This window comes from Sandaracinobacter neustonicus, assembly GCF_006385875.1.
Taxonomy (GTDB): Bacteria; Pseudomonadota; Alphaproteobacteria; order Sphingomonadales; family Sphingomonadaceae; genus Sandaracinobacteroides; species Sandaracinobacteroides neustonicus.
Genome location: NZ_VFSU01000024.1, coordinates 1 through 56000 on the forward strand (window position 1 = coordinate 1; position 56000 = coordinate 56000).

The window sequence follows — 56000 nt, forward strand, 5'->3', positions numbered from 1 at the left end:
GATGAACCCCTCAAGCGCCGCCGCGCGTGTCCGTGTCGCCTGAAAATGCCCGGCAAGTATGTCTCCCTCGTTCACCGAGCCATTAGACAAAAAACGGTAGGCCGCCTTTGTATTGGCCCAGTCTTGACACGCCATCGGTATCGGTGCGCCAATCGCTCCTGCCATCTGCTTAAGCATCGTTCGAAGCCGTTCGCCCAGTCGCTTATCACGAAAGGCGGCGGGATCGACTTCCCCGTCAGCCCATCCTGCCGCATCGAAAACGGACGTCTCCACGTTGCACCCCGCCAACCGATTCAGGTGCCAGGGAATGAATCATGCTTGATTCCAGACGGGCAATGCTCATGCGGCCAACGGAATCACGCTCGCGACCACTTGTGGGTAATTGAAAGCGTGCGGGCCGCTGGCGACATCCAGATGCCGTGCCGCATCCGCCACCGTACGCGCCAGTGCGCCATGCACAGACCAGTTGGAAAAGCCGTTCAGCTTCGGAATGCGGCCGTGGCTGGGTTTCAGCCCGACGAGGCCGGTGAAAGCCGCAGGTTCGCGGATGGAGCCGCCGGCATCCGTGCCCGTCGCCAGCGGCACCATCCCGGCGGCCACCGCTGCCGACGAACCGCCGCTGCTGCCGCCCGGTGTCTTTTCGAAGTTCCATGGGTTGCGCGTGATGCCCCACAATCGGGTGCTGGTGGCCGAATCCATCCCGAATTCCGAACAGGCTGTGATGCCGATGATCACCGCTCCGGCCTTTCGCAGCCGTGCCACATGTCTTGAATCCGTCGTTTCGGGCGGGGCGTCGCGCAGAAACCAGCTGCCTTGCGTTATCGGAAGGCCTGCCGCCGGCTCCATATCCTTCACGCCGATTGGAACCCCGGCCAGCGGCCCCGGGTCAATGCCCTGAGCCACCTGTTGATCGATGCGTCCGGCGGCTTCCATTGCGGCTTCCGCATCGATGCGGATGAAGGCGTTGAGCCTGCCGTTCAGCCGCTCGATCTCGTCGAGCGACTCCCGAATCCGCGACCGAGCCTCCAGCTTCCCGGTGCGCACCAGCCCGGCGGTTTCCACGGCAGTCTTCATCGTTCTGTGGCTCCATGGTTGATATCAATTTATTGCTTTAACTGGATAAATTCAAAATTTTTGGCGACGGCCCGATCATTGTAAGCACTGTTGACATCGATTCAATCTGCGTTCAACATCCAAAGTAATCAGCGATCATATAAAGGGGGTCGCGCTTGCACATTTTCGCGAAGGAGACGTTGATGGAGTCAAGGCGTAAGGTCCGCTGGTCGTTGCTTCTGGCTGCTGCCTGCGTGATTGTTGATGCGGGTGCAGCCGCCGCACAGGGCACAGGCACAACGGCGGGCAAGGAGCCGTCGGCTGACAACAATCAGGATGCGATCACCGTGACGGCGCGCCGGGTGAACGAAGCGCCGGTCGAGGTGCCGGTGACGTTCAGCATGATCGACGGCAGCGCCCTTCGCGATCTGGGCATTTCCAACATCCGTGAGATCGTGGCGCTGGTGCCCAACGCCGTAATTCAGGATTCCGCCACCGGCCTCAACACCTTCATCAACATCCGCGGCATGCAGCTGGTGAACATTCAGGCCGAGCCGAATGTCGGGGTGTATCGCAACGGCCTTTATGCTGGCGGCCATCGCCAGAGCCTTGCCGCGCAAGTGGATATCGAGCGGGTTGAAGTGCTGCGCGGGCCGCAGGGCGGCTATTATGGCCGCAGTTCGATCGGCGGTACGGTGGATATCATCTCCACCATGCCGAAGCAGGATTTCGGCGGCTATGCCCGCGCAGGCATCGGCAGCTATGGCCGCACCGAATTCGAAGGCGCGATCAACGTGCCGGTGACGGAAACGCTGGCGGTGCGGCTGACAGGCTGGCGGTTCAACCAGAACCGGGCGGAGATGAAGAACGAGACGCTCGACGAATATATCGGCAAGTCGAACGATCGCGGCGTGCGCGGAACGGTGCAGTTCGATCCCGTCCCCAGCCTGAACATTCAGGCGCTGGCGGAGTATCAGGAAGTCGATGGCCCGGCGCTGATTTCCTATGCTCCGAACGGCATCAGCGGCAACGGGCTGACGTTTCAGCCCTCCACGCCTGAAACACCGCAGGCGGTCTATCGCGACACCACCTCCACGTCGCACAGATACAATGCCTATTTCTTCCTGAAGACGAGCTATGATTTCGGCCCCGTCGAGCTGGCGCTGAACGGCAGCTACCGGGAATATCGGTTCAGAAGCACCTATGATCTCGACCAGACCAATCTGGGCCCGCCCTACAACATCAAGGCCTCCACCAGCCCGAACGACAAGGTGGACAATCTCTATCTGGAGGCCCTGCTGTCCTCGAAGCCGGACCAGCCTTTCACCTGGATGATCGGCGCCGCCTATTTCAAGGAGGATTATGATTATCAGGTCCTCAGCAATTACACGCTGAACGTCGACGCAGTGACCGGCTTGCCGCTGGGCCTTGGCGTGCAGACCATCCCGGTCGGCTCGCCAAAACCGGGCACCTCGATCGCAACCCGGTCGCGCTCGGTGTTTGCCACGGCCTCGTATGAATTCGATCCGCACTGGACGCTGAGCGGAGGCATCCGGTACAATTCGGATCAGAAGCGGCTGAACTTCCTGTCGGGGATCATGCCGATTTCGAATCCGCTGCTGGCCTATGTGGCGGCAGCCGCCTTCGGCAGCACCTTCCCGACCTTCGATCTCAAGTCGGAACAGACATTCAACTTCGTCGCGCCGACAGCCACCTTGCGTTACATGCCGAACAAGGATGTGAACTTTTACCTGACCTATGGTCAGGGCTTCCGCCCCGGCGCATTCAACCTGACTCCGGTTTCCGCGGAAACCATCCCCTACAAGGAAGAAACCGCCAGCAACTTCGAAGCGGGCGTGCGCACCAACCTGATGGACGGCAAGATGTCGTTCAACGCGGCGATCTTCTACATGCCGCAGGACAATGTGCTGCTCGCGCAATCGACGCCGCTTGGCCAATCCTATTATGCCAACGCCGGCCAGAGCAAAACCAAGGGGATCGAACTGGAACTGACCGCACGGCCGCTGTCCTGGCTGAGTGGCGGGGTTTCGCTGGGCCTGCTGGACGCGCATTTCAGCCGCGCGACCGTGAATGCGGGCACGCCGTCGGCCATCAAGCTGGATGGCAAGCAACTGCCCTACACGCGCAGCGGCACCATCAATGCGATGATCAATGTCGATGCCCCGGTCAGCGATGAGGTGAACTTCATCAGCACCGGCCTGTTCCGCTTCGAATGGGGCGGGCGGCTGGGCGATTATGTCGGCGTGAACGAGCCCTATCCGGCCTTGAACCGGATCGACCTGCAGGGTGGATTTGAGTTCCGCAAACAGATCCGGCTGACGGCGAGCGTCAAGAATCTGCTCGATGAACATGTCGCGCAATTCTACTTCTACAATGGCGCACGCACAGTCACGCCGGGACGGACATTCAGCGTGGATCTCAGATTCAGCTATTGAGCTTGTCGGGCCCGTGCGGTCAGTTGTGCTGACCGCCCGGGCAACCGGGACAACAGGATGAGGCCCCGCATGCCGAATGACGCGAATGCACAGCCGGGGCAGTGACCGCCTCTCCACCGCCCAGTTGCTTGCGTTCGGCTTCCCCGCCTTCACGCATGCCATGGTTGCCGGGCCGGTCTATACCATTCTGCCCACATTCTATGCTGCGAACACGGCCGTCAGCCTTGCGCAGATCGGCACGATCGCCGGCATCAGCCGGATTATCGATGCCCTGAACGATTCTGTGATGGGCTACATGTCTGACAAGACGCAGACCCGTTTCGGCAGCCGCAAGCCGTGGGTCGCGGCTTCGATCCTGTTCTGCGTGATCGGCGTCTATTTTCTATTCACGCCCGGCCCGCAGGCGACCTGGCTCTATTTCTTCATCTGGGCGCAGGTGCTTTACACCGGCTTTACCATGTTCGAAGTCCCGCGCGCGGCGTGGGGGGCGGAACTCAGCCGCGATTACAATGAACGCGCGACCATCGGCATGTATGTGGGCGGGTTCAACATTTCGGGCTCGCTGGCGTTTTTCCTGCTGCCGATCGCCATGGGGTTGCTGATTGGCAATTCCGAAATCGATGCCGGAACCCTGCGCACCACGGCGATCATTTATGCCGTTTTGATGCCGCTGGGGGTACTTCTTTCGCTGAAGCTGGTGCCTCAGGGCCGCAAGGTCGATCACAAGCAGCTGAAAATGTCCGATTTCCTGCACACGATCCGGCAATCGCGTCCGGCGCAGATCTTCTTTGGCTGCACCCTGTTGTGGGGGCTGGGGCAGGGCATCGTCATCGCCTGCGTCTACATCTTCTATGGCGTCTATATGCAACTGGGCGGCCAGTTCGCGATGATCATGGGCGCGCTCTATCTGGTGCAGGTGCTGTCGCTGCCGCTCTGGTCGCGCATCCTGCCCCGCTTCGACAGGAACCGGGTGTGGGCGGCCTGCATCGGCGCTACTGCGCTGATCGCGCCCGTCGTGCTGCTGCTGCCGCGCGGGGAAGCGGCGCTGATTCCGGCGCTGGGGATCGTGCTGGTGCAGGGCTTCCTCACCGCGCCCACCAATTTCCTGCCCGGTGCCATTCTGGGCGACGTGATTGATCATGACGTGCTGAAAACGGGCTCCAACAAGGCCGGGAACCTGTTCGCGGTGCAGATGCTGCTGATCAAGATTGCAATGGCGATCGGCGGCGCGCTCGCCTTCAACCTGCTCGATCTCGTCGGTTATGATGTGAAGCACGAGAATTCCGCCGCCGCCGAAACCGGGCTGGTGCTGATCTTCGTGGGCATGCCGATGCTGTTCTTTCTTGCGACGGCAATTATGGCGTGGAATTTCCCGATCACCCGCCGGAACCAGCAGACCATCCAGCGTCGGCTGGAACGGCGCAGGCTGCGGCAGGCGGCGGGCGAATAGCCAGCGTTACTGCGCCGTCCAGCCGCCATCGACCAGCAGGCTGGTCCCGGTGATCATCGCCGCCAGCGGAGAGGCTAGATAAAGCACGGCGGCGGCCACATCCTCTGGCGTTGCCAGCCGTCCCATCGGCAGCATCTGGCCCACAAAGGCTCGGAAGGCGGGATCGGCCAACATCGGCCCGGTCATCGGCGTTTCCACGAATGTGGGCGCCACCGCATTCACGCGGATTCCGTGCGGCGCCAGTTCCACCGCCATCGCCTTCGTCAGCCCCTCGATGGCATGCTTCGTCATGCAATAGACGGTGCGGCCGGGGCTGCCCACATGCCCCATCTGGCTGCTGATGTGCACGATCGAGCCGGGCTGGCCCCGGCGCAGCATGGACCGCACGGCTGCCTGCGCCACCAGATAGCTGCTGCGCACATTCAGTTGCAGCATCTCGTCCAGCACGTCGGCCGGCACGTCTGCCATTGGCATTGGCCTGTTGGTGCCAGCGTTGTTCACCAGAATGTCGAGATCGCGATCGGCAAGCGCAGCGTGAAACGCCGGATCGCGCACGTCCGCCGTCCAACCTTCGATCCGCTCGTGCTGCTTGCACAGCGCATCCAGCGCCGCCTGCTCGCGCGCCACCGCGATCACCTTTGCGCCCGCGTCGGCCAGCATCCGCGTGATGGCCGCTCCCAACCCCTTACTGCCGCCTGTCACCAGCGCGGTCTGGCCTTCCAGTGTCAGCGATGGTGCACGCATGCAGTCCTCCTTCCGCCCAAACCCCATTGCCACTATTCTTCAAATGTATACAGTGATCATATTAAGAGCAAGCCTGCGACTCCGCAGGCGCAGGTGGAGGACAGCAACCATGCCTTTCAAACCCGAAGCCGGGCAGTTCTATCGCATGCCGATCTTCTTCGGCCCGGCACCCGGCCCGCGCCAGTGGCCGCAAGGCCGGGATTTCGATTTCCGCGAAACCCCGCGCATGAAGATGATCGGCGTGCGCATGCTGACCAACGCAGACCAGTTGAAGGCGATGCTGCCGGATCGTTTCGAACTGCGCGGTCCGCCGGTGATCACGGTCGAGGCGAATTACATGACCGAGATCGGCTGGCTGGCCGGTCGCGGCTATAATCTGTGCGACGTGAAGTTCGAGGTTACGTTCCACGGCAAGGATGGCCCGGTGAACGGAACGCTGGTGCTGGTGCGTTTCGAGAATCTGGCCGATCCTATCCTCAGTGGCCGCGAGGAACTCGGCCATAACAAGATCTATTGCGAAATCCCGGAACCGCGCCTGTTGGATGGCCGCCGCTCGACCCGGCTCGGCTGGATGGAGACGCCCTTTCTGGACATGGCGGTGTGGGATCTCGGCCCGCTTCCCGAGGGAGCCGGCCCGCCGTTCGAGCCGGATCATCAGGGCATGCTGTCTTACAAATATATCCCCGCCACCGGCGATTGGGGGACGGCGGATGTCGAATATGTCACGCTTTCGCCGCACACCGAGCTTCGAAAGAATCTCAGCATCAATTCGCTGCAGGTGGGCAAGGGCGAGTTCGCTTTCCGCCGCGCGACATGGGAAGAACTCCCCACCCTCTATCACATCGTGAACGCCTTCGCGGAGTTGGAGAATCACGGCTTCCAGGGGGCCCATATGATCGAGACTATCGGTGGTTCCAGCCTCGCTGAAACCCGCCGGATCGATTGAAGGGGCGCGCAACATGCCGGTCACCCATCTGAAGCGCGGCAAGCCCGAAGCTGAGCGCGTGCTGGAACAGAGCCGCGTGCGCGAACTGGTGGAAGCCACGCTCGCCGATATCGAGGCGCGAGGCGACAGCGCCGTGCACGAGCTTTCGGTTAAGTTCGACGGGCTTTCCCGCCCCGGTTTCCGCCTGACAGCGTCGGAGATTGAAGCCGCGACTGCGAAGGTTTCGGTGCGCGACATGGCGGATATCCGCTTCGCCCAGCAGCAGATCCGGCGCTTCGCCGAAGCGCAGCGCGCCACGATGACGGATGTGGAGATCGAGACGATCCCCGGCGTGATTCTGGGCCACCGCAATATCCCGGTGCAGTCCGTGGGCTGCTATGTGCCGGGCGGGAAGTTTCCGATGGTCGCCTCTGCGCATATGTCGGTGCTGACGGCGGCCGTGGCGGGCGTGCCGCGCATCATCGCCTCCGCCCCGCCGCACGGTGGCGCGCCGCATCCCGCCATCGTTGCAGCGATGCATTTGGCGGGCGCGCATGAAATCTATGTGCTGGGCGGAATTCAGGCCGTTGGCGCAATGGCGCTGGGGACGGAAAGCATCGCCCCGGTCGACATGCTGGTCGGCCCCGGCAACGCCTATGTGGCGGAAGCCAAGCGGCAATTGTTCGGGCGGGTGGGGATCGACCTGTTCGCCGGGCCGACCGAAACCCTGCTGATCGCCGACGAGACGGTCGATGCCGAACTGTGTGCGACCGATCTGCTGGGGCAGGCGGAACATGGCTACAACTCCCCGGCGGTTCTCGTCACCAATTCGGCGCGGCTGGCGCGGCACACGCTGGCTGAAGTGGAGCGGCTGCTGAAAATCCTGCCGACGGCCGAAACCGCCGCCGCCAGCTGGCGCGACTATGGCGAGATCATTCTGTGCGACAGCTATGACGAGATGCTGGATGTCGCGAATGCCATCGCGTCGGAACATGTGCAGGTAATGACAGACCGCGACGACTGGTTTCTGGAGCGGATGCACGCCTATGGCGCGCTGTTCCTGGGGCCGCGCACCAATGTCGCCAATGGCGACAAGGTGATCGGCACCAACCACACCCTGCCAACCCGCCGCGCCGGGCGCTACACTGGCGGCTTGTGGGTGGGCAAGTTCCTGAAGACCCACAGCTATCAGAAAATCCTCACTGACGAGGCAGCAGCCGAAATCGGGGCTTATTGTTCGCGGCTGTGCCTGCTGGAGGGCTTTGTCGGCCATGCCGAACAGGCCAATCTGCGCGTGCGCCGCTATGGCGGGCGCGAACTGGCCTATGGCGCGGCGGCCGACTGACGGGCGCGCCCGTCAGGCGAGCGCGCGCAGGGCACGGCGGACCAGTTCGATCACCTGCGCGATATCCTCCTCGTTGCTGTTCAGGATCGGCGCGATCGCGATGGTATCGCCGTTCGATCGGATCGCGACGCCCAGTTCATAGGCCTTCACGAACAGCTGGTAGCCGCGCAGACCCGGACCGTCCGGGTGTGGGGCCAGCGTCAGGCCGCCGGCGAGGCCAAGGTTGCGGATATCGGTGACATAAGGCTCGCCGCGCAGGCTGTGCAGCATCTCCTCGAACAGCGGTGCAAGGCGGGCGACATGTTCGTACAGGCCCTCCTCGTGGATCGCCTGCTGCGTCGCCAGCCCGGCCGCCACCGCCAGCGGGTGGGCGGAATAGGTATAGCCGTGGAAAAACTCGACCCCGGTGGGCGTGGCGTTAAGGATGGTGTCGTAAATCTGCCGCGAGGCGATAACTGCGCCCATCGGTATGGCGGCATTGTTGATGCCCTTGGCCATGGTGCACAGGTCCGGCGTGATGCCGAAGAAGCTGGCTCCGTTCGCCGCGCCCAGTCGACCGAAGCCGGTGATCACCTCGTCCAGAATCAACAGGATGCCGTGGCGTTCGCTGATCTCGCGCAGCTTCTGCAGATAGCCGGCAGGCGGGATGAACACGCCGGCCGAGCCAATCATCGGCTCCACGATCACGGCGGCGATGGTAGAGGCGTCGTGCAGCGCGATGATCGCTTCCAGCTCTTTCAGATAGAGCATCGGATCGCGCTGCGGCTCGCCCCGCGTGAAGGCGTCGAGCGTGGGGTCGTAGGGAAAGGGCAGGTGGTCCACGCCCGGCAGCCCCGGCCCGAAAAATTTGCGGTTGTTGGCCATGCCGCCCACCGAGAGTCCGCCGAAGCCCACCCCGTGATAGCCGTTCACCCGCCCGATGAAGCGGGTGCGGGTGCCTTCACCACGCGCGCGATGATGGGTCAGCGCCATCTTCAGCGCGGTATCGACCGCTTCCGAGCCGGAATTGGTGAAAAACACATGCTCCAGTCCGGCCGGGAATTGCGCCGCCACCCGGCTTGCCAGCTCGAACGCGGCCGGGGTCGCGAAGTTGAAGGCGGGCGAATAATCCAGTGCCTGTGCCTGCCGGATGATCGCCTCGGTCACCAGCGGATGGCCATGCCCCAGGATCGAGCACCACAGGCCGGAAAAGCCGTCGCGCACTGTCCGCCCGTCCGCAGTGGTATAGAATTGCCCCTTCGCCCCTGTGATGAGGCGGGGCGCGGCCTTGAACGCCTTGTTGGCGGTGAAAGGCAGCCAATAGGCGGAAAGATCATTGGGGATCGGGCTGGTCGACATCACGCTGTCCTGCTCGTTTGGGGATGATATGTTCAGCCGACGATGCCGGATGGGTTCCCGGCGAGTTGGCCGCCGTCGCAGGCGAGAATCGCCCCGCTCACATATGAAGCCGCGTCCGAACAGAGAAAGACGGCGAGATTGGCGACTTCGGCCTTGGTGCCATAGCGCTGGAGCGGGATTGCCCTGGCGATCTTCTCTGCCAGTTCCGGGGTTGAGGAGAGGCGGCGCATGCCCTCCGTATCGGCAATCGGCCCCGGCAGGATCGCATTCACCCGTACGCCTGCCGGTCCCCACTCCACCGCAAGCGCCTTGGTCAGCATGTCGATCCCGGCCTTCGCCGAACAGACATGCGCCTGAAACGGAATCGCCTGCTGCGACTGCACGGCGGAAATGTTGATCAGCGAAGCCCCCGGGCGGCGCAGATGCGCGAAGCTGGCCCGCAGCACATGATAGGTTCCCATCAGGTCGATCTCGACGACCGTCCGGAACGCGTTGGCCGACATCTGCGCGGCGGGCGCGACGAAATTGCCTGCCGCGCCGGAAATCACGAAATCGATCCCGCCCCCGGCCTGCGCGAAATCGCTGATCGCGGCGTCCACCGCTTCATACTGGCGCACATCGCCGGTGAAGCCCGTTGCGTTTCCTCCGGCTTCGCGCAGCCCTGCCACCGCTGCGTCGATCTTTTCCTGAGAGCGGCTGAAGATCGCCACTTCGGTGCCAAGCCCGGCCAGCCGCGAGGCGATTTCCAGATTGATGCCGCTGGAACCGCCCGCCACGAAAGCGCGCTTGCCGCGAAACAGCCCGGCCTCGAATATGTTTGTCATTCGTTGTTCCTCCCCAATTTGCGTGTCAGATCGCCGCCACGATGTCGGCGAAACGCGCCCGGCAGTCGCCCGCGCCGTCCATCAGCAGCAGTGTCAGCGCGATGCGCGCCTTCAGCGGCGGCAGTGCGCCGGCCGGCAGCAGGCCGCGCCGCAGCAGGTCGATCTCGCCGCCCGCATAGCCATAGGTTTGCGTGCAGACGCGCCCGGCCCCGGTGCGCGAGCAGAGGATAACCGGGCAGTCGCGCGCCAGCCGCTCCAGTTCGGGCACCAGATGTTCGGGCACATGCCCGGCCCCCATCGCGGCGATCACCCAGCCATCTGCCGCATCCGGCCCGGCATCGCGGAACAGGCGGGCGGACTGGCCGAGGCTGACGGTGATCAGCTCCACCTGCGGAATCCGCCCGGTGTCCGCGTCCCTCACCTTCGGCAGCCGCGTCGGCGCGGACGCCAGCGCGCGGAACCGGCCTTCATGGATTCGCCCGCGCAGCCCCGCTTCGCCGGAGGAGAAGGCGGCAAGGCTGCTGGTGTGGCGCTTTTCGGCGTGACGTGCGGCGTGCACGCAATCGTCCATCACCACCACGACTTCGCCGCCACCCGCCGACGCCTCCAGAAAGCAGAGCGCGGCAAGCAAATTGGCCGGGCCATCCGCGCCGGGCTGGCCCGCCCCGCGCATCGCGCCTGTCAGCGCGATGTCGATCGGTGCCTGCACCAGCAGTTCCAGCGCAAAGGCGGTTTCCTCCAGCGTATCGGTGCCTTGCGAGACGACGACACCATGATAGCCCTGCGCGTGAAGATCATCGATTTCGGCCGCCAGCCCTGCAAGATCGGCAAAGCCGATGTTCGCGCTGGCGATCCGCGCGCGGTCGCACCAGTCGATCTCCAGCCCGGCATCGCGCGTGCCGACCAGCGCCGCCAGATCGCCCGCGCCCAGACCCGGCAGCAGCGCGCCGGACGACGCCTCCATCGCAATCGTGCCGCCAAGCGCGATCACCCGCACCCGCCTTGCCATCAGCACTCCCCCTCAGCCGCCCCACAACCCGCTGTCGAAGCACAACAGCTTGCCCTGTTCATAGGCCATCGGCTGCGCGCGATCATCCAGAAGCAGCGCCGGGCCGTCGAGATCGACATAGTCGCACAAGGTGCCCAGCACATAGGCCGGGGCCGCGCCAAGCGAGGTGGGACCGCTGCACCCCAGCATCACCTTCAGGCCGCGCGCATGGGCGGCCGCCTGCAGTTCAAGGCCCGGCGTCAGCCCGCCCACCTTGTCCAGCTTGATGTTGATCGCCTGATACAGACGCGACAGCCGGTCCAGATCGGCGATCGAACTGCAGCTTTCGTCGGCGCAAAGCGGAATCGCCCCGCCGTATCCGGCCAGCGCATCGTCGGCCTTGTGGTGGAGCGGCTGCTCGATCAGTTCCACCCCCAGTGCGCGGAGCGGCTCCGCAAGCCGGTTCAGCGTGTCGATATCCCATGCCTCATTCGCGTCGACGATCAGCCGCGCGCTCGGGCAGGCGGCTGCAATCGCCTCCACCCGTTCCAGCACTTCGTCCTGCCCGGCCTTTAACTTCAGGATACGGAACCCACGGCCGAAGGCGGCCAGCGCATCATCGCGCATCTTGGCGGTGGGGTTGACGCTGATCGTCAGGTCCACCTCGATCTCCGCGCGCCGGGGCACGCCAACCAGCTGCCATATGTCCTGCCCCGCGCGCCTGCATTCCAGATCCCACAGCGCGCTGTCCAGCGCGTTACGGGCAGAACTGTTCGCGATCTCTGCGGCGATGCGGGCGCGCGTGGCCCCTTCTGCCAGGAGCGGCGCGGCCGCGATCAGCGCGGCTTCCACATCTTCCCGGCCCTGCCCATATTGCGGCAGCAACCCGCATTCGCCGCGCCCCACCAGCCCGCCGTCGCGCAGATAAACGGTGAACAGCTCCGAATTGGCCTGCGCGCTGCGTGAAATCCGGAATGTCTCGGCATATGGCCATTGCTGATAGGCGAAAAGCAGGTCCACGTCGGCTCACCCCGGCAGGGCGGTGACGAGCCGGATTGACTCAATGCCCTAATATATGCACTGATTACATAAGTGAAACGGCAATGCAAGGGAGGCCGACGCAATGAACCGAATCGCGAACGGCCGCCCGGCCATCCCGCCTCAGGCCCGCCAGCCGGTCGCGGACCTCCCGGCCTCGAAAATCCGCGAAATCGCCAATGCGGGCTTCGGCCGCACAGATCTGCTGCGCTTCTGGTTCGGCGAAAGCACGCGGTCCACGCCGGAGGTTATCAAGCAGGCCGCCATTGCGGGGATTGCCGCAGACGAGACCTTCTACACCCACAACAATGGCCGTGAGGATCTGCGCGAGGCGCTGTCGGCCTATCTGGCGCGCCTGCACACGGCCCGGTTCGATCCCGGCCGGGTCACGGTGACAAGTTCCGGGGTGTCGGCGCTGATGATCGCCATGCAGGCGCTGTTGAGCCTCGGCGACCGCGTGGTGATGGTGACGCCCATCTGGCCCAATGTCGCACAGATTCCGCAGTTGCTGGGTGCCGAAGTGACGCGCATTCCCGTCCGAAGCGAGGCAGGTGGCTGGGCGCTGGACCTCGATGAACTGCTGGCGGCGATAACACCCGCCACCCGCCTGCTGGTGATCAACTCCCCCGGCAACCCCACCGGCTGGACCATCAGCCGTGAGCAGCAGGCCGCCCTCCTGCAGCATTGCCGTCGGCTCGGCGTGTGGATTCTGGCCGACGATGTCTATGAACGGCTGCTGCTGGGCGAAGGCGCGGGCAACGCCCCCTCCTTCCTGCCCATCGCCGATCCGCACGACCGGCTGATCAGCAGCAACAGCTTCTCCAAGGCGTGGCTGATGACCGGCTGGCGGCTGGGCTGGCTGGTCGCCCCGCCAGAGCTGTTCACCGATCTTGGCAAGCTGATCGAAATCAACACCTCCTGTGCGCCGGGCTTCATCCAGTCCGCCGGGATCGCGGCGCTCGCCGAAGGCGAACCGCATGTCGCGGCGTTGAAGGCAGACCTCACGCAGAATCGGAACCGGCTGATCGCGGGCCTGCGTGCGATCGGGGGCGTGGAAGCGCCAAGCCCGGAAGGCGGCATGTACGCCTTTTTCCGCATCAGCGGCCATCCCGCCTCGGTGGAGCTGGCCCGCCGCCTTGTCGCCGAAGCAGGGCTGGGGCTTGCACCCGGCGCGGCGTTCGGGCCGGAAGGCGAGGGCTGGCTGCGCTGGTGCTTCGCCGCCGGGCAGGGTGCGCTGGATGAAGGGCTTGCCCGGCTGGCGCGCTGGGTTTCAGACCGGCAGGCAGAGGAACATTCATGACAGCCAAGGGCTATGTGATCGCACGTGTGAGCGTGCAGGACAGCGACGCCTATGCCCACTATGCCCAACTGGCGCGTCTCGCGATGGAACGCCACGGTGCGCGCATCCTCGCGCGCGGCGGACGTTATCACGAACTGGAAGGGGCTGCTCGTCCGCGCAACGTGATCCTGGAGTTCGACAGCTACGACGCTGCGCTGCGCTATTGGCAATCGCCCGAATATCAGGACGCGCGCCGCCATCGCCTGCATGCCGCCGAGATCGAACTGTGCGTGGTGGAAGGCGTGGACGAGCCGGTGGGTGACCGGTGACGGCATTGACAAGGGGCGCCAACTCAGTCCTTATATGATCATTGATCATATTCGGGAAAGAGGGACGCCGGATGGCCGCACTGAACGCCGACATGCAAAGGTTCGCGGCCAGCCTGCTGCCGATCAACCGCATCGAGGGCGAGGATGTCCGCTGGACCGTGGAGGAGCGGCTGTCGCACTATAGCTGCCCCGGCATGGCGGTCTGCGTGATCGCCGATGGCGAAATCGCCCAGTCGGCGGGTTTCGGCATGCTCACGCCCGGCGGGGCGGCGGTTCAGGCGGATACCATTTTCGCGGGGGCGTCGATCAGCAAGCCGCTGACGGCCGTGCTGGCGCTGCAACTTGTCGAGCAGGGCCGGATTTCACTGGATGCGCCGGTTAACACCTATCTGCGAAGCTGGAAGATTCCCGAGAATGATTTCACGAAGCAGCGCCCCGTCACCCTCCGCCATCTGCTGAGCCACCGCGCGGGCACCACCGTTCATGGCTTCGGTGCTTATCCCCGCCACAAGCCCGTGCCTACCCTGCTCGACATTCTGGACGGCCGCCCGCCATCGCCCACGCCACGGGTGGAGGTGGACCGCCTGCCCGGCGAAGCAGCGCGCTATTCCGGTGGCGGCACGCAGATTGTGCAACTGATTATCGAGGAAGCCTATGGCAGCGATTATGCCTCTGTCGCGCAGGAAAAGATCTTCGCGCCGCTGGCCATGCACCGCTCCACCTTCGCGCAGCCGCTGCCTGCCGTGCTGGAGCCGTTGGCCGCGCAAGGTCATCATGCCGATGGTCGTGTTGTCGATGGCCGCTTCACCTTCACCCCGCAGTTGGCGGCAGGCGGCGTCTATACCAGCGCACCCGATTATGCGCGCTTCATGATCGAATGCCGCAACGCATGGGCGGGGCGTTCCAACCGGCTTCTCCTCGGCCAGCCCCTCGCGCGTGAGATGATGACCAATCAGGGGGGCGGCCAGTTCGCGCTCGGCTGGGAAGTGTTCGGCAGCGGCGCTTCGGCGCGCTTCGGCCATGGCGGCTCGAATGAGGGTTATCAGTGCAACAGCAGTTGCAATCTGGAGCAGGGCTGGGGCGGGGTGGTGCTCACCAACGGCCTCGGCGGCCTGATGCTCTATCATGAGGTGCTGAACGGCATGGCCGCCACGTTCGGTTGGGACGGCTATCTGCGCCAGCCGCGCCGTGTCCGCCCCATCGAGGGCGAGGAGACACGGCGCTATGCCGGGCGCTACCGCATCGTCTCCGGCGTGGATGCCCCCTATATCGACATTTCTGTGCGGGACGGTCGGCTCACCAGCCATATCGAGGGGATGATCCTGCCGCCCGGCCCGATTTACATGGATGAAAACGGTCGCTTCTTTTCGCAGCAGATGCCCGGCGAGACGGAGGTTCGCTATGACGCCGCCGGACAGGCGGTCACCCTGATCGCCTACGCCGATGGCGAGATTGAGCTGCTGCGGGCCGAGCGCGTGGGCGACATGTGATGGCGCTGCAGCCCGTGCGCCTCGCGGATTACCGCCCCTATCCTTATGTGATCGACACGATCGCGCTCGACATCGCGCTCGATGCTGACGAGACTATCGTCCGCGCCACCCTGTCCGTGCGCCGCCGCGGTGCCGCTGCCGAACCGCTGGTGCTGGACGGCAAGAATCTGCAGCTGCGGCAGCTGCGGCTGAATGGAGCAGAGTTGCCAGCGGACGGCTTCGTGGCGACGCCGGACCGGCTGGAGATCATGGCGCCACCGGCCGAGTTCACCCTTGAAACCGAAGTGGCGATCCATCCTGCGCGCAACCAGTCGGGCAAGGGCCTGTTCTGGCACACCAACCGGCTGATCACCCATTGCGAGGCCGAAGGTTTCCGGCGCATCACCTATTTCCCGGACAGGCCCGACGTGCTCGCCACCTACACCGTCCGGCTGGAGGCGGATCGGCAGGCGTTTCCGCTGCTGCTGTCGAACGGTATCCCGATGGAAAGCGGGGAGGCCGGGCAGCGGCATTGGACGCTGTGGCGCGATCCCTTCCCCAAGCCGAGCTACATCTTCGCGGTGATGGCAGGCCGGTTCGAGACGCTGCGAGACCATTTCACCACGGCCGAGGGGCAGGAGGTGAGCCTCGCGATCCATGCCGAACCGGGCGAGGCCGCGCGCTGCGCCTTCGCGATGGACAGTCTGAAGGCCGCATTCCGCTGGGATGAACGGGTGTTCGGCCTCTCCTGCGACCTGCCGGTCTATAATGTGGTTGCGCTTCCAGCCTATGCCGGGGCGCAGGAGAACAAGGGCCTGAATCTTTTCGGCGCGGACGGCATCATCGCCGATCCCGCCATCACCACGGACGAGGATTTCGCGCTGATCAGGCGCATCATCGGCCATGAATATTTCCACAACTGGACAGGCAACCGCGTCACCTGCCGGGACTGGTTCCAACTGAGCCTGAAAGAGGGGCTGACCCGGCTGCGCGACCAGCTGTTCATGGAAGACGAGCTGGAGCCGGGCACCTACCGCATCGAGCAGGTGAAGACGCTGCGTCGCAATCAATTCCCGGAAGATGACGGCCCGGCGGCGCATCCGGTGCAACCGGCCGAATTCGTCGAGATCGAGAATTTCTACACTGCGACCATCTACGAAAAAGGCGCTGAACTGTTGCGTATGCTGCGCACGCTGGTGGGTGCAGAACGCTTCGTTGCCGCGATCCGGGCCTATCTCGTCCGCTTCGACGGGCAGGCCGTCACCATCGACGATTTGTTCGATACCATCGAGCGGGAAGCTGACGTCGATCTCGCGCAGTTCCGCCGCTGGCTGCACCAGCCGGGCCGACCGACAGTGACGGTTGCGCGCGAATATGATCCGGAGCGAAGGGAAGCCCGCTTCACCTTCAGCCAGCGCCTCCCGGTAAACGGCGAGCCGGGCCAGCCGCTGCATATTCCCATAGCGTTTGCGTTGTTCGATCCACAGGGCGGGCATTTCGGAAAGCCGCTACTGATCGAGCTGCGGGACTGGTCGCAGACGTTGGTGATCGCCGACCTTCCGCGCGCACCGGTGCCCTCGATCCTGCGCCAGTTTTCCGCGCCCGTCAGCCTTGAGGCGGACTTGTCGGACGAGGAACTGATGCACCTCGCGGTTGCCGACGATGACGCCTTCGTCGCCTGGAACAGCGCACAGCAGCTGTTCACGCGCGGGGTGCGCGAACTGGCGCTGGAACAACCGGCGGCGATGGATGCGCTGGTGCCTCCGGCCATGGTGGAGATCGCCCGCCGCCTGCTCGCCGATGCCCGGCGCGCGCCGGGGCTGACGGCACTCCGCTTGTCCCTGCCCGACGAGCCTGCCCTGAGCGAAGGGTTGGACCGCATCCCGCTCGACAGCCACATGGCGGCGCGCAACGCGATCCGGCGTGCCATCGGCCGCGCGTTGGCGGACCCCATCCATTCGCTCTACGAGCAGCTGTCGGCAATCGACCCGCTGGACCTCTCCGCCCCGGCCATGTCCGGTCGCAACCTGCGCTCCGTTCTGCTCGATTTCCGGCTCGCGGCTGGCGACGAGAAGGGAGTTTCTGCCTGCCTGGCGCAGATTGAAGAGGGGCCATCCTTTACCGAGGCGTTCGAAGCGCTTTGCCTGCTGGGCCATTGCGACCGGCCCGAGCGACAGGCGGCGTTCGAGGCTTTCCATCACCGTTATCGCGATCAGCCGCTGGTGGTGGACAAATGGTTCAAGGCCTATGCGCTCTCGCGCGCAACCGGCGTGATCGACGAGATCATCGCGCTGGAAGGGCATTCGGCGTTCGACATCAGCAACACGTCACGCGCGGTCGCTTATTACGGCAGCCTGTTCCGGCAGAACCGTGTCGCCTTTCACGACGCATCCGGGAAGGGCTATCGCTTCCTCGCGGACCGCCTGTTGATGATGGACCAGATGGGGCGCGGCCACCCGGCCTTCTTCATGGCCCAGATCGACCAGTGGCGACGCCACGACGAACCGCGGCAGACGCTGATGCGCGAACAGCTGCAGCGCATCGCCGGAACGTCTGGCATCTCGCGGTCACTTGATGAGGTGGTGAACCGGTCTCTTGGGTGATCCTCGCCAACTGAGCTGCAGATCAACCAAGAGGTTCGAGGTGAAGCCGGGCTCTTGAGAAAAGAGCATCCGGCTCATTTTTGGCCTCAACTCTCAGCCTCATGCGCGTCTCTGGCTTCACTGCGGTTTGGATGCCCCGCCAAAGCCCGCGGAACTGGGCCATTGTGTGCGACCACGCGCCCGAAGGCGAAAGTCAGTTACCTTGTCGGACTGTCTGGTGCGGTCGAGAAGACTCGAACTTCCACGGCCTTTCGGCCACAGCGACCTCAACGCTGCGCGTCTACCAGTTCCGCCACGACCGCACGCCGATGCCAAAAGCGGGGTGCCCCGCCGACTGGTGAGCGCGCGCCCTAGCAGGCGCGCCAGATCGGTTCAGACAAGTTTTTCCCATGCCCCCTCAGGCGGCTTTCCGCAGGAAAACGGTTCCCGCCGAATAGCCCGCGCCGAACGAGCAGATGAGGCCGGTGTCTCCGGTGGCGAGATCGTCGCTGTTCAGGTGGAAGGCGATGATGGAACCCGCAGACGAGGTGTTGGCGTAGCTGTCCAGCACGGTCGGGCTTTCGTCCGGGCTGGCTTCGTGGCCCAGCACCTTTGATGAAATCAGACGGTTCATGTTGGCGTTGGCCTGATGCAGCCACATGCGGCGCAGCGAGGTGGCAGGCAGCCCCAGATCGCCCATGTGCGCCACGATCATGTCTGAGACCATCGGCACCACTTCCTTGAACACCTTGCGGCCTTCCTGCCGGAACAGCTTGTCCGGCTGGTTGGCGGCTTCGGGGGCGGTGCGGTTCAGGAAGCCGAAATTGTTGCGGATATTGTTGGAGAATTCCGTTTTCAGCCGGGTGCCGAGAATTTCCCAATGGGCGACGGGCGCGATGTCTTTCGCTTCCACGAGGATGGCGGTTGCGACGTCGCCGAAGATGAAATGGCTGTCGCGGTCCCGCCAGTTCAGGTGCCCGGAGCAGACTTCCGGGTTCACCACCAGCACACTTTTCGCGTGGCCTGCGCGGATGAAATCGGCTGCCGTCTGGATGCCGAAGGTCGCGCTGGAGCAGGCGACGTTCATGTCGAAGGCGAAGCCTTCGATGCCGAGCGCGGCCTGCACTTCGATGGCGATGGCCGGGTAGGCGCGCTGCAGGTTGGAGCAGGCGCAGAGCACGGCGTTCACGTCTTTCGCGTCGCGACCCGCGCGCTCCAGCGCCTGTCGCGCCGCCTTCACGGCGATTTCGGCGAGCACGGACAATTCCGTATCGGGCCGTTCAGGCAGGCGCGGGCACATGATGTCTGGATCGAGAATAGGCGCCTTGGAGAGAACGTAGCGCGCCTTGATGCCGCTCGCCTTCTCGATGAATTCGGCGGAGGATGGCGTCAGCGGCTGCACCTCGCCTGCCGCGATGGCCGCGGCGTTGTCGGCGTTGAAGCGCTCGACCCAGGCGTTGTAGCTTTCGACCAATTCCTCGTTGGAAATGCTGTCGATGGGGGTGAACAGGCCGGTGGCCGAGATCACGGGTGTTGCGGTGCTCAATGGGGTCTCCCGAAGGGGGTGGCTCTTTTATACGGCCACTGGTGCTGCGATGGCAGGATGCGGATCATAGCCCGTCAGCGTCACATGCTCCAGCCGATAGTCGAACAGGCTGGCGGCGGGGCTGAGCGACAGGGTGGGGAAGGGGCGCGGTTCGCGTGCCAGCATGGTTTCCACCAGATGCGCATGGTTCAGATAGAGGTGAACATCCGCCCCCATCCAGATGATTTCGCCGGGCGCATAGCCGCATTGTGCGGCCAGCATGCGGACGAGAAGCGCGGCTTCGAAGATGTTGAAGGGGAAGCCCAGCCCCAGATCGCAGCTGCGCTGGTACAGGATGCCGGACAGGCGATCCGGCCCGTCTGAGCGCGGCTCCACAAAATATTGGTAGGTCATGTGGCAGGGCGGCAGCGCCATCCCGCCCAGTTCGGCGACGTTCCAGCCGGTGAAGATGTGGCGGCGGCTGGCGGGGTTGTTTTTCAGGCTGGACAGCAGCGCCTCGATCTGGTCGTGCGTCTGCCCGTCCGGCCCCAGCCAGCGCCGCCATTGCTTGCCATAGACAGGGCCGAGTTCACCCCATTCGGCGGCGAAGGCCTCGTCTGACAGGATGCGCGCTTCGAACGCGTCGCGGCTCAGCGTTTCGCCGGTGGCGTTGCGGTGGCGCTCCATCGGCCAGTCCGTCCAGATGTGCACGCCCTGTTGCACCAGCGGGCGGATGTTGGTTTGCCCTGCAAGGAACCACACCAGTTCCTTCACCGCCGATTTCCAGAACACCCGCTTGGTGGTGATCAGCGGCACCGTGCCATCCGACAGATCGAATCGCAGCATCGCCCCGAACAGCGCGCGGGTGCCGACGCCGGTGCGGTCACGCCGCTCGCTGCCCTTCGTCCAGACCTGACGCATCAGGTCGATCACGGCGGTTTCCGGGTGCGGGGATGTCATATCGCAGGGTGCTAGCGGAACTGGGGGGCGGGGGGAAGAAGGGAGGCCTTGCCAAGCCCCGCCCATCTGCTAGCAAATCGCCTCAGGGGGTCGGCCAAATTGCTTGGGGCGTTGGCCGTTGATCGAACTGGTGCCGGTGCTGGCCATATTGGCCATCCTGACTCGTGAGCTGTTGTGGCTGACCGCTTGCGGAATCTTCCTCTCCAGCCTTGATGATATCGCGGTGGACCTGTTGTGGCTGGGGGGCTTTGCCTTTCGCCGCGAACGGCCGCTGCCGCCGCTGCCGCCCGAGCCGGGGCGATTCGCGCTGATCGTGCCCGCGTGGGACGAATCCGCGGTGATCGGCGCGATGGTGGGGCGGCTGTGCCAGACGATCCAAAACCCGCGCCTGCGCATTTTCGTGGGCGTCTACCCTAACGATCCCGCCACGCTGGCGGCCGTGCAGGCGGTGGGGGATGATCGGGTGCAGGCGGTGATCACCAGCCGGGCAGGGCCCACCACCAAGGCCGATTGCCTGAACCATCTGTGGCGCGGGGTTCTGGCACACGAGGCGCGAACGGGGCAGCGCTTCAAGGCGGTGGTGCTGCACGATGCGGAGGATGTCGTCGATCCGGCGAGCCTTGATCTCTATGACCGCTGCATTCCCGCGCTCGCCATGGTGCAGGTGCCGGTGCTGCCCATTCAGGACCCGGAGACGCGCTGGGTTTCCGGCCATTATTGCGATGAATTCGCGCAGGCGCATGCGAAAGACATGATGGTGCGCGGGCTGCTGGGCGCGCCGGTGCCCTCAGCCGGGGTGGGCACCGCGATCGAGCGCGACGTGCTGGCGCGGCTGGCCGGGCCGGGCAACGCCCCCTTCGATGCCGCCAGCCTGACCGAGGATTATGAGATGGGCACCCGCGTGCATCGGCTGGGGCTGAAAGGGCGGATGGTGCGCGCGCATGTGGGCGGGCGGCTGGTGGCGACGCGGGCCTATTTCCCCGCCACCATCGACACCGCCGTGCGGCAGAAAAGCCGCTGGCTGACGGGGATCGCGCTGTCCGGCTGGGATCGGCTGGGGTGGGATGGCGGGCTGGCCACCCGCTGGATGCTGGCGCGGGACAGGAAGGGGCTGTTCACCGCCGCCATCGCCATGCTGGGCTATGCGGTGGCGGTGCTTGTCCTGCTGCAACTGGCGCTGCGCGCGTGGGTGTCCGCGCGGGCCGGGGTGCCGCTGCCGCCGCTGATCGTGGATGCGCATTCGATCCTGCCGGGGTTTCTGATGCTGAACGCAGTGCTGCTGGGCTGGCGGCTTGTGATGCGTGCGGGCTTCACCGGCGCGGCCTATGGCTGGCGCGAAGGGCTGTTCGCGATGCCGCGCGCGGTGCTGGCCAATGCGATCAATTTCCTCGCCGCGATCAAGGCGGTGACGCGCTATCGGCAGGCGCTGGGCAGCGGCGCGCCGCCCGAATGGGGCAAGACGGAGCATCGCTTCCCGGATGCCGGGGTGGAGACGGCCAATGGCTGAGCGGGTTGTGGAAGGCCGCGCGCTCAGGACCTATCAGCTGATTCTGGTGCTGGTGCTGGGCTGGGCACTGGGGCGGCTGCCGCAATGGCTGGAGGCGGAAACCGCCGAAGCAGTGAAGCTGGCCGCGGCGCTGTCCCCCCATGCGCCCGCCGAAGCGGGGGCTGCGGACCCGGCGGCGCTGGCGCGGATGTCTGCGGGAATTGCGGCGCAGGTGGCAGCTGAAGTGGCGGATGCGACGGTCGCGCGGCTGATCGCGGCGGGCTGGGGGCCGGGGGGTGGGGCCGCACCGGTGCCGCCGCACCGCATCCTGTTGGAAGCGCCCCGGGCGCTGCCGCCGCAGCAAACCGTGGTGCGGGTGGTGACAGAGCCGCAGGCAGGGGGCTGGTTCGGCTATAACCTGCCGCCGGGGCAGGCGCAGGCGGCTGCCCAGCCCATGGTCGCGCCGCCCCCGGCTCCGCCCGCTGTTTCGCCCGAAGCGCATGCCACGGCGACGGCCGGTTATGCCGCGATCCGCGCCGGGGATCTGAAGCAGGGCGTGGGTCTGCTGAAAGCCGCCGAAGCGATGGACCCAAAGGCTCCGCAGGCGGACACATGGCGCGCCGACGTCGCGCAGCTGACGAAGCGCTGGTCCGGCGGCGGCTATGTGCTCACCCGTGAGGGGGCGGGCGGCGGCGACGCGCTGGCGGCCTCCCCGGTGCTGGGGGGCGGGCAGGCGGGCGTCGCGCTGGGCTATCGCTTGAATCCGCTGGGAAAACAGCGTGTTTCCATCATCGGTCGGCTCTCTGTCGCATCCGCGCCCCAAGGCGGACTGGATGGCGAAACGACCGAAGCCGCGCTGGGGCTGCGCTGGGAACCATCCCGAAAGATCCCCGTCGCCATCGATGTGGAGCGGCGGATCGCACTGGGCACTTACTCGCGCAACGCCTGGGCCGGGCGCATTTCCGGCGGGGCGCAGCGCGAAACAGAGGTGAGGGGCGCAAGGCTGAAGCTGGAGGGCTATGCCGAAGGCGGTGTTGTGGAAGGCTTCACCCGCACGCCGGACCTCTATGTCGGCGCACAGGCGCGCGGCGGCACGCCGCTGTTGACACTGGGCGACACCCGCATCGACGCGGGCGTGGGCTTATGGGGCGGCGCGCAACGCAATTACGGCGTGGCGGCCTCGCGGCTGGATATCGGCCCCTCCAGCCGGGTGTGGACGGGGCCATGGCCCTTCTATGCGCAGATCGACTGGCGGCAGAAGGTGGCAGGAAATGCGCTGCCGGGGTCAGGGCCGGTGCTGACGGTGGCTGGGGAGTTTTAGGGGGAGGGCAAGATGTTTTTGCGCGCCGCGCGGCCGGGCTCTGCCCGGACCCGGCAGGGAAATAATTTCCCTGCACCCTCGAAGTTAGCGTTGCTGCCCCACTCCAACGGCGTGTGAGTGATCAGCTTTGATTGCCTGCGGCGCTGCGCAGCTCTCTCCCCCCTGCAAGGGGGAGAGTAGGAGAGGGGGTGTCACCGCCGGGCCTAAACCACCGACCTCCCCACCCGCTCAGCCTGAGCTTGTCGAAGGCCCCTGAGCAAATCCGCCAACCTCCCCACCAACCACAACCGTCACCCCGGACTTGATCCGGGGTCCAGCTTTCTACTCGTACGTTGCCAAAGACCAGCTGGACCCCGGATCAAGTCCGGGGTGACGGGTGGAGAGGTGGGTGGGAAACTCGCAAAGCGCCGCAGGCACTAAACTCCAACCTTGCGCCAAGCGGATGGCCCCCACCCCAACCCCTCCCCTGAAGGGGAGGGGCTAAGCAATAAAGTTTGGGGGTGCAGGGGAATCATTCCCCTGCCCGGGGTCCCCATGAACTTGTTCATGGGGTGGGGACGGAGGAGTTTGAGGGGGCGGAGCCTCCTCAACTGCAACGTTGCCGCAGAGAAGCTGGAGCCCGGGTCAAGCCCGGGGTGACGGCGGGGAGGGCAGGGGAAACGAAATCGGACGCGGGTAAGGCGGCCGCCCTCGCTAAACCTGTTTCCCCGATCCCACGGAAAACCGCCCGGCGTGCTTGCCGCGGGCGTTGGCGTAATGGCTTCGCATCACGGCCAGATCGGCTTCATAGTCTCCGCTGGGCCAGATTTCGCCGGAGATGTTCACCGTGCGGGTGCCATAATCCATCACCGCGAAGACGATGGGCACATTGGCCATTCGGGCGATGTGATAGAAGCCGGATTTCCATTCGCCCACCGCCGCGCGGGTGCCTTCCGGGGCGATGGCCATTTGCAGATTGTCGCTGGCCTCGAAGGCTTCGACGGTGGCTTTCACCAGATCCTTTCCACCCGAGCGATCGATGGGGTAGAGGCCCGACAGGCGGACGAGCCAGCCGAACGGGCCTTTGCCCAGTGCCGCCTTCCCCATCCAGCGCAGCCGCACGCGGTAGATTCCGGCGGCCGCCACCATCCACAACCCGTCCCAGTTGGAAGTGTGCGGCGCGGCGAGGATCACGGCCTTCGGGTGATGCGGAAAGCTGCCCGCCACCTTCCAGCGCACCAGAAAGAACAGCGCGTGCGAGGCCCAGCGGTAAAGCTCCGGGCCGAAGCCGCGATAGGGGTGCGGCTGCGCCTGTGTCAGATCATAGCGGATATGGGTGCCGGGCGGCTGCGGGTCTGTCACGGGGCGGGGGCGTCCTTGGCGGCTGTCGCGCTGCTGGTCAGATTGTCGTTGGCGCTGCGCCGCCGTTCGGACAGCAGGGTGAGCACTTCGCGGGTGAAAATCTCCGCCATCAGCTGGTTCAGAATGCCGATGCCGCGCTCGGCCATGTCGGCGGCTTCCAGTTCGCCCACATGCGGGGCGACATAGGCGAAGAAATCCTTCACCTCCAGATCGGCCAGTTCGTGCATCACGGCGGCGATGCGGCCCATGTCTGCGTCGGCATAGCCGCGCTCGCGGGTAAAGCCGATCTTCGCGGCCTCCATCAGCAGCCTCAGGATGCGCTGGTCTCTGGGCGAAATCGTGCCGTCTGTGGCGGGCGTGATAACGCCTGCGGCGATGGTGTCGGCCAGATGATCCGGGTCTCCGTCGTTCGCCATCGCGAACTCCACGGCGTTCACCCGCTCGCCTTCGGCATCCAGCCGTGCGCGCAGCAGATGATCGATTTCCGGCAGCATCTGCGGCTCCAGCCAGCCCTGCTGCCCGCCAGCGAACAGGGTGCGGATCACCGAGAGCGGCAGGAAACGCTCATCCTTCAGGCGGCGGATGGTGATGAGGCGCGCCAGATGTTCCTCGGAATAGGTGGCGCTGTTGCGGTGCGTGCGGTCGGGTTCGGGAAGGAGGCCTTCCCGGATATAGAAACGGATTGTCTCCCGCGAGACTCCGCTGGCCCTTTCCAGCTCGCGCATGCGCATGATCGCTGCCCTATCAGGGCTTTGCCGCGCCCGCCATCCCCTGTGGGGTTGGCGGTTGACGGTCCTGCGCTGCCGCAGGCTGATGGGGGGGAAGGGTGGACCAGCTCCAGACGTTGAAGATCAGGATGGCGCTGATGGCGAACAGCATCAGGCTGCGCTTGCGGTTGCGCCGCCACATCCAGACGCCGCCGATGGCGAGCAGGAAGGCGCCCAGCATGACGAGACCGTAGAGTGCGCCTGTCATAGCCCTGCCAGCGTTTGTTCGACGGCGCGGCCCCATGCCTTGCGGCGATCAGCGCGGGCGTCTGCGCTGTTGGCGGGCTCGAAGCGGCGATCCGCATGCACCATCGCGGCTTCCGCGTCTGAAAGGGCATCGAACAGGCCCGAGCCGACGCCCGCCAGCATCGCCGCGCCGAGGCCGGTGGTTTCGATGCTGCGCGGCCGTTCCACCGGCAGGCCGGTTGCGTCTGCAAGGTCCTGACAGAGCCATTCGTTCGCAACCATGCCGCCATCCACGCGCAGGCTGGAGGGGCGGACGCCGTCTGCGGCGAAGGCGTCGATCAGGTCGGCCGTCTGCTGGCCCATCGCTTCCAGCGTGGCGCGGACGATATGGGCGCGGGTCGTGCCCGCCGTGAGGCCCGTGAGCGTGCCGCGCGCCAGTGGTTCCCAGTGTGGCGCGCCAAGGCCTGCGAAGGCGGGCACGAAGGTCACCCCGCCGCTGTCCGGCACGCTGGCGGCGAGGTTGGCGGATTCAGCGACTGTGTCCAATATTCCCAGCCCGTCCCGCAGCCATTTCACCGCGTTGCCGCCGACGAAGATGGAGCCTTCCAGCGCATAGGCGCGCGGCGCGGAGCTGAGGAAGGTGGAGAGCAGGCGGTTGCCGCTGGCGGGCGGGGTGGTCCCGGCGTTCGCCAGCATGAAGATGCCGGTGCCATAGGTGCATTTCGCCATGCCGGGCTGTGAACAGCCTTGGCCGATGGTGGCGGCCTGCTGGTCCCCGGCGAGGCCGCAGATCATCAGCGGGCGGCCATAGAGGCGGGTTTCGGCGATGAGCCCGGCCGTGGGGCAGATGGCGGGAAGCGCAGCGGGCGGCACACCCAACAGGTCCAGCATCTCCGCGCTCCACTCCGCTTGCGCGAGGTCCATGAGCAAGGTGCGCGAGGCGTTGGTCGCGTCTGTCAGGTGCTGGCCCGTCAGCTTGAACAGCAGCCAGCTTTCCACCGTGCCCAGCGCCAGATCGCCGCTGTCTGCCGCGGCCTTCACCTCCGGCCAGTTCTCCAGCGCCCAGCGGATTTTGGTGCCGGAAAAATAAGGGTCCAGCAGCAGGCCCGTCAGCGCCTGCACGCGCGGTTCGTGGGCCGCCTTGCGCAGCGCCTCGCAGATGTCGGCGCTGCGCCTGTCTTGCCAGACGATTGCGGGCGCTAGTGGTTCGCCGCTGCGGCGGCTCCAGAACACCACCGTCTCGCGCTGGTTCGTCAGGCCGATGGTGTGGATACGATCGCCCACTTCGGCCAGAACCTCGCGCACGGCGCGGTCTGTCAGTTGCCAGATTTCGGCGGCATCATGCTCCACATGGCCCGGTTGTGGGTAGTTTTGCGTAATGGCGTGCTGCGCCACGCTGACGATCCGGCCCGTCAGATCAAAGGCCAGTGCGCGCGTGGAGGTGGTGCCGCTGTCGATCGCGAGTATTAAGTCTCCCATGGCTGTTACTGCTGGCGGGTTGCGGCGCGCTGCACAAGCCCCGACGATCGGGCAAAATGCGGGAGAGGGATATGCGGTTCGAAGGGCAGGTGGTGCTGGTGACGGGGGCGGCCTCCGGCATCGGGCGGGCGGCTTCGCTGATGTTCGCGGCCGAAGGCGCGACGGTGCTGGCGGCGGACTGGTCCGATGCGGTGGCGGCGACGGTGGAGGAGGTGCGCAGCGCGGGTGGCCGGGCCGAGGCGCTGGTGGGCGATGCCGGGGACGAGGCTTTTGTGAAGGCCGCCGTGGACAAGGCTCTGGCGGACCATCGGCGGCTGGACGCGCTGTTCGCCAACGCCGGGATTTCCGGCGGGCTGACCCCGCTTGCCGAACTTCAGGTGGACGAATGGGAGAAGGTGCTGCGGGTGAACCTGATCGGCGTGTTTCTGGCGATTCGCGAGGGCAGCCGGGCGATGATCCCGCGCGGGAAAGGCGCGATCATCGCCACCGCCAGCGTGGCGGGGCTGCGATCCGGCGCGGGCGGGATGCCCTATTCCGCCTCTAAAGCCGGGGTGATCAGCCTTGCGCAGACGGCCGCGAACCAGCTGGCGGGAACGGGGGTGCGGGTGAACTGCATCTGCCCCGGGCTGACGGATACCGGCATGACGGCCCCCATCTTCGATGGCGCGCGGGCGCGCGGCAATGAGGGGCGGCTGGGGCAGTTGAATCCGCTGCGCCGTTATGCCGGGCCGGAGGAGCAGGCGGCGGTGGCGCTGTTCCTTGCCTCTGACGCGGCGAGCTATGTGAACGGGCAGGCGATTGCGGTGGATGGCGGGCTGTCCTCCAGCCATCCCACCGTGCCGGGCAAGCTGGCCTGACTTGCGTTCAGCGATTTCCGGCGCTAGCGCGGCCCCATCGGTGAAGGTGCCGCGGCGTGAGCCGGGGTGAAAAGGGAAGCCGGTGCGGGGAGAGATCCTCCACTCCGGCGCTGTGCCCGCAACTGTAACCGGGATGGCGCGAAGCCATATGCCACTGCCCCCACAAACGGGCGGGAAGGCGCTTCGAGCCGATATCCCGGAAGCCAGGAGACCTGCCTTCGTCGGTCGTCCAGTCCTGCCGGCGGGAACACCGGCGCGACCGAGACGAAGGTGCGTCGGCGTGGCTGGCGGGCCTTCTTCCCTCGAACGGGCGACATGTGTCGAACCGATCGAAGGACTATAAATGCTGAAAACTCTTGCTGTTCTGGCCACGATTCCGGCTGTCGCCGTTCCGGCGCTGGCCGACGCGCCCGAGACGATTCTGGTGTCTGCCCGCGTGCCGGTGACGGCCGCCGAACTGGGCGGCAGCGTCACCGTGCTGACCAAGGCCGATCTGGATCGGTTGCAGGTGCCGTTGCTGATCGACGTGCTGAAGCTGCAGCCGGGCGTCACCTTCAGCCGCAACGGCGGCCCCGGCGGCTTCACCGCCGTGCGGCTGCGCGGGGCGGAGGGCGAGCAGACCACGCTGGTGATCGACGGGGTGAAGGTGGCGGATACCGCCAGCCCCGGCGGCGGCGCGGATTTCGCCAACATCTCCACTGCCAATGTGGGGCGCGTGGAAATCCTGCGCGGGCCGCAGAGCCTTGCGTGGGGCAGTCAGGCCATCGGCGGGGTAATCGCGGTGGAAACTGCTGCGCCCGGCGAGGAACTGGCGGCCGATGCGCGGCTGGAAGCGGGTTCGCGCAACAGCTGGCTGGCGCGGGCGGATGCATCCGGCAAGCTTGGCCCGGCGGCGATTTCCGTGGGCGGCAATTGGCAGAAGACGGACGGGATTTCGGCGGCCTCCGAAGCGCGCGGCGCGACCGAGCGTGACGATTTCGAAAGCTATGGCGCGAATGCGCGGGCCGATGTGGAGATCGTGCCGGGGCTGATCGCCGACCTGCGCGGGCGCTTTCAGCACAGCGATGTGGGGCTGGATGGCTTCCCGCCGCCGACCTATGCGCTGGCCGACACCGATGACCGGCAGCGCACGCGCGAACTCTCTGGCGTGGCGGGGCTGGGCTATCGTGGCGAGAGCTTCTTCGTGCGCGCGGGCTGGCAGATTTCCGACGTGGACCGGCGCAGCACCACGCCGGGCGCGACACCGGAAACGACCTTCACGTCAGACGGGCGGCTGGAGCGGCTGGACCTGCGCGGTGACTGGCGCACGACCGGCTGGCTGACGCTGGCGGGCGGGGCGGAGCGGGAAATCAGCCGAATCCGCACGGAAGACCAATGGTCTGTGGAGCCGTTCCGCGCGCGGTCCCGTTTGCAGGGCGTGTGGGGGCAGGCGCTGCTGGCCCCCATCGAGGGGCTGAACCTGCAAGCGGGGGTGCGGCATGACGATCACAGCCGCTTTGGCGGGGCGACCACCTTCGCCGCCAGCGGTTCCTATCAGCTGATCGAACCGCTGCGGCTAAAGGCGAGCTGGGGCGAAGGCTTCAAGGCACCGACGCTGTATCAGCTGTTCTCCGATTACGGGAACGAGACGTTGCAGCCGGAACGTGCGAAGGGCTGGGACGCGGGCGCGGAACTGAACCTGCTGCACGGCGCGCTGACGGCGTCGGTCACGCTGTTCCAGCGCGTCACGCGCAACCAGATCGACTTCGTGTCCTGCTGGGGCGTGACCGACCCGATCTGCACCAACCGGCCGTGGGGCACTTATGACAATGTCGCCCGCACCCGCGCCAAAGGCGTGGAACTGGGGCTGGGGCTGAAGCCGGTGGAGGGCTTCACGCTGGGCGTGCAATCCAGCTGGATCAACGCGCGCAACCGCACCGAAGGGGCTGCCAACGAAGGCAAACGGCTGGCGCGGCGGCCGGGGCAGACGCTGTCTCTGGTCGGCGATTATCAGGCCCCGGCTGGCTGGGCCTTTGGCGCGACGCTGTCGCAGGTCTCCTCCAGCTTCGATGATGCTGCGAATATGCGGCGCATCCCCGGCTATCTGACGGCGGATATCAGGGCGAGCATCGCCTTTGCGGAGCGGTTCGAACTTTACGGGCGGATCACCAACCTGTTCGATGAGCGTTACGAAACGGCCAGCTTCTATGGCGCGCCGGGGCGGCAGGCGTTCGTGGGGATTCGTGCGAAGCTTTAAGGTCATCGCCGCGCTGATCGCGTTGTGGGCGGGTGCGGCAGACGCCCGCCCGCAGCGCATCGTCAGCATGAATCCCTGCGTGGATGCCGTGTTGCTGGAGGTGGCGGATGCCGGGCAGATCGCCGCGATCAGCCACTGGTCGCACGATCCGGCGGGCACGTCAGCGCCGCTGGAGCAGGCGCGGCGCTTCCCGGCGCATGGCGGCACGGCGGAGGAGGTGATCGCGCGGCGGCCCGACCTGCTGTTTATCTCCCCCTACACGCCGATGGCCACGCGCGAGGCGTTCCGGCGGCTGGGGATTCCGATGGTCTCCATGGGGGTGCCTGCGACCATCGCGGACTCGCTGGCGCAGGTGCGGCAGGTGGCGGATGCGGCCGGGCAGGGCGTGCGAGGGGAGGCGCTGGTGCGGCGGATCGAGGCGGCGCTGGTGCAGGCGCATCGGCCTCAGCCGCGCCCGGCGCTGATGCGCATGGCGTCCGGGCTGGTGCCGGGGCCGGGGAGCCTGTCTGAAGCGCTGATGGCGAACAGCGGGCTGCGCAGCGTGGCGGCGGATTATGGCTTTGCCCATGCCGGACTGCTCACGCTGGAGCCGCTGGCGCTGAAGCCGCCGCCGCTGCTGATTACGGACAGACCAGAGGCAGTGCCGCCGGTGCTGAAGCGGCTGCGGGTGCCGGTGGCGGGGTTTGACCGGCGGCTGCTGAACTGCGGCGGGCCAAGCCTGATCCCAGCTGCGAAGCAGCTGGCCGCCATCCGGGATTCGCGGCCATGAGGCGGGCGCAACTGATCGCCTTGCTGGCGCTGGGAACCGTGGCCACCTTCCTGCTGAGCCTGATGGCGGGGAAGGTGTGGATCGCGCCATGGGGGCTGGCGGCGGGCACGCCGGAGGCGCTGGTGATGGCGGAGCTGCGCTTGCCCCGCGCGCTGCTGGGGCTGGTGATCGGGGCGATGCTGGGGGCGTCTGGCGCGGTGTTGCAGGGTTATTTGCGCAATCCGCTGGCCGATGCCGGGGTGCTGGGGGTTTCCGCCAACGCGGCGTTCGGCGCGGTGCTGGCGCTGTTTCTGGGGCTTTCGGCCACGCCCTTGCTGGTGGCGGCGTTCGGCATGGGCGGCGCGGTTGCGGCGATGGCGCTGCTGGCGCTGTTAGCGGGGCGGTCTGCCAGCGCCACCGGCTTTGTGCTGGCTGGCGTGGTGCTTTCCAGCCTTGCCGCCGCATTGACGGCGCTGCTGATCAGCCTTGCGCCCAACCCCTTCGCGCTGGAGGAGATCGTGACATGGCTGATGGGGGCGCTGACGGATCGCGGCTGGCCGCAGCTGTGGGTCGTGACGCCGTTTGCGGCGCTGGGGCTGGGGTTGCTGATGCTGACGGGCCGGGCGCTGGACGCGCTGGCGCTGGGGGAAGCGGCGGCGCGATCATTGGGGGTCGATCTGCGCGCCACGCGCTGGCTGGTGATCGCGGGCACCGGGCTGGGCGTGGGAGCCGCTGTTTCGGTGACGGGGGTGGTGGGCTTCGTGGGGCTGATCGTGCCGCACCTGCTGCGGCCGTTCGCAGGCGAGCGACCCTCGGCGCTGATCCTGCCCTCTGCGCTGGGCGGGGCGATTCTGCTGCTGCTGGCGGATTCACTGGTGCGGCTGTCTCCGGGCGCGGGTGAGCTGAAGCTGGGGATCGCCATGGCGCTGCTGGGCGCGCCCTTCTTCCTGTGGCTGCTGTGGCGCAAGCGGGAGCTGATTCCATGACGCTGGAAATCTCCGGGCTTTCCCTGTCACGCGGCGGGCGGCCCGTGCTGCGCGACGTGTCGGCGGCGTTTGCGCCCGGCAGCGTGAGCGTGATTCTGGGGCCGAACGGGGCAGGGAAATCCACCCTGCTGGACGCCATGGCGGGCCTGCGCGCGGCCGATGCCGGAACGGTGCGGCTGAACGGCGTGGCGCTGGCGGATATGCCGCATCGCGAACGGGCGCGGCGCATCGGCTATCTGCCGCAAGGCGGCGAAGTGCACTGGAATTTGCGGGTGCACGAGCTGGTCGCGCTGGGGCGCTTGCCGCACCGGGGCGCGTTTGCAGGTGAATCTGGGGCTGACCGGGCCGCCATCGCCCGCGCCATGGCCGCCGCTGATGTGGCGGCGCTGGCGGATCGGCCGGTGCTGGCGCTCTCTGGCGGGGAGCGGGCGCGGGTGCTGCTGGCCCGCGTGCTGGCCGGGGAGCCTGAACTGCTGCTGGCGGACGAGCCGCTGGCCAACCTCGATCCGCGCCATGCGGTGGATGCGCTACGGCTGTTCCGCCGCGCCGCCGACGCCGGGGCTGCGGTGGTGCTGGTGCTGCACGATTTGCAAGCGGCAGCCCGCGCCGCCGACCAGTTGCTGTTGCTGGCGGACGGACACTGCCTCGCGCAGGGTGACCCCGCCGAGGTGCTGACGCCTGCGCTGCTCGCAGAGGCTTATGGGCTGGAGATGCTGGTCCGGCAGGACGCGGAAGCCGGGCTGATCGTCGCGCCGAAAGTCGTATAGCGCGCCGCCTTGCCAGCGGCCCCCACCTATGAGAATTATCAGGCTGCCTGGGTGCCGGTTGAGGGACCGGCCGGGCAGGGACGGCGCTCTGGCGCTGCACGCAGCGCCTCGCCGAAAGGGAGACTGCGATGTCGTATCTGGATGGAGGCAATGGCAAACAAAGGGTCAACGCGGCGCTGGGTGTCGGTGCGCTGCATTTCATGCTGGGTGCGGGGCTCCTGATCGGGCTGGCGGTGAAGGTCGCGCCGGATCGCGCGCCGGATCCGATCGTCGTGCGGCTGGACCCGGTGAAGCCGCAGCCGAAGCCCGAACCGCTGCCCATGCCGCAACCAAGGCTGAGCGACATCCGTGTGCAGGCGGACGAGCCGGTGATCGAGTATCGCGAGCCGCAGGACACGCCGCTGGTGGCCGGGGCGGTCGTGCCGCCGGTAACAGGCGAAGGGCAGCCGGGTTCCGGCAACGGGCAGACCGCGAAGCCGGAGGTGCTGCCCGCCCAACCCGTCCGCCGCGCCGCGCTCGCCCGGCCGGGCACCGTCGCGCTGAGGCCGGAGGACTACCCGGACGCCTCCCGCCGCGCGGGCGAGGAGGGCCGCGTGACCATCCGCGTGGGCATCGGCACAGACGGCAGTGTCAGCAACTGCACCGTCATCGCCTCCAGCGGCCACGAGCGGCTGGACCGCAAAACCTGCCAGGTCGCCGAACGCCGCTGGCGCTTCTCGCCCGCGACAGAGGACGGTGTGGCAGTGCCGTCGTCCGCCGAGCGCAGCATCGTGTGGCGGTTGGAGGATTTGCGGTAGGCGGGGTTGGGGGTGCGGGGCGTCCGGCGTTTGTTTGCCTCCGGCGGGCAGGGAAATGATTTCCCTGCACCCTCTGACTTCGTGTTGCGCCCCAACTCCAGCACCGTGAGAGTGATCAGCTTCGATTGCCTGCGGCGCAACGGAGGCTCTCTCTTCCCGTTGGGGAGAGAGCTGGAGAGAGGGGAGCAACGTGGGGCCTGATCCACCGACCACAACCGTCGCCCCGGACTTGATCCGGGGTGACGATTGGAAAGGTGGGTGGGACATACCCCAATGTACCGCAGGCCTATATACCGCCAACCTTTCGCCCAGCGCCGTACCCCAACACCCGCTCAGGCTGAGCTTGTCGAAGCCCATGGAGCATACGCCCCCGGCTGAGCCGTTGAGTTTTTTGCGTCCGGGGCTTCGACAAGCTCAGCCTGAGCGGGACTAAGGACAGGCACGTGGGAGTTTGAAGAGGCTCCGCCTCCGCAACCCCCCACTACTCCCAAATCACCTCGGGCGGCAGGCTCATCAGGATCGCCTCCGTGTTGCCGCCCGTCTTCAGCCCGAATGTCGTGCCGCGATCATAGACGAGGTTGAACTCGGCGTAGAGGCCGCGATATTTCAGCAGGGCGTGCCGGTCTTCCGCTGTCCAGCCTTGCGCCATGCGGCGGCGGGCGATGGCCGGGAAGGTGCTGAGGAAGGTTTCGCCCACGTCTTTCGTATAGGCGAAATGGTGGTCGAATTCGGCCTGCGTGTCTGCCCCCAGCCAATCATAGAAGATGCCGCCGACGCCCCGGTTCCGCTTGCGGTGCGGGATGTGGAAATACTCGTCGCACCAGGCGCTGTGCTTGGGCCAGAATTCCGGCGAATGGCGGTTTCCGGCCCGCTCGAACGCGCTCTTGAAGAATATGGTGTCTTCGTCTTGCGGCAGCGCCGGGTTCAGGTCTGCGCCGCCGCCGAACCAGCGCTTGGTGGTGACGAGGAAGCGCGTATTCATGTGCACGGCGGGCACATGTGGGTTCGCCATATGCGCCACAAGGCTGATGCCGGTGGCGAAAAAGCGCGGGTCTTCCGCCGCGCCGGGGATGTTCTTGGCGAATTCCGGGTTGAACTGGCCGTGCACGGTGGAGATGTTCACGCCGACTTTCTCGAAGATGCGGCCCTTCATCACCCCCATGGTGCCACCGCCGCCGGGCGCGCCGCCGTGGTCTGTCCGCTCCCATGGGGTGAAGCTGAAGCGGGCCGGCGTGGCGGGTGCGTTGGGCAGGGCGGGAAGGGCAGCGCCTTCGTCCTCGATCCGCTCGAACTCGGCGGTGATGCGATCACGCAGGGAACGGAACCAGCTTTGGGCGGCGATCTGCTGTTCATCGAATTCAGGCATGGCGGGCAGGTGCCATTCAAAATATGGCCTTGCAAGTGCCGATAGTTCGCGGGCAGTGTCGCCATGAAGGAGAGAGAAATGGCGGTTCTGCGCACACCCGATTCGCGGTTCGAGGGGCTGGCGGGTTTTGATTATCAGCCCCATTACACCATGGTGGACGGCGGCCCGCTGGGGCCGCTTCGCATCGCCCATGTGGAGGCCGGGCCTGCCGACGGCCCGGTGATGCTGCTGATGCATGGCGAGCCGAGCTGGTCTTACCTCTATCGCAAGATGATCCCGGTGCTGGTGGCGGCGGGCTATCGCTGCCTCGCGCCCGATCTGGTGGGCTTTGGTCGTTCAGATAAGCCGACCGAGCGGACGGATTATACCTATGAGCGGCATGTGGACTGGATGAGCCAGTGGTTCACCGCGCAGGCTGTGGAAGGGGTTACGCTGTTCTGTCAGGATTGGGGCGGGTTGATCGGCTTGCGGCTGCTGGCGGCCTTCCCGGATCGCTTCGCGCGGGTGTGCGCGGCCAACACTTTCCTGCCGACCGGGGAGGGGAAGGCCTCTCCGGCGTTCGAGGCGTGGCGCAACTTCAGCCAGAATGTGCCGGATTTCGATTCGGGCTGGATCGTGAACGGCGGCACCGCGCGCGGCATCGGCGAGGCGGAGCGCGCCGCCTATAATGCGCCTTACCCCGACGACAGCTACAAGGCGGGCGCGCGAATCTTCCCGATGCTGGTGGTGACGGAGCCGGACATGCCCTCGGCAGCCGAGAATCGCGCTGCATGGGGCGTGCTGGAGCAGTTCGAAAAACCCTTCCTCACCCTGTTCGGGGAAAAGGACATGGTGACGCTGGGCACGGAGAAGATTCTGCAGGCGCGCATCCCCGGCGCGAAGGGGCAGCCGCACCGGCTGATCGAAAACGCCGGGCACTTCCTGCAAGAGGACGCGGGCGAGGAGATTGCGCAGGAACTTGTGCGCTGGGCGGGAAAACAGGGCTGATGGGTGTTGACAGCCCATGGCCCCCCGCATAAAGCCGCGCCTCCAAAGTGCGCGGGCGTAGCTCAGTCGGTTAGAGTGCCGGCCTGTCACGCCGGAGGTCGCGGGTTCGAGCCCCGTCGCTCGCGCCACTTTGGATTTCGGTGATGCGCGAACCAGCCGGCCCTTAGGGGCTGCGGTTCGCGCCCCATCCCTTCCCGCAAAATCAGTTGATTTGTTGCCGCCTCAGGCGTCTGAGGCGCGTTCGTCCCAGCGGGCGAGTTCATGCGCGATCGAGGCTTCCACCAGCCAATCCCACAATTCGCCCGCCAGCGCCGGGTTCAGGCCTTGCGCCCGCGCCTCTGCAATCGCGTTCTCGATTACCTGCCGCTTGCGGGGTTCATCGCGCACCATGGCGCGGTCCGGCTTGATGCGGGCGGCTGCGTTCATGAAGCGGAAGCGTTCCGCCAGCAGCGCGACCAGCTCGCGGTCCAGCGAATCCACGCCTGCGCGGACTTCGGCCATACTGGCGCAGGCTTCGGGCGCGATCCTCATGGCCGCCACTTGCCGGTTTCGATCCAGATCATCACCGGCTTCAGCGGGAACACCCATGCCACGCCCAGCACCGCCCAGATGGGCAGCTGCAACAGCGGGTGCAGGCGGCCGACAGGCTCGAACAGCCAGACGGCGAACAGGCAATAGGCGAAGATGCCGACAAGGACGGCGAGGATGCCGAGCGGCCGCCGGAGGGACGGTGTCATGCCCCGGCTTTAGCGCGGGGTGACGGCGTGTGAAAGAGCGTGGGTGTGGCGATTGCATCCAGCGGCTGATCCCATGGCTCTGCGGGCAGGGAATCCAGCAGCTGCATGTCCCACGCGAGGCCGATGGCGCGTAGCGGGCCGCTGGCGCGGAGGGCGGCCAGCGTGCGGTCATAATGGCCCTTGCCTTGCCCCAGCCGGTTGCCCGCACGATCCACTGCCAGCAGCGGAACCAGCAGCGTGTCTGGCCGGACGAGGGGGGCCGTGGCGGGCGGTTCGGCGATGCCCTTGTAGCCGGGAGTCAGCGCCGCATAGGCGGCGCTGTGGAAGCTGAGAGGGCCTTCAGTCACGCGCGGGAAGGCGATTTGCCAGCCTGCGGCGATGGCGGCCTGTTCCAGCGCCTGCGGGTCGATCTCGTCGCCCATTGCCGCGTAAGAGCCGAGGATGGCGGGCGGGCCGAGCCGGGGCAGGGCGTGCACCAGTGCTGATTCGAGCGCACCGCGCACGGCCGGGGCGAGCGCGCCCGTGAACGCCGCGCGTCTGCTGCGCATGGCGCGGCGCAGCTGCTGTCGTTCGGTGGGCTGCTCGTTCAGGGGAACTGCTTTCGCAACTGATTTTGCAACTGAGGTGGCGGGTCCGCTGCGACCGTTTGCATGAAGATCCACTGACGCCAGAACGTCAGGTGGGAGCCGTATGATCAGGCCCACGGGCCCGGCAGGGACAACCCCCTTGGATGTGTTTATCGCCTCAGGGATGCTCGATTGCGCGCATCGTGCAGATCCCGCCGTGGGCTAACTTAAGATGCCGAGGCCGCTTCCTCAAGCCTTTGTGCCAGCGCTTCGGCGCGGGCGGCCAGCGCTTCATATTGCGCGAGGTTTGGCAGTTGCTGCGGGGCGGGGAAGGGCGAAAGCCGGGCTTCCGTCGCCTTGCGCTCCAGCAGTTCGCCAGACACCAGCAGCGCCGCCATCAGCAGCAGCCGGGGTTCGGCCACCGCGCCATGCGCTTCCATCAAAGAGGAAACGCGGGATTCGAGCAGCCCGCCCGCCGCGCGCAGATCCTCTTCCTCGCCATCGCGGCAGGCGAGTTTATAGGCGCGGCCGCCGATGGAGAGGGTGACTTCAGCCATGGCTGCGTGTCCGTTCGCTGTCGATCAGCCGGTCGAGGTGGGTGAGCGTGTCGCGCGTGGCGCTGCGCAGGCCGCGATGGCGCTGGCGCAGCCGTTCGGCGGCCACTTCGGCGCGCTGCAACGCGGATTCAATCCGGGCGAGCAGTTCCGGCATATCCTGACTGACCCTGTCCTGACCGGCCCGATCTTGTCCGATCTGCAATTCACGCACCATGGATTCGCTCCGACCGATCAAGAATCGTTCCTCCAAATTCTTGACGAACGGAGATAAGGGTTTGTTTCCCTTGGCGTCAATGCCGCCTTTGTAACCTGTTGTTCCCTCCGGCGTTGATTTCCACGCCTGCCTTTGCAAGGAGGACGCCGCGCACGCGGCCCGTTCCGGGCTGCATTCGTATGCGATTCGGGCATTTCCTGCCCATTATGTGTCTGAAAAGGGCCCCGATGGCTTCCGCACGGCTTGCCGACGATCAAATCCGCCCCATGGCCAACTGTATCCGCGCGCTTGCGATGGATGCCGTGGAGGCCGCCAACAGCGGGCACCCCGGTATGCCGATGGGCATGGCCGACGCCGCTACCATCCTGTGGGGCGAATATCTGAAGTTCGACGCCAGCGATCCGCGCTGGCCGGATCGCGACCGCTTCGTGCTCTCGGCCGGGCATGGCTCGATGCTGATCTATGCGCTGCTATACCTGAGCGGGTTTGATGCGCCGACGATTGGCGACATTCGCAACTTCCGCCAGCTTGGCTCACCGTGCGCTGGCCACCCGGAGAATTTCGAGCTGCCCGGCGTGGAATGCACCACCGGGCCCCTGGGGCAGGGGCTGGCGATGGCCGTGGGCATGGCGATTGCCGAGCGTCATCTGAACGCGGGCCATGGCGATGCGCTGGTGAATCACCGCACATGGGTGATCGCGGGCGACGGCTGCCTGATGGAAGGCATCAGCCACGAAGCGGTCGGTCTGGCCGGGCATCTGAAGCTGGGTCGGTTGAACGTGTTGTGGGATGACAACAACATCTCCATCGACGGGCCGATCACGGTGTCCTCCAGCGAGGATGTGCCTGCGCGCTTCCGCGCGGCGGGCTGGCATGTGGTGGCGTGCGACGGGCACGATCCGGCTTCCATCCGCAAGGCTTTAGACGAGGCGCAGGCCTCGCCGTTGCCCAGCCTGATCCGCTGCACCACGGTGATCGGCTTTGGCGCGCCCAACAAGGCGGGCACGGAAAAGGTGCATGGCAGCCCGTTGGGCGCCGCCGAGGTGGAAGCCGCCAAGGCGCATCTGGGCTGGACTGCGGCTCCGTTCGAGATTCCGGCGGACCTGCTGGCGGCATGGCGCGGCGTTGGCGCGCGCGGAAAGGCGGCGAAGGCCGCGTGGGAGGCTCTCCCCGGCGCGGCGGACCTGCGCGCGCGGATGGCGAACACGGCCCCGGTGCTGGACATGTCTGCCTTCAAGGAAAAGCTGGTGGCGGACGGCAAGGCGGTTGCCAGCCGCAAGGCCTCTGAAATGGCGCTGGACGTGATCAACGCGCAGCTTGCCAACACCATCGGCGGTTCGGCGGACCTCACCGGTTCCAACCTCACGCGCTCGGCGGGCATGAAGGTGCTGGATGCGGCCGATTATGGCGGGCGCTACCTGCATTATGGCATCCGCGAATTCGGCATGTCGGCGGCGATGAACGGCATGGCGCTGCACGGCGGCGTGATCCCCTATGGCGGCACCTTCCTTGTGTTCGCCGATTATGCGCGCGGGGCCATTCGCCTGTCTGCGCTGCAGCAACAGGGCGTGATCTATGTGCTGACGCATGACAGCATCGGCCTTGGCGAGGATGGGCCGACGCACCAGCCGATCGAGCATCTGGCCTCTTTGCGCGCGATTCCGAACGTGGCGGTCTATCGCCCGGCGGACGCGGTGGAGACGGCGGAGTGCTGGGAACTGGCGCTGGCGGACCGCACCCGGCCTTCGGTGCTGGCGCTATCGCGGCAGAATCTGCCGACGTTGCGCAAGGAGTGGGCCGAGAACCGCTCGGCGGAAGGCGGTTACCGGCTGCTGGCCGCGACTGCGCCGTTGAAGGTGGTGCTGGTGGCGACGGGTTCGGAGGTGGCCATCGCGGTGGAAACGGCGAAGCTGCTGGAAGCGCAAGGCGTGGGCGCGGATGTCGTGTCCATGCCCAGCTGGGAATTGTACCGGGAAAAGGGCGACAAGAGCCTGCTGCCCGCCGATGTGCTGAAAGTCTCTGTCGAGGCGGCCTCCACCTTCGGCTGGGAGCGGATCGTGGGCGCGGACGGGCTGATGATCGGCATCGACACATTCGGCGCTTCGGCCCCGGCACCCGAACTTTACCAACATTTCGGCTTGACCTCGCCTGCAATCTGCGAACGGGTGCTGGCGCGACTTAACTCACGGAAATAGACGACAAATCGTCATACATAAAGGAGCGGGACATGAAGGTTGCGATCAACGGTTTCGGTCGGATCGGGCGGCTGGTTCTTCGGGCCATTCTGGAACAGGGCCGCACGGATATCGAGGTGGTCGCGATCAACGATCTGGGTGACGCCAAGGCCAACGCGCTGCTGTTCAAGCGGGATTCGGTGCACGGGCGCTTCCCCGGCACGGTGGAGGCCGACGGGCAGGACATGGTGATCAACGGCAAGCGCATCCGCGTGACCGCCGAGCGCGATCCATCCAAGCTGCCGCACAAGGAACTGGGCGTGGACATCGCGCTGGAGTGCACCGGCTTCTTCACCGACGCCGACAAGGCGGGCGCGCATCTGACGGCCGGGGCCAAGCGCGTTCTGATTTCCGCGCCGGGCAAGGGCGTCGACCTGACGGTGGTTTATGGTGTGAACCACCAGAAGCTGACCGGCGACCACAAGATCGTCTCCAACGCGTCGTGCACCACCAACTGCCTCGCCCCCGTCGCCAAGGTGATGAACGAGACGGTGGGCATCGAGCGCGGCCTGATGACGACGGTGCACGCCTACACCAATGATCAGAAGATTCTGGACCAGATCCATTCCGACATGCGCCGGGCGCGGGCCGCTGCCATGTCCATCATCCCCACCACCACGGGCGCGGCCCGCGCGGTGGGCGAGGTGCTGCCGGAACTGAAGGGCAAGCTGGACGGCTCCGCCATCCGCGTGCCGACGCCGAACGTCAGCTTGGTCGACCTGACCTTCGTGCCCGGCCGGGAGACGACGAAGGACGAGATCAACGCGGCGCTGAAGGCGGCTTCGGAAGGCTCTCTGAAGGGCATATTGGACTACACCGACGAGCCGCTGGTCTCCATCGACCTCAACCATGTGCCCTTCTCGTCCACGGTGGACAGCCTTGAGACTGCCGTGCTGGAAGGCAAGCTGGTCCGCGTTGTCAGCTGGTATGACAATGAATGGGGCTTCTCCAACCGGATGGCCGATACGGCAGTGCAGATGGGCAAGTTCCTCTGATGCCGTTCCGGGGGCTGGACGATCTTCCCGCGAGCTTGACTGGCAAGCGCGTGCTGGTCCGCGTGGACCTGAACGTGCCGATGGACGGCGAGCATGTGACCGACGCAACGCGGTTGCAGGCCGCCGTGCCCACCATCGCCTTTCTGGCGGATCGCGGGGCGAAGGTGCTGCTGCTGTCTCACTTCGGGCGGCCGAAGGGCGAGGCGTCGGAGAAATACTCGCTGAAGAAGGTCGTTCACCCCCTTCACGAGGTGCTGGGGCGCTGGGTGGGGTTCCTGCCGGATTGCGTGGGCGATGATGCGGTCGAGGAATCGCGGAAGCTGGAAAACGGCAGCGTCACCGTGCTGGAAAATACCCGCTTCCACGCGGGCGAGGAAGCGAATGATCCGGGCTTCGTCGCCGCGCTGGCGGAGATGGGCGACATCTATGTGAACGATGCCTTTTCCGCCGCGCACCGGGCGCATGCCTCCACCGAGGGGCTGGCGCATGTGTTGCCCGCCTATGCCGGGCGCTCGATGGAAGCGGAGCTGAACGCGCTGGAAGCCGCCCTTGGCAAGCCTGAGCGGCCGGTGGCGGCCGTGGTGGGCGGGGCGAAGGTGTCCTCCAAGCTGGACGTGCTGACCAACCTTGTGGGCAAGGTGGATCATCTGATCATCGGCGGCGGCATGGCCAACACCTTTCTGGCGGCCAAGGGCATCAGCGTGGGCAAAAGCCTGTGCGAGCATGATCTGGCCGACACCGCGCGCAGCATTCTTTCCCGCGCGGAAGCCGCCGGTTGCACCGTGCACCTGCCGTGGGACGTGGTGGTGGCGAAAGAGTTCAAGGCGCATGCGGAGAACCGCGTGGCCAATGTGAACGACGTGGCCGCAGACGAGATGATCCTCGACCTTGGGCCGCATGCGGTGGAAGCGCTGGGCGACGTGCTGAAAACCTGCGCGACCTTGGTGTGGAACGGGCCGCTGGGCGCGTTCGAACTAGCCCCCTTCGATGCCGCGACCGTGGCGCTGGCGCAAACGGCCGCCGCGCTGACGGAGGGCGGCACGCTGGTGAGCGTGGCGGGCGGCGGCGACACCGTGGCCGCGCTGAACCATGCGGGCGCGGGCGACAAATTCACCTTCGTCTCCACCGCCGGGGGCGCGTTCCTCGAATGGATGGAAGGCAAGGCATTGCCGGGGGTTCAGGCCCTTCAAACAGGCGAAAACGGGCAAACAGGAGCGGCAGAATGAAGATCACGAAAACCGTCAAGCGCATTCTCGACAATTATGAGAGCGACAATCCCGGCACCAAGGCGAACCTTGCCCGCATCCTGATGGCGGGGCGTCTGGGCGGCACCGGCAAGATGGTGATCCTGCCCGTCGATCAGGGCTTTGAACATGGCCCCGCGCGCAGCTTCGCGGTGAACGCCCCGGCCTATGATCCGCATTACCATTTCCAGCTGGCGATTGACGCGGGCCTGAACGCCTATGCCGCGCCGCTGGGGATGATCGAGGCCGGTGCGGACACGTTCGCGGGTGCGATCCCGACCATCCTGAAGGTGAACTCCTCCAACAGCTGGGCGAGCGGGGCCAATCAGGCGCTGACGGGCAGCGTGGACGACGCCCTGCGCCTCGGTTGCTCGGCCATCGGCTTCACCATCTATCCCGGTTCCGACGATTGCTTCGAGCTGATGGAAGAGATCAAGGAGATGTCGGCCGAGGCGAAATCGGTTGGCATCGCCACCGTGATCTGGAGCTACCCGCGCGGCGGCAAGCTACCGAAATCGGGCGAGCTGGCGCTGGACGTGGGGGCCTATGCCGCGCACATGGCGGCGCTGCTGGGGGCGCACATCATCAAGGTGAAGCTGCCGTCCGACCATGTCGAGCAGGAAGACGCCAAGAAGAGCTATGCCGGAACCGACTGGTCGAAACAGTCCGACCGGGTGGCGCATGTGGTGAAGGCCTGTTTCAACGGCCGTCGTCTGGTGGTGTTCTCCGGTGGAGCCGCCAAGGGCTCTGATGCGGTGTATCAGGATGCGCGCGATATCCGCGATGGCGGCGGCAATGGCTCCATCATCGGCCGCAACAGCTTCCAGCGCCCGCGCGCCGAAGCGCTGGAGTTGCTGGACAAGATCGTCCGCATTTACCTGAACAAGGAATAGGATAAGGGGCGGCGGGCGGACGACCGGGAGCAGCTGACATGGCCATCGAACCGGCCTCTACCGAAGATTTCTCGGCCTTTCTGGGCATCGAGGACGAGCGGCCGCCGTGCCAGCTTTACCTGATCTCTCCGCCGTCGCTGGATCTGGAGAGCCATGCCGCGGCGCTGGAAGCGGCGCTGGCGGCAGACGGGCCGGTGGCGGCCTATCAGCTGCGGATGAAAGATTACGCCGACGAGGCGATTCTGGCCGCCGCAGCGCGGTTGCTGCCCATCTGTCAGGCGGCTGACGTGGCATTCATCCTGAATGACCGCGCCGATCTGGCGAAGGCGTGCAGCGCGGACGGCGTGCATCTGGGGCAGACGGACGGATCGGTGGCTGAAGCCCGCGCGCTGCTGGGCCGCGATGCGCAGATCGGCGTGACCTGCCACGGCAGCCGCCATCTGGCGATGGACGCAGGCGAGGCCGGGGCCAATTATGTGGCGTTCGGGGCCTTTTTCCCGACGCACACCAAGCTGGTGGAGCATCACGCCACGCCCGATATCCTGAACTGGTGGACGGCGCTGTCCCCGATTCCGTGCGTGGCCATCGGCGGCATCACGGTGGAAAATTGCGCGCCGCTGGTGCGCGCGGGGGCCGATTTTCTGGCTGTCAGCGCCGCCGTGTGGGAAGCTGCCGACGGCCCCGCGGACGCCATCGGGCGGTTCAGCGACGAACTGCGTTCGTCGAAAGCCTGATTGCAGGCGGGGTGGCCGAGGCGTAGCAAGGCAGCTTTCTGATGTTCGAGAAGGTTGCCTCACTTGAAACCAGTTATGCTGCTCGCATCTGCGATGATGATGATGACCCCCGCCATGGCCCAGAGCCAGACCGCCCCAAAGCCCGCCACACAGGCGCAGCTTCCCTTCCTGCTGCAACCATGGACCGGCCCGCACGGCGGCGTTCCGCCGTGGGACAAGGTGAAGCCCGAGCAATTCCCGCCCGCGTTTGAAGTCGCCTTTGCCGATCTGCGCGCGGAAGTGCGCGCCATCGCCGACAACAAGGCTGCCCCCACGTTCGACAATGTGATCGGCGCGCTGGAAGCGAGCGGGCAGCAGCTGGATCAGGTCGCGACCATGTTCGACCTGATGACCTCCAACATGAACAGCCCGGCCTATCAGGAGCTGGACCGGGAATGGAGCCCGAAGTTCGCGGCGTTGAGCGACGAAATCTCCATGGATCCCAAGCTGTTCGCCCGGATCGACGCGCTGTATCAAAAGCGCGCCACGCTGAAGCTGAACCCGATGCAGCTCCGCCTGCTGGAGCGCACCTATGACCGCTATGTGCGCAGCGGCGCGAAGCTGAACGATGCGGACAAGGCGCAGCTGGCCAATATCAACCAGCAGCTGGCCACCCTGTTCACCGATTTCAACCAGCGGCTGCTGCGCGACGAGGAAACAGCGCTGCCCGCCACCGAAGCGGAACTGAAGGGCGTGCCGGATGGCGTGAAATCGGCTGCGCGTGCAGCCGCCGAAGAGCGCAAGCTGCCCGGCTATGCCATCGTCAACACCCGCTCCGCCGTGGACCCGATCCTGACCTTCGGCGATGATCGCGCGCTGCGCGAGAAGGTCTGGCGCGCCTTTGTGAACCGGGGCGACAATGGCGACGGCAATGACACCAACGCCGTGATCGAGAAGATCGTGAAGCTGCGTGCGGACCGCGCGCATCTGCTGGGCTTCGCCACCCACGCCAATCTCCGCATGGCCGACACCATGGCGAAGGAACCGGCGCGCGCGGAAGAGCTGATGATGCGGGTGTGGGGCCCCGCGGTCGCCCGTGTGGGTGAGGAAGTGGCGGACATGGAGAAAATCTCCGGCTTCCCCATCGAGCCGTGGGATTATCTCTATTTCGCGGAGAAGGTGCGCAAGGCGCGCTATGACCTCTCGGCTGCCGAGACCAAGCCCTATTTCGAACTGAACAACATGATCGAAGCGAGCTATTGGGCCGCCGGTCAGCTGTATGGGCTGGAATTCAAGGAAGTGACGGGGACGATCCCCGTGTTCCACCCGGATGTGCGGGTTTACGAAGTCACGCGCGGCGGCAAGCATGTCGCGCTGTTCTACCGTGACGATTTCGCCCGCACCGGCAAGCGATCCGGCGCCTGGATGACGACCTACCGCAACCAGCGGAAGTTCCCCACGCCGCAAACGGTGCTGGCCTCCAACAACAACAATTTCGCCAAGCCCGGCGCGAACGAGCCGGTGCTGATCAGCTATGACGATGCCGAAACGCTGTTCCACGAATTCGGCCACGCCATCCATTATTTCCTGCAGAATGTGACCTATCCGGGCCTTGCCAACACCCCGCGCGATTTCGTGGAATATCCGAGCCAGGTGAACGAAAACTGGCTGCTGACGCGCGAAGTGCTGGACCGGTTCGCCAAGCATTACAAAACGGGCGAACCCATGCCCAAAGCGCTGGTGGACAAGATCGAGAAGTCACAGACCTTCAATCAGGGCTATGCGACGGTCTCTTACCTGTCGTCCGCCATCGTGGATATGAAGCTGCATCTGGTGCCGAACGGCGTGGTGAACCCGGACGCGTTCGAGCGCGACACGCTGGCGGCCATCGGCATGCCCAAGCAGATCGTGATGCGGCACCGGCTGCCGCAGTTCAGCCACCTGTTCTCCGGCGACAGCTATTCGGCGGGTTATTATTCCTACCTCTGGTCTGAAACGATGGACGCGGACACATGGGCCGCGTTCGAGGAGGCGGGTTCGCCGTGGAACAAGGGCGTGGCGGATCGTTTCCGCACCATCCTGCTGTCTACCGGCAACGAAACCGACCGGGCGGACGCCTATCGCGAATTCCGCGGCCGCGACCCGGACGTGAAGGCGCTTCTGAAGAAGCGGGGCTTCCCGGCCGACGCGAAATAAGCCTGCCGAAGGGCTTTGCGGGGAGGGCGGGCCTGCGAGGGCCCGCCCTTCTTGCTGCCCGACTTGAGACTTTGCGCCCGACCGGCTAAAGGCGCGGCCACAATTGCTCTTTCCAGCTCTACAGGTGAATCCCCATGAAGATCAGCGGCGTGGACATTCGTCCCGGCAACATCATCGAATATGAAAACGGCATCTGGCGCGCGGTGAAGACGCAGCACACCCAACCCGGCAAGGGCGGTGCCTATATGCAGGTGGAGCTGAAGAACCTGATCGACGGGCGGAAAACCAACATCCGCTTCCGCTCGGCCGAAGTGGTGGAGCGGGTTCGTCTGGACACCAAGGATTTCCAATATCTCTATGCCGAGGACGACAATCTCGTCTTCATGGACAAGGATACGTACGAGCAGGTGACGCTGTCGCGCGACCTGCTGGGTGATGCCGCCGCCTTCCTGACGGACGGCATGGACGTGACGATGGAATTGTATGACGAGCGCGCCATTTCCGTGCAGCTGCCCGATCAGGTGGAAGCGCTGATCGTGGAAGCCGACGCGGTGGTGAAGGGGCAGACGGCCTCGTCCAGCTACAAGCCCGCCGTGCTGGAAAATGGCGTGCGCGTGATGGTGCCGCCGCATATCGGCGCGGGCACGCGGATCGTTGTGGATGTGTATGAGCAAGCCTACGTCCGCCGGGCGGATTGAGTAGAGCATGAGCCAGTCTGCGATCATCACCGTTATGGAGCGGGCGTGCCGCAAGGCCGCCCCGCGCCTGCGCCGGGACTTCGGCGAAGTCAGCCAGTTGCAGGTGTCCCGCAAAGGCCCGGCCGATTTCGTGAGTCAGGCCGACAAAGCGGCCGAGCGCACACTGCTGGAGGAATTGCAGAAGGCCCGGCCCGGCTGGGGCTTTCTGCTGGAAGAAGGCGGCGAGATTCCGGGAGAGGAGGAGAACTCTCCCCGCTTCATCATCGATCCGCTGGATGGCACCTCCAACTTCCTGCACGGCATCCCGCACTTCGCCATTTCCATCGGCGTGGAGCATATGGGCGTGGCGGTGGCGGGCATGATCTATCAGCCGCTGACGGACGAGAGCTTCTGGGCCGAGCGCGGGCGCGGGGCGTGGTTGCACAATGCGCGGCTGCGGGTGTCTGGCCGGGGCGACCTGTCTGAAGCGCTGATTGCGACGGGCATTCCTTACAAGGGCCATGGCGATCAGGACCAGTTCGAGCGCATCCTGAACAGGGTGATCCCGGAAGTGGCGGGGGTTCGCCGCTTTGGCGCGGCCAGCCTCGATCTGGCGTGGGTCGCGGCCGGTCGGTTTGACGGATTCTGGGAACAGGGGCTGTCTCACTGGGACGTCAGCGCCGGGATGTTGCTGGTGAAAGAGGCCGGTGGTTTCGTCTCGGATTTCCGGGGCGGCGAGAAAATGGTGGAGCGCCGGGAGCTGATCGCGGGCAATGATGTGCTGCATTCGCGGCTGCATCGGCTGGTCGCCGGAGCCCTGCGCTAACGCGGTTGATTCGCAATAGCGGCCATGCGTAAAAAACATGGCCAATCCGTTGGTTGTGCAGTGCGGCAAAGGCTTGCCCACGCCTTTTCACAGGCCTAGAGACGCCCAATGTCCGACCTGACTGACATCGGCCGGGAGTATCTCCCGATTCTCCTTTTCTTTGGCGTCGCCATCGCCTTTGCAGGCGTGTTCGCGGGGCTGCCCATATTGGTTTCGAACCTGGTGGGCACCAACAAGCCCTATGCCGATAAGCTGACCGAATATGAGAGCGGCTTCCCCGCCTTCTCGTCCGCGCGCGGCCAGTTCGATGTGCGCTTCTATCTGGTGTCCATCCTGTTCATCATCTTCGATCTGGAAGTGGCGTTCCTGTTCCCATGGGCTGTCAGCCTCGCGCATATGGGGCCTGAACTCTACTTCGCATGGGGGTCGATGATGCTGTTTCTGGGCGTCCTCACCGTCGGCTTCATCTATGAATGGAAGAAGGGGGCGCTGGATTGGGAATGAGCAGCACCACTCTCATCAACCCTGACGGCACCGCGCTTTCGCGGGACCCCCTTTCGCGGGATCTGGCCGGGCAGGATCAGTTTTTCGCCGATGTGAATTCGGAGCTTTCGAACAAGGGCTTCCTTGTGACGAGCCTTGAAGATCTGGCCACATGGGCGCGCACCGGCTCGCTCTGGTGGATGACCTTCGGTCTCGCCTGTTGCGCGGTGGAAATGATGCACGCCTCCATGCCGGATTGGGATATGGAGCGCTTCGGTGCCGCGCCGCGCGCCTCCCCGCGCCAGTCCGACGTGATGATCGTGGCGGGCACGCTGTGCAACAAGATGGCCCCGGCGCTGCGCCGCGTCTACGATCAGATGCCAGAGCCGCGTTACGTGATCTCCATGGGCAGCTGCGCCAATGGCGGCGGCTATTATCACTACAGCTATTCGGTGGTGCGCGGCTGCGATCGTATCGTGCCGGTGGACATTTATGTGCCCGGCTGCCCCCCCACCGCCGAAGCGCTGCTTTACGGTATCATGGCCCTGCAGCGGAAAATCCGCCGCCAGGGCACGTTCGAGCGCTGAATCATGTCGCACCTTCCCCAGATCCCCGGAAATGAAGGCATTGCCGAGCGCGCCAGCGCGATCCTCGGGCCTGACCTGATCGCCGCGACCGAAGTGGTTGGCGAGCTGACGCTCACGGTGGCCCGCGAGGCCGCCGGTTCGGTGCTGCAGCAACTGCGCGACACGCCGGACCTCTCTTACGAGCAGTTGCTGGACATCGCCGGGGCCGATTACCCGGAGCGCGCCGAGCGGCTGGAAGTGAACTGGCACCTGCTGAGCCTGAAGCACAACCGCCGCATCCGGGTGAAAGTGTTGACGGACGAGGTGAAGCCGGTTCCCTCTGTCACGGCGCTGTGGCCCAACGCGGGCTGGCTGGAGCGCGAAGTGTGGGATTGCTACGGTGTGCTGTTCGAGGGCAACCCCGATCTGCGCCGCATCCTGACCGACTATGGCTTTGAAGGGCATCCGTTCCGCAAGGACTTCCCGCTGACCGGGCATGTGGAACTGCGCTATTCGGAAGAGCAGGGCCGGGTGGTGTATGAACCGGTGAAGCTGAAGCAGGATTTCCGCAGCTTCGATTTCCTCTCCCCGTGGGAAGGGCAGTGGAAACTGCCGGGTGACGAGAAGGCTGCCGGAGCCGGAGGCGACCAGAAAGCTGAAGGGGATCAGGCATGACCGAGATTCTTGACGGCGAGATCGTGCTGGACCCGACTCTGGTCGCGCCCGACACCAAGATCCAGAATTACATGATCAACTTCGGGCCTCAGCACCCGGCGGCGCACGGCGTGCTGCGGCTGGTGATGGAGCTGGACGGCGAGCTGATCGAGCGTTGCGATCCGCACATCGGCCTGCTGCACCGGGGCACCGAAAAGCTGATCGAGTATAAAACCTACCTCCAGGCGCTGCCCTATATGGACCGGCTGGATTATTGCAGCCCGATGTCGATGGAGCATAGCTATGTGCTCGCCATCGAGAAGCTGCTGGGGGTGGATGTGCCGATGCGCGGGCAGCTGATCCGCGTGCTGTTCGCCGAATTGATGCGCATTTCCAACCATTTGATGAACGTTGGCGCACATGTGATGGATGTGGGCGGCCTCACCCCCATCCTCTGGCTGTTCGTTGAGCGGGAGCGCATCTACCAATTCTCCGAAGCGGTTTCGGGCGCGCGCATGCACGCGGCCTATTTCCGCCCCGGCGGCGTGCATCAGGATCTGCCCGCTGGTCTCGCCGAGACGATCCGCGAATGGGCGGCGCAATTCTCCAACGTGCTGAACGATGTGCAGGCGCTGGCTGGCGACAACCGCATCTTCAAGCAGCGCAACGTGGATATCGGCGTGATTTCCGCGAAGGACGCGATTGCGTGGGGCTTCACCGGCCCCTGTATCCGGGGCTCGGGCATCCCATGGGATTTGCGCAAGGCGCAGCCCTATGAATGCTATGCCGATCTGGAGTTCGACGTGCCGGTGGGCAACAACGGCGACTGTTACGATCGCTGGATGGTGCGCATGGAGGAAATGCGCCAGTCGCTGCGACTGGTGGAGCAGTGCCTGAACCGCCTGGCCCATTGCGAGGGCGAACCGGTCTGCACGCTGGACCGCAAGGTGTCGCCGCCGAAGCGGGGTGAAATGAAGCGCTCCATGGAGGCGCTGATCCACCACTTCAAACTCTATACCGAAGGCTTCAAGGTGCCTGCCGGTGAGGTGTATGTGGCGACCGAAAGCCCCAAGGGCGAATTCGGCATCTATCTGGTGAGTGATGGCACCAACAAACCCTATCGCTGCCATATCCGCGCGACGGGGATGAGCCATCTGCAAGCGATGGACTTCCTGCTGAAGGGGCACATGCTGGCCGACGCGCCCGCCGTGCTGGGTTCGCTGGATATCGTGTTCGGGGAAGTTGATCGGTGAGCGATTTCACGGATTTCAAATGGAGCGACGCCAACGCCGTTGAGGCAGAGCGCATCATCGGCCGCTATCCCAAGGGCCGGGAAAACAGCGCGATCATGCCGCTGTTGTGGCTGGCGCAATATCAGGTGGCGGCGCAAACCGGCGTGGCATGGCTGCCGCTGCCGGTGATCGAATTCGTCGCCGCCCAGATCGGCATGCCGAAGATCCGCGCGCTGGAAGTCGCGACCTTCTACACCATGTACAATCTGAAGCCCGTCGGCCGCTTCCATGTGCAGGTGTGTGGCACCACGCCATGCATGCTGCGCGGGTCAGACGATGTGTTGCGCGCCTGTGCGGACAAGGGGCTGAAAAAGGGCGAAGTCACCAATGACGGCCTGTTCACCCTGACGGAGGTGGAGTGCCTTGGCGCCTGCGCCAACGCGCCGATGGTGCAGGTGAATGACGACAATTACGAAGACCTCACCTACGAGACGATGACGGCCATTTTGGACGATCTGATCGCCGGGCGCACGCCGAAGGCAGGCAGCCAGATCGGCCGCACCGCCAGCTGCCCCGAAGGCGGGCCGACCAGCCTGAAAGAGATCGCCTGATGCTGGCGGATAAAGACAGAATTTTCACCAACCTCTATGGCTTCCAGCCGTGGGGGCTGGAACATGCCATGAAGCGTGGCGACTGGGCGGGCACCAAAGAGCTGCTGGCGCGCGGGCAAGACACGATCATTCAGCAGGTGAAGGATTCCGGTCTTCGCGGTCGCGGCGGGGCGGGCTTCTCCACTGGCACCAAGTGGAGCTTCATGCCCAAGGAATCGAAGGACGGGCGCCCCAGCTTTCTGGTGGTGAACGCCGACGAATCCGAACCGGGCAGCTGCAAGGATCGGGAAATCATCCGCCACGATCCACACAAGCTGATCGAAGGCGCGCTGATCGCCGGTTATGCGATGCGGGCGCGGGCGGCCTATATCTATATTCGCGGCGAATATATCCGCGAGGCCGAAGTGCTGTTCGCGGCGGTTGAGGAAGCCTATGCCAAGGGCTTCATCGGCAAGAACGCCTGCGGCAGCGGATACGACTTCGACGTGTTCGTCCACCGGGGCGGCGGGGCTTATATCTGCGGCGAAGAAACCGCGATGATCGAAAGCCTTGAGGGGAAGAAGGGCCAGCCGCGCCTGAAGCCCCCGTTCCCGGCGGGCGCGGGCCTTTATGGCTGCCCCACCACGGTGAACAATGTGGAATCCATCGCAGTGGTGCCCACAATTCTGCGGCGCGGGCCGGAGTGGTTCGCGGGCTTTGGCCGCCCCAACAATCTGGGCACCAAGCTGTTCCAGATTTCCGGCCATGTGAACAAGCCGTGCGTGGTGGAGGATGCCATGAGCGTCCCCTTCCGGGAACTGATCGAGACCCATTGCGGCGGCATTCGCGGCGGCTGGGACAATCTGCTGGCGGTGATTCCGGGCGGGTCTTCGGTGCCGCTGGTGCCCGCGCACCAGATCATCGACGCGCCGATGGATTTCGATGGCCTGCGCGATCTGAAATCCGGCCTTGGCACGGCGGCGGTGATCGTGATGGACAAATCCACCGACATCGTCCGCGCGATTGCCCGGCTGTCCTACTTCTACAAGCATGAAAGCTGCGGCCAGTGCACGCCATGCCGCGAAGGCACCGGCTGGATGTGGCGGGTGATGGAACGGCTCGTCACGGGCGATGCCGAGCCTTCGGAAATCGACCTGCTGCTGGAAGTGACCACGCAGGTGGAAGGCCACACCATCTGCGCGCTGGGTGATGCGGCGGCATGGCCGATCCAAGGCCTGATCCGCCATTTCCGGCCCGAGATTGAAGCGCGGATTGCCAAGCGCCGTGGTTTTGCCGTGGTGCCCGAACTGCCGCAGGCCGCTGAATGACGCAGGCATTACTCCTCGCAGTTGTGACCGCGATGCTGCTCAGTGGAGTCGCGCATGCGCAGGACACCGGTTCATTGATCCGGCGCGCGCCCGCGCAGATTCCGACTGGTTCAGGTTCCGATGCGGAACGCGCGCGGCGTGCGACGGCGGCCTTCGCAGAGTGTCTTGTAGATCGCTCACGCGGCCGGGTGGAGAAATATCTGGCGAGCTTTCCCGGAACAGCTGAAGCTCGCGACATTGGGCGTAAGCTGGCAGACAGCGATTGCCTTTCGAGTGGCGGATTGAAGTTTCAAGAACAGGTTATGAGAGCGCTGTTCTATCAAATTCTCTACAATAAAACGTTCCGCGACAAAGAACTGCCGGATTTTTCTACGGTCCCGCCGCTCGACTACAGCGCTGGTGCCCCCGTTGGTGTGGCGTCGAACGAGATCGCACTTCGAAATTTCGCAGATTGTGTTACTCGCGCGAACCCATCTGATGCGCGTACATTGACACTGAGTAATACAGCTTCCGATGGAGAAAAGAGGGCTTTCGACGCCATGATGCCGTCGTTCAGCGCGTGCCTGCCGCAGGATCGCACGATAGAATTTTCGAAAACCATCCTGAAGGGGTTGGTCGCTGAGACGCTCTATCGCTTGAGCACGGCAGCCGCATCTCCGTCTGCCACAGGAAGTGCCATCTGATGCCCAAGGTAACCGTAGACGGGATCGAAGTTGAGGTGCCTGCTGGCGCCACGGTGATGCAGGCCTGCGAAGCGGCCGGCAAGGAAATCCCGCGCTTCTGCTATCACGAACGCCTCTCCATCGCTGGCAATTGCCGCATGTGCCTTGTGCAGGTGTCCCCCGGGCCGCCGAAGCCGCAGGCCAGCTGCGCGCTGCCGGCGTCCGAAGGGCAGACCATCCTGACGGACAGCCCGATGGTGAAGAAGGCGCGGGAAGGGGTGATGGAATTCCTGCTGATCAACCACCCGCTGGATTGCCCGATCTGCGATCAGGGCGGCGAGTGCGATCTGCAGGATCAGGCCATGGCCTATGGCCGGGGCGGCAGCCGCTTTGACGAGAATAAGCGCGCCGTGACCGAAAAGAATATGGGTCCGCTGATCAAGACGGTGATGACCCGCTGTATCCACTGCACACGCTGCGTGCGCTTCACCGAAGAAGTGGCGGGCACCAACGAAATCGGCGCGCTGTATCGCGGCGAGAATATGCAGATCACCAGCTTCCTTGAGCAGGCCGTTTCCTCGGAACTGTCCGGCAATGTGATCGATCTGTGCCCGGTGGGCGCGCTGACGTCGAAGCCCACGGCTTTCCATTATCGCCCGTGGGAGCTGAAGCGGAACGACGGCATCGACGTGATGGACGCGGTGGGCGCCAGCATCACCGTGCATTCGCGCACCGCCGAAGTGATCCGCGTGACTCCGCGTCTGAACGACGATGTGAACGAGGAATGGGTGGCCGATACCGGCCGCTTCGCGGTGGACGGGCTGAAGGAACGGCGGCTGGACCGGCCGTGGGTGCGCGTGAACGGCGAACTGAAGCCAGCAAGCTGGGGTCAGGCGTTTGAAGCCGTGAAGAAGGCGCTGGCTGGCGTGGACGCTGGCGAGGTCGCCGCGCTGGCGGGAGATCTGGCGGCTGTCGAGGATCTGGTGGCGGCGAAGGATTTGCTGACCGGGCTTGGCGTGACGCGGCTCGAATCCCGCACGGATGGCGCGGCCTATGAAGGCCCGGCCGCGCACTGGCGCTTCAACACCGGCATCGCCGCGCTGGAAACGGCGGACCTGATCCTGCTGGTGGGCTGTGATCCGAAGCTGGACGCGCCGCTGGTGAACAGCCGCATCCTGAAGGCCGTGCGCCGCAAGGGCGCGCAGGTGTTCCGTATCGGCGCGGGCACGGAACCGGCCTATCCGATCACCGATCTGGGCAACGATCTGGCGTTGCTGGCGAAGCTGCCTGCTGACCTCGCCGAAAAGTTGGCCAAGGCCGAGCGCCCGGCGCTGCTGATCGGCAGCCGCAATGCTTCGGCCGAGGTGCTGGCGGCCGCGCATGCGCTGGCGGGACAGTTCGTGAAGGACGGCTGGAACGGCTTCAATATCCTGCACACGGCGGCGGCGCGCGTGGGCGCGCTGACCACCGGATGGGTGGGCGAAGGGCTGGACGCGCTGGCGCACAACCCGCCGAAGCTGCTGTTCCTGCTGGGCGTGGACGAAGTGGCGCTGGCCCCGTTCGGGGGTGCGACGAAAATCTACATCGGCAGCCATGGTGATCGCGGCGCGGCTGTCGCGGACATCATCCTGCCGGGCGCGGCCTGGGCGGAAAAGCCCGGCACATGGGTGAATATGGAAGGCCGGGTGCAGCGTTCGCTGCGCGCCACCTTCCCGCCGGGCGAAGCCCGCGAGGACTGGACGATCTTCCGCGCGCTGGCCGATGTGCTGGGCATCAAGCTGGGTTATGACAATCTGGACCAGCTGCGTGCCCGCATGGCGGCGGAATGGCCGGAACTGGGCCGCGAGGGGCTTACCCCGGCAGCTTGGGAAGCCGCGAAGCTGAAGGCGGGCAAGCCCGCCGGTCCTTCGAAGCCGCGCGCCACTGATTTCTACAGTTCCAACCCGATCCTGCGCGCCAGCCCCACCATGCGGGCCTGCGTGGCGGAGATCCTTGAAGGCCGCGTGCCTCAGCTGGAGGCGGCTGAATAATGGTCGAATTCTTCCAGACCTATCTGGGCACCGGCTTTGGCTGGTTCGTCGCCCATCTGATTTTGATCCTGCTGATCGCCTTGCCGGTGATGCTGTGCATGGCGCTGGCGACATGGGTGGACCGCAAGGTGTGGGCGGCGATGATGCTGCGGCGCGGGCCGAACGTGGTTGGCCCCATCGGCATCCTGCAACCCTTCGCGGATGGCCTGAAGCTGTTCCTGAAGGAAACCATCGTGCCGTCCGGCGCGAACAAGGGCGTGTTCTTCATCGCGCCGATCATCACCTTCGTGCTGGCGCTCGTCAGCTGGGCGGTGATCCCGTTCGATGCGGGCTGGGTGCTGGCCGACATCAATGTGGGCATGCTGTTCCTGTTCGCCGTCTCCTCCATGGGGGTTTATGGAATCATCATGTCGGGCTGGGCCTCCAACTCGAAATATCCGTTTCTGGGCGGGCTGCGTTCCGCCGCGCAGATGGTGTCTTACGAAGTCTCCATCGGCTTCGTGATCGTGACGGTGGTGCTCTATGCCTCCAGCTTCAACCTGACCGATATCGTGGAGAGCCAGCGCGGCAACATCTTCGGTATCCTGAACGGGCATATCTTCAACCCGCTGCTGTTCCCGATGGCGATCCTGTTCCTGATCTCTGCGCTGGCGGAAACCAACCGGCCCCCGTTCGATTTGCCGGAAGCGGAATCCGAACTGGTGGCGGGCTATCAGATCGAATATTCCTCCATGACGTTCGCCCTGTTCTTCCTGGGCGAATATATGAACATCCTGCTGATGTGCGCGCTGGCGAGCATCCTCTTTCTGGGGGGCTATCTGCCGCCCTTCGACTGGGCGCCGCTGTATTTCGTGCCGGGGCTGATCTGGCTGTTCGTGAAGATCGTTTTCATGTTCTTCGTGTTCGCATGGGTGAAGGCCACCGTGCCAAGGTATCGCTATGACCAGCTGATGCGGCTGGGCTGGAAGGTGTTC

53 protein-coding genes, 2 tRNA genes and 1 riboswitch (1 of these 56 running past the window's edge) are annotated in these 56000 nt (G+C 65.4%); of the genes, 35 read left to right on the forward strand and 20 right to left on the reverse strand.

Going from position 1 to position 56000, the window contains the following annotated elements:
• Both FJQ54_RS08715 and FJQ54_RS08720 read right to left on the reverse strand, forming a co-directional pair.
• Nucleotides 1-273, reverse strand: a 273-nt coding sequence (locus FJQ54_RS08715) for an IS4/Tn5 family transposase DNA-binding protein (protein ID WP_207790397.1), incomplete at its 3' end; no start/stop codon positions are given.
• Nucleotides 274-339: 66 nt separating this feature from the next.
• The gene (locus FJQ54_RS08720; RefSeq protein ID WP_140928036.1) at nucleotides 340-1074 is read right to left on the reverse strand and encodes an amidase; all 735 of its coding nucleotides are present in this window, start codon (nucleotides 1072-1074) and stop codon (nucleotides 340-342) included.
• A 182-nt stretch (nucleotides 1075-1256) separates the two neighbouring features.
• On the opposite strand from FJQ54_RS08720, the gene FJQ54_RS08725 reads away from it, so the two are divergent.
• Together FJQ54_RS08725 and FJQ54_RS08730 are read left to right on the forward strand one after the other, a co-directional pair.
• Entirely contained in the window at nucleotides 1257-3509 is a 2253-nt protein-coding gene (locus FJQ54_RS08725) for a TonB-dependent receptor (protein ID WP_140928037.1), read from the forward strand.
• Nucleotides 3510-3585: 76 nt separating this feature from the next.
• Nucleotides 3586-4959: an MFS transporter gene (locus tag FJQ54_RS08730; protein WP_140928038.1), complete on the forward strand. Its 1374-nt coding sequence runs from the start codon at nucleotides 3586-3588 to the stop codon at nucleotides 4957-4959.
• 6 nt (nucleotides 4960-4965) lie between these two features.
• Here the strand turns inward: FJQ54_RS08730 and FJQ54_RS08735 are convergent, their stop codons facing one another.
• Nucleotides 4966-5703: an SDR family NAD(P)-dependent oxidoreductase gene (locus FJQ54_RS08735; RefSeq protein WP_140928039.1), complete on the reverse strand. Its 738-nt coding sequence runs from the start codon at nucleotides 5701-5703 to the stop codon at nucleotides 4966-4968.
• Between the two features lie 109 nt (nucleotides 5704-5812).
• Between FJQ54_RS08735 and FJQ54_RS08740 the strand changes: the two genes are divergently transcribed.
• Both FJQ54_RS08740 and hisD read left to right on the forward strand, forming a co-directional pair.
• Nucleotides 5813-6649, forward strand: a complete 837-nt coding sequence (locus FJQ54_RS08740) for an acetoacetate decarboxylase family protein (RefSeq protein ID WP_181160066.1) — start codon at nucleotides 5813-5815, stop codon at nucleotides 6647-6649.
• A gap of 13 nt (nucleotides 6650-6662) precedes the next feature.
• The gene (hisD, locus tag FJQ54_RS08745; RefSeq protein WP_140928041.1) at nucleotides 6663-7973 is read left to right on the forward strand and encodes a histidinol dehydrogenase; all 1311 of its coding nucleotides are present in this window, start codon (nucleotides 6663-6665) and stop codon (nucleotides 7971-7973) included.
• A gap of 12 nt (nucleotides 7974-7985) precedes the next feature.
• On the opposite strand, the gene FJQ54_RS08750 is transcribed toward hisD, so the two are convergent.
• From FJQ54_RS08750 to FJQ54_RS08765, 4 genes are read right to left on the reverse strand one after another with little or no spacing between them, the layout of a single operon-like run.
• Nucleotides 7986-9311, reverse strand: a complete 1326-nt coding sequence (locus tag FJQ54_RS08750) for an aminotransferase class III-fold pyridoxal phosphate-dependent enzyme (RefSeq protein ID WP_140928042.1) — start codon at nucleotides 9309-9311, stop codon at nucleotides 7986-7988.
• Nucleotides 9312-9343: 32 nt separating this feature from the next.
• Complete coding sequence (locus tag FJQ54_RS08755; RefSeq protein ID WP_140928043.1) at nucleotides 9344-10135, reverse strand: SDR family oxidoreductase; 792 nt, start codon at nucleotides 10133-10135, stop codon at nucleotides 9344-9346.
• 25 nt (nucleotides 10136-10160) lie between these two features.
• A complete protein-coding gene (locus FJQ54_RS08760; protein ID WP_140928044.1) occupies nucleotides 10161-11144 on the reverse strand; it encodes an asparaginase in 984 nt (327 codons plus the stop codon).
• Between the two features lie 12 nt (nucleotides 11145-11156).
• On the reverse strand, nucleotides 11157-12143 hold the full coding sequence (locus FJQ54_RS08765) for a dipeptide epimerase (protein WP_140928045.1): 987 nt from the start codon (nucleotides 12141-12143) through the stop codon (nucleotides 11157-11159).
• A gap of 103 nt (nucleotides 12144-12246) precedes the next feature.
• On the opposite strand from FJQ54_RS08765, the gene FJQ54_RS08770 reads away from it, so the two are divergent.
• The 4 genes from FJQ54_RS08770 to pepN all read left to right on the forward strand — a co-directional run bounded on the left by FJQ54_RS08770 (nucleotide 12247) and on the right by pepN (nucleotide 17841).
• Nucleotides 12247-13461: a pyridoxal phosphate-dependent aminotransferase gene (locus FJQ54_RS08770; protein WP_140928046.1), complete on the forward strand. Its 1215-nt coding sequence runs from the start codon at nucleotides 12247-12249 to the stop codon at nucleotides 13459-13461.
• Nucleotides 13458-13769, forward strand: a complete 312-nt coding sequence (locus tag FJQ54_RS08775; RefSeq protein WP_140928047.1) for a DUF1330 domain-containing protein — start codon at nucleotides 13458-13460, stop codon at nucleotides 13767-13769. Before FJQ54_RS08770 ends, FJQ54_RS08775 begins: the two co-directional genes overlap by 4 nt.
• Before the next feature lie 71 nt (nucleotides 13770-13840).
• Entirely contained in the window at nucleotides 13841-15259 is a 1419-nt protein-coding gene (locus FJQ54_RS08780) for a serine hydrolase domain-containing protein (RefSeq protein ID WP_140928048.1), read from the forward strand.
• Nucleotides 15259-17841: an aminopeptidase N gene (pepN, locus tag FJQ54_RS08785; RefSeq protein ID WP_140928049.1), complete on the forward strand. Its 2583-nt coding sequence runs from the start codon at nucleotides 15259-15261 to the stop codon at nucleotides 17839-17841. The genes FJQ54_RS08780 and pepN overlap by 1 nt, the downstream gene beginning before the upstream one ends.
• Nucleotides 17842-18056: 215 nt before the next feature.
• Here pepN and FJQ54_RS08790 read toward each other — a convergent pair.
• The 3 genes from FJQ54_RS08790 to thyA all read right to left on the reverse strand — a co-directional run bounded on the left by FJQ54_RS08790 (nucleotide 18057) and on the right by thyA (nucleotide 20305).
• Nucleotides 18057-18143 (reverse strand) — tRNA-Leu (locus FJQ54_RS08790).
• Between the two features lie 95 nt (nucleotides 18144-18238).
• Complete coding sequence (locus tag FJQ54_RS08795) at nucleotides 18239-19366, reverse strand: beta-ketoacyl-ACP synthase III (protein WP_140928050.1); 1128 nt, start codon at nucleotides 19364-19366, stop codon at nucleotides 18239-18241.
• A gap of 27 nt (nucleotides 19367-19393) precedes the next feature.
• Nucleotides 19394-20305, reverse strand: coding sequence for a thymidylate synthase (gene thyA, locus FJQ54_RS08800; RefSeq protein ID WP_235890376.1), 912 nt, complete (start codon nucleotides 20303-20305; stop codon nucleotides 19394-19396).
• Nucleotides 20306-20423: 118 nt separating this feature from the next.
• Here thyA and FJQ54_RS08805 point away from each other — a divergent pair, with 118 nt between their 5' ends.
• Both FJQ54_RS08805 and FJQ54_RS08810 read left to right on the forward strand, forming a co-directional pair.
• Nucleotides 20424-21812, forward strand: a complete 1389-nt coding sequence (locus FJQ54_RS08805) for a glycosyl transferase family protein (RefSeq protein ID WP_181160067.1) — start codon at nucleotides 20424-20426, stop codon at nucleotides 21810-21812.
• Nucleotides 21805-23112 carry a hypothetical protein gene (locus FJQ54_RS08810; RefSeq protein ID WP_181160068.1) on the forward strand — a complete coding sequence of 436 codons (1308 nt, stop codon included), beginning with the start codon at nucleotides 21805-21807 and terminating at the stop codon, nucleotides 23110-23112. Before FJQ54_RS08805 ends, FJQ54_RS08810 begins: the two co-directional genes overlap by 8 nt.
• A gap of 693 nt (nucleotides 23113-23805) precedes the next feature.
• Here FJQ54_RS08810 and FJQ54_RS17485 read toward each other — a convergent pair.
• The 4 genes from FJQ54_RS17485 to FJQ54_RS08830 are packed head-to-tail and all read right to left on the reverse strand — an operon-like array spanning nucleotide 23806 to nucleotide 26885.
• Nucleotides 23806-24453 carry a 1-acyl-sn-glycerol-3-phosphate acyltransferase gene (locus FJQ54_RS17485; RefSeq protein ID WP_181160069.1) on the reverse strand — a complete coding sequence of 216 codons (648 nt, stop codon included), beginning with the start codon at nucleotides 24451-24453 and terminating at the stop codon, nucleotides 23806-23808.
• Entirely contained in the window at nucleotides 24450-25184 is a 735-nt protein-coding gene (locus FJQ54_RS08820) for a MerR family transcriptional regulator (RefSeq protein ID WP_140928054.1), read from the reverse strand. The genes FJQ54_RS17485 and FJQ54_RS08820 overlap by 4 nt, the downstream gene beginning before the upstream one ends.
• A 13-nt stretch (nucleotides 25185-25197) precedes the next feature.
• On the reverse strand, nucleotides 25198-25428 hold the full coding sequence (locus FJQ54_RS08825; protein ID WP_140928055.1) for a hypothetical protein: 231 nt from the start codon (nucleotides 25426-25428) through the stop codon (nucleotides 25198-25200).
• The gene (locus FJQ54_RS08830; protein ID WP_140928056.1) at nucleotides 25425-26885 is read right to left on the reverse strand and encodes an FGGY family carbohydrate kinase; all 1461 of its coding nucleotides are present in this window, start codon (nucleotides 26883-26885) and stop codon (nucleotides 25425-25427) included. Before FJQ54_RS08830 ends, FJQ54_RS08825 begins: the two co-directional genes overlap by 4 nt.
• A gap of 71 nt (nucleotides 26886-26956) precedes the next feature.
• Here FJQ54_RS08830 and FJQ54_RS08835 point away from each other — a divergent pair, with 71 nt between their 5' ends.
• The 6 genes from FJQ54_RS08835 (at nucleotide 26957) to FJQ54_RS08860 (ending at nucleotide 33276) form a co-directional block, all read left to right on the forward strand.
• Nucleotides 26957-27742: an SDR family NAD(P)-dependent oxidoreductase gene (locus FJQ54_RS08835; RefSeq protein ID WP_140928057.1), complete on the forward strand. Its 786-nt coding sequence runs from the start codon at nucleotides 26957-26959 to the stop codon at nucleotides 27740-27742.
• 27 nt (nucleotides 27743-27769) lie between these two features.
• Nucleotides 27770-27976: riboswitch (cobalamin riboswitch) on the forward strand.
• A 109-nt stretch (nucleotides 27977-28085) separates the two neighbouring features.
• On the forward strand, nucleotides 28086-29978 hold the full coding sequence (locus tag FJQ54_RS08840) for a TonB-dependent receptor plug domain-containing protein (protein ID WP_140928058.1): 1893 nt from the start codon (nucleotides 28086-28088) through the stop codon (nucleotides 29976-29978).
• Nucleotides 29965-30747 carry an ABC transporter substrate-binding protein gene (locus FJQ54_RS08845; RefSeq protein WP_181160070.1) on the forward strand — a complete coding sequence of 261 codons (783 nt, stop codon included), beginning with the start codon at nucleotides 29965-29967 and terminating at the stop codon, nucleotides 30745-30747. Before FJQ54_RS08840 ends, FJQ54_RS08845 begins: the two co-directional genes overlap by 14 nt.
• Entirely contained in the window at nucleotides 30744-31712 is a 969-nt protein-coding gene (locus FJQ54_RS08850) for a FecCD family ABC transporter permease (protein ID WP_140928060.1), read from the forward strand. Before FJQ54_RS08845 ends, FJQ54_RS08850 begins: the two co-directional genes overlap by 4 nt.
• Entirely contained in the window at nucleotides 31709-32479 is a 771-nt protein-coding gene (locus tag FJQ54_RS08855) for an ABC transporter ATP-binding protein (RefSeq protein ID WP_140928061.1), read from the forward strand. The genes FJQ54_RS08850 and FJQ54_RS08855 overlap by 4 nt, the downstream gene beginning before the upstream one ends.
• Before the next feature lie 128 nt (nucleotides 32480-32607).
• Nucleotides 32608-33276, forward strand: coding sequence for an energy transducer TonB (locus tag FJQ54_RS08860; RefSeq protein WP_140928062.1), 669 nt, complete (start codon nucleotides 32608-32610; stop codon nucleotides 33274-33276).
• A gap of 481 nt (nucleotides 33277-33757) precedes the next feature.
• Here the strand turns inward: FJQ54_RS08860 and hemF are convergent, their stop codons facing one another.
• Nucleotides 33758-34642 carry an oxygen-dependent coproporphyrinogen oxidase gene (gene hemF, locus FJQ54_RS08865; RefSeq protein ID WP_140928063.1) on the reverse strand — a complete coding sequence of 295 codons (885 nt, stop codon included), beginning with the start codon at nucleotides 34640-34642 and terminating at the stop codon, nucleotides 33758-33760.
• A 78-nt stretch (nucleotides 34643-34720) separates the two neighbouring features.
• Here hemF and FJQ54_RS08870 point away from each other — a divergent pair, with 78 nt between their 5' ends.
• On the forward strand, nucleotides 34721-35629 hold the full coding sequence (locus tag FJQ54_RS08870) for a haloalkane dehalogenase (protein ID WP_140928064.1): 909 nt from the start codon (nucleotides 34721-34723) through the stop codon (nucleotides 35627-35629).
• 51 nt (nucleotides 35630-35680) lie between these two features.
• Nucleotides 35681-35757 (forward strand) — tRNA-Asp (locus tag FJQ54_RS08875).
• 94 nt (nucleotides 35758-35851) lie between these two features.
• Here the strand turns inward: FJQ54_RS08875 and FJQ54_RS08880 are convergent.
• The 5 genes from FJQ54_RS08880 to FJQ54_RS08900 form a co-directional block, all read right to left on the reverse strand.
• Nucleotides 35852-36160, reverse strand: coding sequence for a chorismate mutase (locus tag FJQ54_RS08880; RefSeq protein ID WP_140928065.1), 309 nt, complete (start codon nucleotides 36158-36160; stop codon nucleotides 35852-35854).
• Complete coding sequence (locus tag FJQ54_RS08885) at nucleotides 36157-36366, reverse strand: DUF2842 domain-containing protein (protein WP_140928066.1); 210 nt, start codon at nucleotides 36364-36366, stop codon at nucleotides 36157-36159. Before FJQ54_RS08885 ends, FJQ54_RS08880 begins: the two co-directional genes overlap by 4 nt.
• Entirely contained in the window at nucleotides 36363-37070 is a 708-nt protein-coding gene (locus tag FJQ54_RS08890) for a 5-formyltetrahydrofolate cyclo-ligase (RefSeq protein WP_328592169.1), read from the reverse strand. The genes FJQ54_RS08885 and FJQ54_RS08890 overlap by 4 nt, the downstream gene beginning before the upstream one ends.
• An 89-nt stretch (nucleotides 37071-37159) precedes the next feature.
• Nucleotides 37160-37489: a cell division protein ZapA gene (locus tag FJQ54_RS08895; protein ID WP_140928068.1), complete on the reverse strand. Its 330-nt coding sequence runs from the start codon at nucleotides 37487-37489 to the stop codon at nucleotides 37160-37162.
• On the reverse strand, nucleotides 37482-37724 hold the full coding sequence (locus FJQ54_RS08900) for a hypothetical protein (protein WP_140928069.1): 243 nt from the start codon (nucleotides 37722-37724) through the stop codon (nucleotides 37482-37484). The genes FJQ54_RS08895 and FJQ54_RS08900 overlap by 8 nt, the downstream gene beginning before the upstream one ends.
• Nucleotides 37725-37930: 206 nt before the next feature.
• Between FJQ54_RS08900 and tkt the strand changes: the two genes are divergently transcribed.
• The 17 genes from tkt to nuoH form a co-directional block, all read left to right on the forward strand.
• Nucleotides 37931-39898 (forward strand): transketolase, encoded by a 1968-nt coding sequence (gene tkt / locus FJQ54_RS08905; RefSeq protein ID WP_140928070.1) that lies wholly within the window; start codon nucleotides 37931-37933, stop codon nucleotides 39896-39898.
• Nucleotides 39899-39930: 32 nt separating this feature from the next.
• Nucleotides 39931-40932, forward strand: coding sequence for a type I glyceraldehyde-3-phosphate dehydrogenase (gene gap, locus FJQ54_RS08910; RefSeq protein WP_140928071.1), 1002 nt, complete (start codon nucleotides 39931-39933; stop codon nucleotides 40930-40932).
• Complete coding sequence (locus tag FJQ54_RS08915; RefSeq protein ID WP_140928072.1) at nucleotides 40932-42158, forward strand: phosphoglycerate kinase; 1227 nt, start codon at nucleotides 40932-40934, stop codon at nucleotides 42156-42158. Before gap ends, FJQ54_RS08915 begins: the two co-directional genes overlap by 1 nt.
• Nucleotides 42155-43069, forward strand: a complete 915-nt coding sequence (locus tag FJQ54_RS08920; protein WP_140928073.1) for a class I fructose-bisphosphate aldolase — start codon at nucleotides 42155-42157, stop codon at nucleotides 43067-43069. Before FJQ54_RS08915 ends, FJQ54_RS08920 begins: the two co-directional genes overlap by 4 nt.
• 38 nt (nucleotides 43070-43107) lie before the next feature.
• Complete coding sequence (gene thiE / locus FJQ54_RS08925) at nucleotides 43108-43803, forward strand: thiamine phosphate synthase (protein WP_140928074.1); 696 nt, start codon at nucleotides 43108-43110, stop codon at nucleotides 43801-43803.
• Nucleotides 43804-43878: 75 nt separating this feature from the next.
• Nucleotides 43879-45978: a M3 family metallopeptidase gene (locus FJQ54_RS08930; RefSeq protein ID WP_140928075.1), complete on the forward strand. Its 2100-nt coding sequence runs from the start codon at nucleotides 43879-43881 to the stop codon at nucleotides 45976-45978.
• A 134-nt stretch (nucleotides 45979-46112) separates the two neighbouring features.
• Complete coding sequence (gene efp, locus FJQ54_RS08935) at nucleotides 46113-46676, forward strand: elongation factor P (protein ID WP_140928076.1); 564 nt, start codon at nucleotides 46113-46115, stop codon at nucleotides 46674-46676.
• Between the two features lie 7 nt (nucleotides 46677-46683).
• Nucleotides 46684-47481 carry an inositol monophosphatase family protein gene (locus tag FJQ54_RS08940; protein ID WP_140928077.1) on the forward strand — a complete coding sequence of 266 codons (798 nt, stop codon included), beginning with the start codon at nucleotides 46684-46686 and terminating at the stop codon, nucleotides 47479-47481.
• Nucleotides 47482-47598: 117 nt separating this feature from the next.
• Nucleotides 47599-47985, forward strand: coding sequence for an NADH-quinone oxidoreductase subunit A (ndhC, locus tag FJQ54_RS08945; RefSeq protein WP_408006017.1), 387 nt, complete (start codon nucleotides 47599-47601; stop codon nucleotides 47983-47985).
• On the forward strand, nucleotides 47982-48551 hold the full coding sequence (locus FJQ54_RS08950) for a NuoB/complex I 20 kDa subunit family protein (RefSeq protein WP_140928079.1): 570 nt from the start codon (nucleotides 47982-47984) through the stop codon (nucleotides 48549-48551). Before ndhC ends, FJQ54_RS08950 begins: the two co-directional genes overlap by 4 nt.
• A gap of 3 nt (nucleotides 48552-48554) precedes the next feature.
• On the forward strand, nucleotides 48555-49205 hold the full coding sequence (locus FJQ54_RS08955) for an NADH-quinone oxidoreductase subunit C (RefSeq protein WP_140928080.1): 651 nt from the start codon (nucleotides 48555-48557) through the stop codon (nucleotides 49203-49205).
• A gap of 125 nt (nucleotides 49206-49330) precedes the next feature.
• Nucleotides 49331-50437 (forward strand): NADH-quinone oxidoreductase subunit D, encoded by a 1107-nt coding sequence (locus tag FJQ54_RS08960; RefSeq protein WP_408006018.1) that lies wholly within the window; start codon nucleotides 49331-49333, stop codon nucleotides 50435-50437.
• A complete protein-coding gene (nuoE, locus tag FJQ54_RS08965) occupies nucleotides 50434-51027 on the forward strand; it encodes an NADH-quinone oxidoreductase subunit NuoE (RefSeq protein WP_140928082.1) in 594 nt (197 codons plus the stop codon). The genes FJQ54_RS08960 and nuoE overlap by 4 nt, the downstream gene beginning before the upstream one ends.
• A complete protein-coding gene (gene nuoF / locus FJQ54_RS08970) occupies nucleotides 51027-52334 on the forward strand; it encodes an NADH-quinone oxidoreductase subunit NuoF (RefSeq protein WP_140928083.1) in 1308 nt (435 codons plus the stop codon). The genes nuoE and nuoF overlap by 1 nt, the downstream gene beginning before the upstream one ends.
• Nucleotides 52331-53017 carry a hypothetical protein gene (locus FJQ54_RS08975; RefSeq protein WP_140928084.1) on the forward strand — a complete coding sequence of 229 codons (687 nt, stop codon included), beginning with the start codon at nucleotides 52331-52333 and terminating at the stop codon, nucleotides 53015-53017. Before nuoF ends, FJQ54_RS08975 begins: the two co-directional genes overlap by 4 nt.
• Entirely contained in the window at nucleotides 53017-55026 is a 2010-nt protein-coding gene (gene nuoG, locus FJQ54_RS08980; protein ID WP_140928085.1) for an NADH-quinone oxidoreductase subunit NuoG, read from the forward strand. Before FJQ54_RS08975 ends, nuoG begins: the two co-directional genes overlap by 1 nt.
• Nucleotides 55026-56000, forward strand: the 5' portion of a protein-coding gene (gene nuoH, locus FJQ54_RS08985) for an NADH-quinone oxidoreductase subunit NuoH (RefSeq protein ID WP_140928086.1). 111 nt of this gene lie beyond the right edge of the window; the window shows 975 of its 1086 coding nt (coding positions 1-975); it begins with the start codon at nucleotides 55026-55028; its stop codon lies off the right edge, out of view. Before nuoG ends, nuoH begins: the two co-directional genes overlap by 1 nt.

Coding starts and splice junctions, on each gene's coding strand:
- hisD (WP_140928041.1), top strand. CDS start 6,663: ATGCCGGTCACCCATCTGAAGCGCGGCAAGCCCGAAGCTGAGCGCGTG.
- FJQ54_RS08860 (WP_140928062.1), top strand. CDS start 32,608: ATGTCGTATCTGGATGGAGGCAATGGCAAACAAAGGGTCAACGCGGCG.
- FJQ54_RS08960 (WP_408006018.1), top strand. CDS start 49,331: ATGGAGCTGGACGGCGAGCTGATCGAGCGTTGCGATCCGCACATCGGC.
- FJQ54_RS08870 (WP_140928064.1), top strand. CDS start 34,721: ATGGCGGTTCTGCGCACACCCGATTCGCGGTTCGAGGGGCTGGCGGGT.
- FJQ54_RS08880 (WP_140928065.1), bottom strand. CDS start 36,160: ATGAGGATCGCGCCCGAAGCCTGCGCCAGTATGGCCGAAGTCCGCGCA.
- FJQ54_RS08820 (WP_140928054.1), bottom strand. CDS start 25,184: ATGCGCATGCGCGAGCTGGAAAGGGCCAGCGGAGTCTCGCGGGAGACA.
- FJQ54_RS08940 (WP_140928077.1), top strand. CDS start 46,684: ATGAGCCAGTCTGCGATCATCACCGTTATGGAGCGGGCGTGCCGCAAG.
- FJQ54_RS08810 (WP_181160068.1), top strand. CDS start 21,805: ATGGCTGAGCGGGTTGTGGAAGGCCGCGCGCTCAGGACCTATCAGCTG.
- FJQ54_RS08760 (WP_140928044.1), bottom strand. CDS start 11,144: ATGGCAAGGCGGGTGCGGGTGATCGCGCTTGGCGGCACGATTGCGATG.
- nuoG (WP_140928085.1), top strand. CDS start 53,017: ATGCCCAAGGTAACCGTAGACGGGATCGAAGTTGAGGTGCCTGCTGGC.
- nuoF (WP_140928083.1), top strand. CDS start 51,027: ATGCTGGCGGATAAAGACAGAATTTTCACCAACCTCTATGGCTTCCAG.
- hemF (WP_140928063.1), bottom strand. CDS start 34,642: ATGCCTGAATTCGATGAACAGCAGATCGCCGCCCAAAGCTGGTTCCGT.
- FJQ54_RS08955 (WP_140928080.1), top strand. CDS start 48,555: ATGTCGCACCTTCCCCAGATCCCCGGAAATGAAGGCATTGCCGAGCGC.
- FJQ54_RS08915 (WP_140928072.1), top strand. CDS start 40,932: ATGCCGTTCCGGGGGCTGGACGATCTTCCCGCGAGCTTGACTGGCAAG.
- FJQ54_RS08885 (WP_140928066.1), bottom strand. CDS start 36,366: ATGACACCGTCCCTCCGGCGGCCGCTCGGCATCCTCGCCGTCCTTGTC.
- FJQ54_RS08855 (WP_140928061.1), top strand. CDS start 31,709: ATGACGCTGGAAATCTCCGGGCTTTCCCTGTCACGCGGCGGGCGGCCC.
- tkt (WP_140928070.1), top strand. CDS start 37,931: ATGGCTTCCGCACGGCTTGCCGACGATCAAATCCGCCCCATGGCCAAC.
- FJQ54_RS08720 (WP_140928036.1), bottom strand. CDS start 1,074: ATGAAGACTGCCGTGGAAACCGCCGGGCTGGTGCGCACCGGGAAGCTG.
- efp (WP_140928076.1), top strand. CDS start 46,113: ATGAAGATCAGCGGCGTGGACATTCGTCCCGGCAACATCATCGAATAT.
- FJQ54_RS08975 (WP_140928084.1), top strand. CDS start 52,331: ATGACGCAGGCATTACTCCTCGCAGTTGTGACCGCGATGCTGCTCAGT.
- FJQ54_RS08735 (WP_140928039.1), bottom strand. CDS start 5,703: ATGCGTGCACCATCGCTGACACTGGAAGGCCAGACCGCGCTGGTGACA.
- gap (WP_140928071.1), top strand. CDS start 39,931: ATGAAGGTTGCGATCAACGGTTTCGGTCGGATCGGGCGGCTGGTTCTT.
- FJQ54_RS08950 (WP_140928079.1), top strand. CDS start 47,982: ATGAGCAGCACCACTCTCATCAACCCTGACGGCACCGCGCTTTCGCGG.
- FJQ54_RS08895 (WP_140928068.1), bottom strand. CDS start 37,489: ATGGCTGAAGTCACCCTCTCCATCGGCGGCCGCGCCTATAAACTCGCC.
- FJQ54_RS08740 (WP_181160066.1), top strand. CDS start 5,813: ATGCCTTTCAAACCCGAAGCCGGGCAGTTCTATCGCATGCCGATCTTC.
- FJQ54_RS08830 (WP_140928056.1), bottom strand. CDS start 26,885: ATGGGAGACTTAATACTCGCGATCGACAGCGGCACCACCTCCACGCGC.
- FJQ54_RS08780 (WP_140928048.1), top strand. CDS start 13,841: ATGGCCGCACTGAACGCCGACATGCAAAGGTTCGCGGCCAGCCTGCTG.
- FJQ54_RS08850 (WP_140928060.1), top strand. CDS start 30,744: ATGAGGCGGGCGCAACTGATCGCCTTGCTGGCGCTGGGAACCGTGGCC.
- FJQ54_RS08825 (WP_140928055.1), bottom strand. CDS start 25,428: ATGACAGGCGCACTCTACGGTCTCGTCATGCTGGGCGCCTTCCTGCTC.
- FJQ54_RS08755 (WP_140928043.1), bottom strand. CDS start 10,135: ATGACAAACATATTCGAGGCCGGGCTGTTTCGCGGCAAGCGCGCTTTC.
- FJQ54_RS08920 (WP_140928073.1), top strand. CDS start 42,155: ATGAAGATCACGAAAACCGTCAAGCGCATTCTCGACAATTATGAGAGC.
- FJQ54_RS08725 (WP_140928037.1), top strand. CDS start 1,257: ATGGAGTCAAGGCGTAAGGTCCGCTGGTCGTTGCTTCTGGCTGCTGCC.
- FJQ54_RS08750 (WP_140928042.1), bottom strand. CDS start 9,311: ATGTCGACCAGCCCGATCCCCAATGATCTTTCCGCCTATTGGCTGCCT.
- thyA (WP_235890376.1), bottom strand. CDS start 20,305: ATGACATCCCCGCACCCGGAAACCGCCGTGATCGACCTGATGCGTCAG.
- FJQ54_RS08775 (WP_140928047.1), top strand. CDS start 13,458: ATGACAGCCAAGGGCTATGTGATCGCACGTGTGAGCGTGCAGGACAGC.
- FJQ54_RS08730 (WP_140928038.1), top strand. CDS start 3,586: ATGACGCGAATGCACAGCCGGGGCAGTGACCGCCTCTCCACCGCCCAG.
- FJQ54_RS08840 (WP_140928058.1), top strand. CDS start 28,086: ATGCTGAAAACTCTTGCTGTTCTGGCCACGATTCCGGCTGTCGCCGTT.
- pepN (WP_140928049.1), top strand. CDS start 15,259: ATGGCGCTGCAGCCCGTGCGCCTCGCGGATTACCGCCCCTATCCTTAT.
- FJQ54_RS08835 (WP_140928057.1), top strand. CDS start 26,957: ATGCGGTTCGAAGGGCAGGTGGTGCTGGTGACGGGGGCGGCCTCCGGC.
- FJQ54_RS08770 (WP_140928046.1), top strand. CDS start 12,247: ATGAACCGAATCGCGAACGGCCGCCCGGCCATCCCGCCTCAGGCCCGC.
- FJQ54_RS08930 (WP_140928075.1), top strand. CDS start 43,879: ATGCTGCTCGCATCTGCGATGATGATGATGACCCCCGCCATGGCCCAG.
- thiE (WP_140928074.1), top strand. CDS start 43,108: ATGGCCATCGAACCGGCCTCTACCGAAGATTTCTCGGCCTTTCTGGGC.